This is a genomic window from Agrobacterium sp. LEGMi-208b (assembly GCF_059511785.1).
Map to the genome: position 1 here is coordinate 1,172,501 of NZ_CM183446.1, position 57,671 is coordinate 1,230,171.

The window sequence follows — 57,671 nt, forward strand, 5'->3', positions numbered from 1 at the left end:
GCGTAACTTCGGAAGAAGCGTGACCCTTTTGTACGCAAGTATGATGGGGTGGCACAGACCAGGGGGTAGCGACTGTTTATCAAAAACACAGGGCTCTGCGAAGTAGCAATACGACGTATAGGGTCTGACGCCTGCCCGGTGCTGGAAGGTTAAAGGGAGGGGTGCAAGCTCTGAACTGAAGCCCCAGTAAACGGCGGCCGTAACTATAACGGTCCTAAGGTAGCGAAATTCCTTGTCGGGTAAGTTCCGACCTGCACGAATGGCGTAACGACTTCCCCGCTGTCTCCAACATAGACTCAGTGAAATTGAATTCCCCGTGAAGATGCGGGGTTCCTGCGGTCAGACGGAAAGACCCCGTGCACCTTTACTATAGCTTTACACTGGCATTCGCCAAGGCATGTGTAGGATAGGTGGTAGGCTTTGAAGCAGGGACGCCAGTTCCTGTGGAGCCATCCTTGAAATACCACCCTTATCTTCGTGGATGTCTAACCGCGGTCCGTCATCCGGATCCGGGACAGTGTATGGTGGGTAGTTTGACTGGGGCGGTCGCCTCCGAAAGAGTAACGGAGGCGCGCGATGGTTAGCTCAGACCGGTCGGAAATCGGTCGTCGAGTGCAATGGCATAAGCTAGCCTGACTGCGAGACTGACAAGTCGAGCAGAGACGAAAGTCGGTCATAGTGATCCGGTGGTCCCGTGTGGAAGGGCCATCGCTCAACGGATAAAAGGTACGCCGGGGATAACAGGCTGATGACCCCCAAGAGTCCATATCGACGGGGTTGTTTGGCACCTCGATGTCGACTCATCGCATCCTGGGGCTGGAGCAGGTCCCAAGGGTATGGCTGTTCGCCATTTAAAGCGGTACGTGAGTTGGGTTCAGAACGTCGTGAGACAGTTCGGTCCCTATCTGCCGTGGGTGTAGGAATATTGACAGGATCTGTCCCTAGTACGAGAGGACCGGGATGGACGTATCTCTGGTGGATCTGTTGTCCTGCCAAGGGCATAGCAGAGTAGCTATATACGGAATGGATAACCGCTGAAGGCATCTAAGCGGGAAACCAACCTGAAAACGAGTGTTCCCTATCAGAGCCGTGGAAGACGACCACGTTGATAGGACGGGTGTGGAAGCACAGCAATGTGTGAAGCTTACCGTTACTAATAGCTCGATCGACTTCTTCGTTCCCATTGAATATGTTCATCAAGCAAAGCTTGATGACATCATCTTCTGTCCTCACGGGCCAAAGGCCCTGCGGACGGCGCGCCGGACAACCGGCGACGGACTAGCGTCCTGTATGGCTGCCAAACTCGATCTCGAGCAAGGCAACATGAGGATGGGTCACAGAAAGACGTGTAAATTAAATAGAGCCTTGGCTCTCCAGCTTCTCGAAACAGCAGTTTCCATGTGAAAACATGGAGCATGTTGCGTTTTGCCGACCTGGTGGTTATCGCGGGGCGGCTGCACCCGTTCCCTTTCCGAACACGGCCGTGAAACGCCCCAGCGCCAATGGTACTTCGTCTCAAGACGCGGGAGAGTAGGTCGCTGCCAGGTCTGCAAAACGCAACACAAATCTTCTCATTCACAAATAAGGGCCAGCGCCCAAATCAACAGGCCGCGTAAGCGGCCTTTGTGTTATAATGAAATCACTTCGGTTCTTTGCCAAAAGCAAAAACCAGATCTAGGCGACAAGTTCTTCCGACTTCTCGCTGGTGCCGCGGGGTGGAGCAGCCCGGTAGCTCGTCAGGCTCATAACCTGAAGGCCGCAGGTTCAAATCCTGCCCCCGCAACCAATTCCTACGCTACAATATCCTATAATAGCCCAAAACTACGATCCTGTGCGCATAGCAATGCGATGAAAACAGGCTAAATCTCCACAAGAAAACACAAATCTCGAAATCGACAGGTGCAAAGCGGGGCGCACGTTCGCGCGGATCTTGCAGCGTGTCCGAGGGATATATGATTTGGCGGCAGTTCGCGGAATGTCGCGCCCTAGATCCCATCCCGAGTTACGCCCTTAACGAACGCTACGAGAAATTCATCAAGAAGCAGCTTAAATCCGGCCGCTACAACAATGCCAGCGAGGTTGTCCGTGCGGGCCTGCGCCAGTTGGAAGACCAGGAGGATGCCGGCCAACGCTGGCTGAAAGAGGAAATTCCCGGTTACTGTTGAAGCGCGATCCCTCCAGAGGAGTTTCCCTTGATGATGTCTTCGCCCGCCTTGAGGTCGAATATCAGGCCCGGCTGGCGAAAGCCAAGTAGAAGGCATACAAGGTCATCCTGCCTAAGCGGGCCGAGCCCTTCGATAAGCCGCTGTGGCGGGTCATCCAGAGGAGTGAGCTGCCATCCCCGTGCGTTCGGATAATGAATGCAGGGTAAAACAAGGACCGGATGGCTGCCTGAACGATTAGTCGGGCCTCGAAATGCCGCCCTTTAAAATCATTCTCCGGCAGACGCTTCCTGTCACCGTAGCGTCATCATAAATGTTATATATTTCATACTTGAGAGCACGTGCTTGGCTCGATAGCGATTGGTCATGAGATAAGGAACATTTCGATGAAGCTGCCTATTTTGAAGACGTTATTTTTATCCGCGGGCATGCTGGTTGCGACGACCGTCGCCAGCTTTGCTGAAAAGGGTTCACTGGTGGCCTATAATCCGCCGGGCGCCGTTGGTGATGCCCTGATTGCCAAATTCAAGACGCTGCATCCCGGCATCGACGTCCAGAGCGTTGCCGGCGGCGTCGGAGAGCTTTTCACGCGCATGGCGGCGGAAGCCGCCAATCCGCGTGGCGATGTGATCATCTGCGCCTCCACCGAGGCGGTTCTGGCGCAGCCGGAACTTCTCCAGGCTTACGACAGCAAGGAGAAGGCGAATTTTCCGGCCGAGGCGATCGTCGATAACGGCCTTGCCTATGGCTGTTCGCTTGCCCTGCAGGCCTTCGTCGTCAATACCAAGCTGCTCGACGAAGCTGCGATGCCGAAATCCTGGAAGGATCTCGCCGATCCGCGCTTTGCCGAAAAGCTCACCCTTGCCAATCCCAGCACGTCCGGCTCCGCTTATGCCCAGCTTGCGCAGATGCTTCAGCTTTACGGCTGGGACTATGTCAACAAGGTCATGGACAATGCCAGCATCGTCACCGCTTCGGAAGCGGTGTTCACCGATGTGGCGCGCGGCGAAAAGCAGATCGGCGTTTCCAACGAATCCAACATCCAGCGCATTATCGAGCAGGGCAATCCCGTCAGAATCGTCTATCCGAGCGAAGGCACAGCCTTCCGCTACGATGCTTCCGCACTCGTCCGCGGCGGCCCGAACCCGGAAAATGCGAAACTGTTCCTCGATTTCCTGAACTCGAAGCCGGGCCACGAAATTCTGGCGCAGTTCAAGCGTCGCTCGGTGCGCCCGGATGTGGATGCGCCGGCTGGCCTTACCCCGACCGCCAAGATCGTGACCTTCCCCTACGACGTCAAGAAGGCCTCAAGCGAGCGCAACGCCTATCTCGCCAAATGGGAAACGATTTTTAATCAGTGAGGCGCATTCCCATCACCGATTGACCGCACCGATAGCATAATTTCCCGAGGATCAGCGCTGGATGGCGTCCGCAAAAAACACAAAGACTGAGCCAACCGGATTGCTGGTTGAAAATCTTCGCAAGACCTTCAGTGGCGCCGCCGGCGCCACTGTTGCCGTCGATGATGTCTCGTTCCACATCGAAAAACCCGAATTCTTCACCATGCTCGGCCCTTCCGGCTGCGGCAAGACCACGACGCTGCGCATGATCGCCGGTCTTGAAGTGCAGACCTCCGGGCGTATCGGCATGGATGGGCTGGACCTTTCCGAGGTTGACCCCTCGCGGCGCAACATGGGCATGGTTTTCCAGTCCTATGCGCTTTTTCCCCACCTTTCCGTATTCGACAACGCCGCCTACGGGCTCACGCTGCGACGCCTGCCCGGCGAAACGATCCGCCGCCGCATCGACGCGATCTTCTCGACGCTCGGCCTGACGGCGCTTGCCAGGCGCTATCCGTCCGAGCTTTCGGGCGGCCAGCAGCAGCGGGTGGCGATCGCCCGCGCGCTGGTCTACCAGCCGCAATTGCTGCTTCTCGATGAACCTCTGTCCAATCTCGACGCCAAGCTGCGCGTGACCATGCGGGAGGAAATTCTCAGCGTTCAGCGGCAATTGGGAATTACGGCGATCTACGTCACTCACGACCAGGAGGAGGCGATGGCGATCTCGGATCGCATCGCCGTCTTCAAGGATGGGAGGCTGATTCAAATCGGCTCGGCGGAAGAGATTTACCGCAATCCCGCCTCGGTATTTGTCGCCGATTTTATCGGCAAGGCGAATTTCTTCCACAATCCGCATGGCGCTGTAAGGCGCGTGCATGTCGACCGTTTCGATTGCGACGGGCTGAGTGAAAACACCGGTAACCGCCTGACCATGGTGCGGCCGGAAGCGATAAGAATAGGAGCGGAAGGCTCTGAAGGCGTGGTCCGGCGCATTCAATTTCTGGGCGCGACGGTGCGCTACATCATCGACTGCCCCGAGGCTGCCCGTGAGGTCATCGCTGAGGCGCATGGAAGGATCGAAGGCGTTGGTGAAGGCGATGCGGTGCGGATTTCCTTCAGCAGCGAGGATGCCGTGGAGTTTGTTCGACCATGAGCGAGGCGATCTCCCTGACACAGCCGCCCCCGGCCAGCCGCCGCACCGGCATCGATCTTCGCGCCGGAACGGTGCTTCCCTGGCTGCTCGCCTTGATAACCGTGCTCTTTCTGGTGTCGTTTCTCGCTTATCCCGTTCTTTTGAGCGTTATGAAAGGCTTCGTTCCCAAGGGCGCGCCGCTCAGCCTCTCCAATCTCACCTTTGACAATTTTGCCCGCTTCGCGACGTCGAAAATGTATCGCGTCGCCCTTTGGAACACCGTCTGGATCAGTGTGGTCTCGACGGTGCTGGCAAGTTTTCTCGCCATTCCGGCGGCCTATGCCGTGGCGCGCATCGATATCGGCCTGCGCAGCGTCATCATGGCCCTGTCGATCGTGCCGCTGATCTCGCCGCCCTTCATCGGCGCCTATTCCTGGGTCGTTCTCTTCGGTCGCAGCGGCATCGCAACCCATTATATGTTCGAATGGTTCGGCATCACGCTGCCGCCGATCTACGGTCCTTTCGGGATCGTGCTGGGGATGACACTCGCCAACTTCCCTTATGTTTTCCTGTTTACGCAAGGGGCGCTGGCCGCCAACGATCCGGCCATGGAAGAAGCCGCGCGCATGATGGGCGCATCGCGGCTGCGGGTCTTTTTCACCGTCACCCTGCCCATGGTCACGCCCTCCGTTCTCGCCGGCGCTTTGCTGGTGTTGATCGAGTGTCTGGGAGAATTCGGCATTCCCGCCGTGCTGGGTGGTGAGACCTATGTTCTTTCGACGCTGATGTATTTTCAGATCAACGGCTATTTCAATCTCAATGCGGCCGGGGCGATTTCCCTGGTGAACGTGCTGATTGCGCTGGCGGCGATCAGCCTCTTGCTGCGCCTGACGCGCGGGCGTCGTTTCGTCGGCATTTCGGGGCGGACCCGATCCGCGATCCGCAGCCGGCATCCGCTGGCGCGGGTGCTCGGTGCGCTCTGGGTCTGGAGCGTGCTCGCCTTCGCCATGCTGCCGCAGATGATCGTGGTGCTGCTGTCCTTTGTCGAGGCATGGCCGGGCACGCTCTGGCCGCTGACCTACGGTCTTTCGAACTATTCGGTGGCCATGCAGCATCTGAAACAGCCCGTGCTCAACAGCCTGTTTCTGGCCGGCATAGCAACGCTCGTCTGCATCCTTTTCGGCACGGCCACCGGCTATGCGGCCGAACGCAGGCAATTGCCGGCAAAGTGGGCGCTGGACCTTACCATCGCCCTGCCTTTCATCCTTCCCGGCATCATGACCGGCGTTGCGCTTTTGACGGTTTACAATTCCGGTCCGGTGGTTCTGAGCGGCACGGCGTTCATCCTGATCATCGCCTATATCGTGCGGCGCCTGACATATAGCTATCGCGCCGCGGTCGCGGCCGTCAGCCGTGTCGATCCGGCGCTTGAGGAAGCTTCGACGATTTGCGGCGCGACCCAGGGCGCAACCCTTCGCCGTATTACGCTTCCCCTTGTCGCACCGGGTCTTCTGGCGGCCGGCATCATTGTTTTTTCGACTTTGATCACGGAAATGAGCAGCACCGTCATCCTTTATTCGGCGCATTGGAAAACGATCTCCATCGCCATCTATGAACGGCTCGAAGCCCACGAAATCAACTCCGCCGCAGCGATCAGCACGATCGCGCTGGCGCTCGCATTGCTTCTGGTTTTCACAGCCTCCAAGATCGTCGGCCGCAGCATGGCCGATCTCTTTCGCTAAAACGGACCGATGCGATGACAGGCGAATATTTCAGGGTGGTGCAAATTTCCGATCCGCATCTGGGGGTGGGTCGTCTTCATCACCAGCGAAACTGGGAGCTGGTGCTCGAATGGCTGGAGACCGAAAGGCCGGATCTGGTCGTCATCACCGGCGATGCCATGTATAGCGATCCCGATAGCGATGCGGATATGGACTACGCCCGCCGGCAACTGGAGCGTATCCCGGTGGCGTGGAACATCATCGCCGGCAACCATGATCTCGGCGACAGCATGATCAACCCTCTCCCCGAAGCCAGAATCAATCACCGCCGCCGGGAGCGCTGGCGGGCCGCCTTCGGCTGTGAATTCTGGGTCGAGCGGCATGGAGTCTGGGCGCTTGTCGGAATAATTGCGCAACTGCTGAACGCACCGTCCCACGAGGACGAACAGGCTGCCTTTCTTCGCAGCAGCCTGGCCGCGCTGCCATCCGGCATGCCGGTGGCGCTTTTCACCCATAAGGCGCTGTTTGCCGACCATCCTTCCGAAACCACCGTATCCACCGATGCCCTCGATCCTGTCGCAAGGGCATCGTTACAAGAAATTCTGAACGGATGCGCCGTGCGGCTGGTCGCCTCGGGCCACAATCACCAGTACCGCAGCTTTGGTCTCGGTGATGTTCTGCATGTCTGGTCGCCATCGGTCGCCGGCGTCACCAAGAAGCCCGATGTCAGGCATTGGGGAATACGCCAGGTCGGTTTCATCGATTATCGGCTGTTTTCCAGCGGTGAGGTGCGGTTGCGGGTCGTGGGTCAGGATTTCCTCGTGCGTAACGAAAGCTACATTCAGAAATTGGAAGATGCATCGTCGGCGCAGGCCGCGGCAGGAGCGCATAAAAGATACCCGGAGAGGCAAACAGTTGAAAGATAACACACTACCAGAACTCGACACGTCCAATCTCTGGGACCGTGTCTATGCGCTTCTAAAACGGGAAATCATTCTGCGGCATTACCCACCGAACGAAAAACTCAGCCTTGAGAAGATTGCCGATCAGCTCAAGGTCAGCCGGACGCCCGTTCGTGACGCATTGAACCGGCTTGAGATGGACGGGCTGGTGGTCACAAGATCGAAGGTTGGAACTTTCGTCGTTCCCATCGATATGGATATCGTCAACGAGGTCATGGATTCCCGTCTGATGATCGAGCGCTGGGTGGTCGAAAAGCTGGAAGCAGGACCCGACGAGAACGTGCGGGAACAGATAAGCATCATGGAAAACATTCATCTGTCCACGATAAATACGGCGGCCATGGCCCCGGAAAAATATCACGAATATGATTTCAACCTGCAATTCCACCTTGCCTTCGTCCGGCTCGGAGGCAACGACAGAAATGTAAAGATATATCGCGATCTCATGAATTACAGCCTGCCCGCCACCATTCCCGGCAAGGTCGCAAGCGGCGAAGTGGAACAGGCGATCATGCAACACGGCCTGATCCTGAAGGCTCTCAAGGAGCAGGACTACCCACTCCTCAAAACCGTCATCCGGCGCCACCTCGAAGATTCCAAACAGACGATTCTCGCCAAGATAGAAGTGAATGGCGGACAGATATAGGGCTGTCTCGAGCGGACATATTTCTCTGAGTTTTGACAGGTCCATCGACGAGGAGGTCGAGACGGCGCTGCTCAGGATCACGATGGCACTCTCACATCTGCGATCTACGGCTTGGTTGCTCAGTGCCGGCAAAGCGCCATACATATCGTTTCCAACGGGCCGCGGACGTATAAGTCAACGCCTCAGAAGCAGATGGTTTGATATGGCCATGTTATCAGCCTCTTCACGTATCGTCCTGCAACTCCCTATTGTCCATCGTCACCGATTCCATGTCATAAACGCGCTATAACCTTTATGAGATTCGGTTAAGTATGTGCGGGACGGAGAATTTTATTGAGTTTGAGCCTGGCAAAGATCGAAGAGCTCGCACCGGATCAGGGCTCGCTTGCAGCGGCCAAGAAGCTTCTCAAGCCAGCGAACTGGCCGACGCTTGCACAGGATGGATCGGGCCTCCTCTGGGGAGAGTGCCAGGGTTCCGGCGCAACACCCTACAGGATTTCCGTTACCGAAGCCGATGCCGGCTATAAATGCAGCTGCCCCAGCCGTAAATTTCCCTGCAAGCACGCATTGGCCCTGATGTGGATGCGGGTCGAAGGCAAGGTCGAATTTGCCGGCGGTACGCCGCCTGACTGGGTGACGGATTGGCTTTCCCGCCGGCGCGGCCCTTCCGCCGGCGCATCGGCGGCCAATGCGGAGAGGCCGAAAGCGTCCATAGCAGCCGTTGAGGAAGCCGAAACCCTCGCCGATCCAAAGGCGGAGGCTCGCGCCGCGCTTGCCCGCGAGCGGAACCGGCTGGAGCGGGAAAGCTCCATCGCCAATGGCCTCGATGAACTTGACACCTGGCTTTCCGACCAGATGGACGTCGGGCTTGCATCTTTCCCCGGCAAGGCGACGGCCGCCTGCAGGGTGATGGCGCAACGGCTGTTTGACGCCAAGGCTTCCGGTCTGGCGCTTCGGGTTGATACGATGCCGGCGCGTCTTTTCGCCTTTGCGGACGCAGCGCGTCCCACCGCCGCGGTTCAGGAACTCGGCATTCTGCATCTGCTGGCCGAGGCCTATCGGCGGCAGGACGACCTCCCGGAACCGTTGCGCCAGGATATCCGGCAGATGATCGGCTGGACCGTTACGCGCGAAGCGCTGATTGCCGATGAGGCGGCGTTGCGCGTTTCCGGCGTCTGGCGTGTCTGGGCAACCCGAAACGAGGTGCAGCCGGACAAGCTGCGACGGATCGAAACATGGCTCTACGGCAACGAACGGCATGCTGTGCTGATCGAATATGTCCCGGTCTCAACCGGCGCGTCTTCGAGCGGCTATAGCGTCGGTGATGCATTTGAAGCCGAACTCGTCTTTTATCCGTCCAGCGCGCCGTTGCGCGCCATGGTCGTGCGGCAGATCGGAGCGACCGAGCCCTCCGATGCGCCGTTGACGCTTCCTTCCGACGATCTCGCAACGGCTTATGGTCGCTACGAGAATGCGTTGATCGATAAGCCCTGGCTTGCCGACTATCCAATGATGTTTCGCGGCGCACGGCTAAGGCGTACCGAAGACAATGTTTATCTTCACGGAAATGAAATCAGTCTGCCGGTGGCGAAATCGCAGGCTGCTGCAACCTGGCCGTTGCTGCAATGCGAGACAATCGACGGTGCGGGTCTCTGGAACGGCAATGAGCTGACGCTCTGCTGGTCGGAAACCTCACTGGGGCGGTGGACCGCATGACCATATCAAGTCTGAAGACTGCCATTCTGCCAAAACTTCTTTCCGGTACCCGTGACGGCCTGCCGCTTGACGCCATTGGCACGAATGATCCGCTGCAGGCACTGGCTTTGGCCGGTCAGGCGTTACGTTTCGACCGCCCGGCGCAGCCAGCCCATTTCAAGATCGAGGACGTCGTTGCCGATCGGACAACGATCCTGCCGGATGCCGCGAGAAAACACCTGCTGCGGTTGCTTTCGGACAAGAACCAAGCATCCGGCCAATTGTCCGTCGCGATTGCCCGGACATTCGCGGAAAAAAAGCTCCGGCCGCATCCCTTCGATCTGCCGAAGCTGGAGCCCTTCGTAAAGGCGTTCGCGGAAAGCCTTGGTGCCGAAGCGCTCGCCTTTTCCGAACGCGAGACCCCGGTTGCTCAAAGGCAGAACTATTTCGCGCCGGACCGGCTGAATGACGAAAACTGGATGCTGGCGACGCCGGCGGTGAAGGCCGGCTATATAAGCACTCGCCGGGCAACCGATCCCGCCGCCGCGAGGGCTTTGGTCGAGGCGGCTTGGGGAACGGAAAATGCCGACAGCCGCGTGCGCCTGCTGGGCGCCCTGCGCGGACAGCTTTCCGAGTCGGATGCGCCATTTCTGAAGGGTCTGGAAAAGGACCGTGCACCGCGTGTTCGCGAGCTGGCCCAGAGGCTGCTCGTCAAATTGCCGGGAGTCGGGGGCGACAATCCTGCCCTCTATGCCGCGCTGGAGCGGATCAAGGTTTCGAAGGCCGGGCTGATCTTCAAGAAGACGGCCCTGACGCTCGAATTGCCCGCGACCGTTCGGGACTATACCAAGACAGGCTGGCTCAACGAAACCTTCGGCCCGGTCGGATTGGAGGTCCTTGCCGGCGCCCTGTCGCTCTCGGTTGATGCTATGGTTGCTGCGGCGGAGAAACAGAGCGATCTCCTTGTCGCCTTTCTCTTCATGGCGACGCAGGACCGGCGTCTGGATGTGGTGAAAACGATCACCGACCGCCATCTCCGCGACGTTTGGGAGGCTTTCTCACAGCCTGATGCCGAAATACTTGCAGATTACAGTGTGCAAGAGCGGCAGCTCTGGGTGGAATATATCTTCCGTCCAGACAGATGGGATGCCGATACATCGCCATGGACCATTCACCGGATGGCGCTGTGGCTTGGCGGGGCAGCGACGGAAAGCCTTTTCAAGGATGTTTTGCAATCCACGCCCTGGAGCACCCTGCGCAAGGACAATGCCCGCTACGATGCGGATATCCTCGACGGCATGGCTACTATGTGCCCCTGCGCCCTGCGCCCGACCTTGCGCGCCGAGCTTGCCGCGCTCGAATCCGCCAAAAGCGGCAATGCCATCCTTTTTCTCGACCTCATGGACAGCCTGGAGACCACAGATGCCTGAAGCCCAACTTCGCCGCCCCGCGGAAGAAATTTACGCCGGCGAGCTTTCCGCGCTTGCCAGGGGTGATGATCGTGCACGTCCGACAAACTGGAAGCTTTCCCCGCAGGCCGTCGTCACCTACCTGCTGGGGGGCAAGGCGTCCGATGGTACTCATATCTCCGCCAAATATGTCGGTAATCGCCGCCTGATCGAAACGGCGGTTGCGACGCTTGCGACGGATCGCGCATTGCTTTTGCTCGGTCTGCCGGGCACGGCGAAATCCTGGGTGTCCGAACATCTGGCCGCCGCTATTTCCGGCTCATCCCAGCGCCTGATCCAGTGCACGGCCGGTACGGACGAAAACCAGATCCGCTACGGCTGGAACTATGCTTTGCTGCTCGCCAAGGGGCCGTCGCCGGATGCCCTGGTGAAGACGCCGCTGGTGCGCGCCATGGAGGAGGGCACGCTGCTGCGCCTCGAGGAGCTGACGCGCATGGGGTCGGACGTTCAGGATACACTGATCACCGTTCTTTCGGAAAAGACATTGCCGGTGCCGGAACTCGATACTGCCATCGGCGCTGAACGCGGCTTCAACGTCATTGCCACTGCCAATAATCGTGACAAGGGCGTCAACGAGCTGTCTTCGGCGCTGAAGCGACGTTTCAACGTCGTGGTATTGCCCTCGCCGGCCAATCTGGAAGAAGAGACGCAGATCGTCATCAAGCGTGTCGGCGAAATCGGCACCAATCTGAGCCTGCCGCCGATCCAGCCGGCCGACAGGGAACTTGCCCGTGTCGTCACCCTGTTCCGCGAAATCCGCGACGGCAAAACGCTGAACGGCAAGACCAAGCTGAAAACGTCGACCGGCACGCTCTCCACGGCGGAAGCGATTTCCGTCGGCGTCTCGGCCTGGGCGGAAGCGGCGCATTTCGGCGACGGTCGCATCGACGCCAACGCGCTTGCCACCAATATTGTCGGCGCGGTGGTCAAGGATCCGGTACAGGACAGCGTTGCCTTGTCCGAATATCTCGAAACCGTGATCAGGACGCGTGACGGCTGGAGCGATCTCTACGAGGCGATCCGCGAGGTGATCTGATGGCCGCAAAACGCAAGGCGCATCTTTTCGGCATACGCCACCACGGACCGGGTTCAGCGGCGCTCCTCAAGGGCGCGCTCGACGCCCTCGATCCGGCCTGCGTGCTGATCGAAGGATCGCCGGAAGGCGATGCGCTGATTGAGCATGCGGTGCTGCCGGGCATGAAGCCGCCGCTTGCCATGCTGTTCTATGCGGCCGACGAGGCCGCGAATGCCGTCTTTGCGCCATTTGCGGAATTCTCGCCGGAATGGGTGGCCATGCAATGGGCGCTCGCCCGTGGCCGACCGGTCCGCTTTATCGACTGGCCGGCGGCGGTATCGCTGGCGCTGACGAAGGCGGCTCGGGAAGAAACGCTCGCCGCTCTCGAGGCGAAAGCCGAAGCGACAGCGAATGGTGAAACCGACGATGTGGAAGATATTGCAGTGGCTGATGGCGCTGCAGTCCGTCTCGACCCGCTCGATCTTCTGGCCGAAGCAGCCGGATATGGCGATGGCGAGACCTTCTGGAACGGCCTGATCGAACAGCATGGCGGCGGCCAGTCTCCGCTCGAAATTTTTGCCATGATTGAAACCGCCATGACCGAAACGCGCCGGCACCAGGCAGAAGCCGGCGGCATGACCGAGGCCGAATGGCTGCGCGAAAAGCGCCGGGAAGCTTTTATGCGCGGACATATTCGCGATGCATTAAAGCAGCATGAGGGCGAGGTCGCCGCCGTAGTCGGGGCCTGGCACATCGGCGGGCTGCGGGAGGAGACGACGGTCGCCGAAGACCGGGCCATCACCAAGGACCTGCCGAAACTCAAGGTGGAAGCGACCTGGGCGCCCTGGAGCGACGGACGGCTGAGCTATGCTTCGGGTTATGGCGCCGGCGTCATCTCGCCCGGCTGGTACAGACATCTCTGGGGGCTCTATTCCAGCGATCGCCATGAGGGGCCGGAGGCTTTTGCCGCCGTGTGGCAGGCGCGTACCGCGGCCCTGTTGCGACAGGAGGGGTATGAGGCTTCCACCGCCTCCGCGATCGAGGCCGCGCGGCTCTCACTCGGTCTTGCGAGCCTGCGGGGCCTTGGCGTGCCGGGTCTTGCCGAAATGCGCGATGCGTCCCGGTCGTCGCTCTGCCATGGTGACGATACGCAACTCGCGATAATCGAGCGCAAGCTTTATATCGGCAGCCGGATCGGCGAGATCGACGAAGCGGTGCCGCAGATGCCGCTCGCAAAGGATTTCGAGGCCTGGTGCAAGAGGACCCGGCTGAAGCCGGATGAGGCGGCGAATGAGGTCAAGCTGGACCTGCGCAGTGAAGCGGGTCTCCTCAAATCCACCTTCCTGCACCGGCTCAACCTGATCGGCATCCACTGGGGCCGGCTGATCGATGCGGAGGCCGGCCGCGGTACCTATCGTGAGATATGGGCACTCCTCTGGTCTCCCGATATGTCGGTCGGACTGGCGGAAGCGCTGGTCTGGGGGCTGACGATCGAACAGGCGGCCGCCGCCGCGACGATCGACCGTGGCCGTAAGGCAGGAGGTATCGCGCAGCTTTCCGAACTGGTGCGCGGCGCCCTGGTCGCCGACCTTCCCGATGCGGCAAGCGCCTGCATCGATCTTCTGCAGGCCGCAGCCGTGCAGAACAACGACATCACCGACCTTATGGACGCCGTTGCGCCGCTGGTGCGCATTGTCCGTTACGGGAGCGCCCGCAAGCTGCCGGAGCCTGAACTCCGGGCGCTGATCATAGCCCTTAGCGCCGAGGTCAATGCCGGCATCCGTATCGGCTCACGCCAGCTGGACGACGAGGCGACGGCCAAGCGTATGGCGGCAATGCGTATCTATGACGAAGCGCTTGGCCTGTTCGGCGACGCCGCCCTGCTGGAGGAATGGCGGCGTCAGCTCGCGCTTCTGGTCGATGACGAGCAGGCCGCTGCACCCGTCGTCGGTTTCAGCCTGCGCCGACTGCATGATCTGGGCCTCTGGAACGAAGCGCAGATCGCGTCCGCTTTTTCGCGACAGATCGTCGGGGAGACGCCGGCGCGGGCCGGCTCCTTCGTCGAGGCCTTTATTTCAGGATCGGCGGAAGTGCTGATCCAGGATCAGGTGCTGCTTTTCCTGATCGATGAATGGCTCTGTGGACTGGACGAAGAAACCTTCGTCGAAAGCCTGCCACTCCTGCGCCGCGCCCTGACCAGCTTTGATGCCATCGGCCGCAAGCGGATCATGGAGCGCATCGCGGGTGGGCGAAAAGAGGTCGCCGTCATTCAGATTGACACGGCAGACAACCCTGCTTTCGAACGCGCATTGCCGTTATTGAAGCAAATTTTGGGAATGAGCGCATGACCGAGACCCCCGAGACACCGGCTCCCAATACTTCGGCTTCCAAGATTTCGGCCCTCGAGATTTCTGAACGTATCCGCCGCTGGAAACTGGCTCTTGGCGATGACGATATGGAGGGTCTCGCAGAGCGGGACCAGCGTCTGAGCCGTGCGCTCTCCGCGCTCTATGAGTCTGGCGGGACGAAGGGAAGGGGCGGGCTGGGCGCGTCCTCGCCGAAGGTGTCGCGCTGGCTCGGCGATATAAGAGAGTTCTTTCCAAGTCCGGTTGTGCAGGTTATCCAGAAGGATGCTTTCGAGCGCCTGAATCTCAAGGCGCTGATGCTGGAGCCGGAGTTCCTGGAGACGCTGGAGGCGGACGTCCATCTCGTCGCCGACCTCATCTCGCTGCGCGGCGCGATGCCTGAAAGGACGATGGAAACAGCACGCGCGGTGGTCAACAAGGTCGTTGAGGACCTGATGAAGCGCCTGCAATCCAGAACGGTTGAAAAGCTGACCGGGGCGGTGAACCGGTCACAGCGCACGCACCGTCCACGGCATGCGGATATCGACTGGCCGCGCACCATTCGCGCCAATCTTCGCCATTATCAGCAGGATTACAACACGGTCGTGCCGGAGACGCTGATCGGTTTTGCCCGCAAGACCAGAACGCGCGCGGATCTTGATCATGTCATGCTCTGCGTCGATCAATCGGGTTCCATGGCGCCGTCGGTCGTCTATGCCTCGATTTTCGCGGCGGTCATGGCCTCGCTTCCGGTGCTTTCCACGAAACTCGTCTGCTTCGATACGGCGATCGTCGATCTCACCGAGGATCTGGCCGATCCGGTGAAGGTTCTGTTCGGCATCCAGCTTGGCGGCGGTACGGATATCAATGCGGCGCTGGCCTATTGCGAAACGAAGATTGACCGTCCTTCCAAAACGCATCTCGTTCTGACTACCGATCTCTACGAAGGCGGGGACGCCCCAGCCATGCTGGCGCGGGTTGCGGCGCTGAAACAGTCCGGGGTCAACGTCATCGTGCTTCTGGCGCTCTCGGATGATGGCCGGCCGAGTTATGACAGCCGGCATGCGGGTGCGATTGCGGCGATGGATTGCCCTGTATTCGCCTGCACACCGGACCAGTTTCCCGATCTGATGGCGACGGCCCTGACCAGGCAGGATGTGGCGCAATGGGCCAGCGCAAACGGCATCGAACTTGTCCGCGGCAACCAGGGATGAACTCAGACGCGGGCGGCCGCCGCAGTCCTCGCTCTGTGTTGTTACCAGTGCCTGAGTGCTCTGCTGCCTGTCACCGGCCATGCAGCTGACTTGGGTGAAGGCCATAAAGGACTATTCAGGATTTTAAGCCGCAGAAGAGAAATCAACGCCATCAGGCATTGATGCGTCAATCTGGATTGCCCTGTAATTTTTCAGGTTTCGCGCTGGGACGCTGCACCGGCGGCAATCATGATGATGAACTCATCGAGTTCACGTTCCAGCCGTTCCGGCGGCAGGCCAACGAAGCGCGCTTCCAGCGTGATGCTGATAATACCGTGGACTGCGCCAAACAGGGTGCGAGCACGCACTGCCCGGTCTTCTGCGCTCATCTCCGGCTGTAACTCTTGCAGAGGCTCTGCAATGACACTCAGCAGAAAGAGGTGTTCGTCGAGATGCCATTGGGGGGAAGGAATACCCTCCGGTAAATAGTGGTCGAACAAAGCTTTCCACAGGTTGCGGTTGGCAAGCGCGAATTTGAGATAGCCCTGCGCCAGATTGCGCAGACGGTCCGCCGGCGGCCTGTCCTTAACCTCGGTCAGTGCCAGCGATTGCTCAAGAGCCTTCAGCGTCGTCGAGTTCACATGAATGATCAGGTCATTGAGATCCACATATGCGCTGTAAAGGCCGCCAAGCGCGCAACCGGCATCCTGCGTCACGTCGCGGGCGCGCAGATTGCCAAGCCCGTCGCGCGCAATACGATCCCGTGCCGATTCAAGCAGCCTCGCCTTCAGATATTCCCGTTTTTCTTCCCGGCGACCCATATTAACCGTCCTTTCCAGAAATGATGAACATTGTTCAAAATAATTATTGAACATCGTTCATTTTCGTGGCAAATCTCTTTTCGTGAACAATGTTCATAAACCGGAGATGTTTGATGTTCAACCTTATTGCAACACTTCTACGCGGCAAGGTTCATGCTGCGGAACGGGCTGCGGCGGATCGGCACGCCATTCCTCTGCTGGCCCAGCAAATCAGAGAAGCAGCCCAATCCATTCAATCGGCCCAGCACGCGCTGGCCGTCGCGATTGCCCAGAACGAGAAGGAGCGTAGCCAGCATACGCTGATCCTGTCGCGGATCTCGGATCTGGAAGAACGCACCCTGGCCACATTGTTGAAGGGAAATGACGGCCTGGCGCGGGATGCTGCGGATGCGATCGCCTTCCTTGAGGCGGAACGCACCGCATCGGAGCAGGCTCTGGCACAATTCTCTGGCGCCATTACCAAGCTCAAGGCGACCGTTCGTCTGGCGGAAGGCCGATTGAAGGATCTGCAGCGTGGCGAGCGCCTGGCCCGCGCCACCGATGCCGCCCAGAAGGTTGACCATGCTGCCTCCGGCGTCGGCCTTGCGACGCTGGATGATGCCGAGCGCACACTCGAACGCCTGCGTGACCGCCAGAAACAGACCGACACGGTGTCAGCCGTTCTCAAGCAGATGGAGGGTCCGTCCCGCACCGCCGGATTGATCGAACGTCTGGCGGAGGCAGGATGCGGCGCGCCGCTTCGCTCTTCTGCGGATGACGTGCTGGCACGTCTCCGCACCCGCCTTGACGCCACCGTCTGAACACCATTTTCTAAATCTTATTAAGGATCAATATTATGAACGACAGTTTTCAGAAACATTCCGCCAGCTGGGTCAGCTTCTCCTACATCTCCTTTGGCGCCGCCGCCTTCATGCTGGCGCTCGGCCTCTGGATGATGCCGCTTGACCTGTGGGGCAAGGGCTATCTCGCCATGGGCATACTCATGCTGGTACAGACCACGGTGAATATTACCAAGACTTTGCGTGACAATTCGGAATCGGAAAAGCTGATCCGGAAGATCGAGGACGCCAAGACCGAAAAGCTGCTCGTTAAGTTCAATCGCGACAGCGATAGTTGACAATATTTAAAGATGCTGTGGAGTTGTTTTGATCTGTAACTATTACATAACAACTCCGTGGCATGACAGTCGCGATCGACAAAGGAAAGCGTCATGCACGATAGTCTAATGAAAACGAGGAAATTCGCGCCGCTATTCTGGACGCAATTCCTGTCCGCCTTCAACGACAACTTCCTCAAACAGACACTTGTCTTCCTCATTCTGGCGACAATGGCCGCCGAAGGCGCAGCGCTGGTGACGCTTGCAGGTGGCATCTTCATCGCTCCCTTCCTGCTTTTGTCCGCCCTTGGCGGCGAACTTGCCGACAAGCACGACAAGGCGCAGATGGCCGAGCGGCTGAAATTTGCCGAGATCGGCATTGCCGCCATCTCCGTTGTCGGCATCGCTTTTTCATCCATCTTCGTGCTGATGGTCGCCCTGTTCGGTTTCGGCGTCATCTCTGCGCTGTTCGGACCGATCAAGTACGGCATCCTGCCGGACCTTCTCGAAACCCGGGAACTGCCGAAGGCAAATGCCTGGATCGAAGGCGGTACTTTCATCGCCATCCTGACCGGCACGATCGTCGCCGCACTCGCCTTTTCCAAAGGCGACACCATCTGGATATTCGGGCCGATGATGATGGTTCTGTCGGTTCTCTGCTGGGGGTCGGCCCGCATGATCCCGCGCATCGGTGCAAAGGAACCTTCTCTGGTCATCGACAAAAACGTGCTGCGGTCCAGCATGACGCTGGTAAGGGAACTGCGCGAGGACACCCGTGTGTGGCGCTCCGCCCTGATGAATTGCTGGTTCTGGTTCGTCGGCGCTTTCATCATGTCGATGTTGCCCATCATGGTCAGTGAAATCCTCGGCGGCTCCGAACTGGTCGTTCCGGCCTATCTGGGAATCTTCGCGGTCTCGATTGCTGTCGGTTCCGCCATTGCCGGTTGGATGTCGGCCGGTCGCGTCGTTCTGTTGCCGGCACCCGTGGGCCTTGCCATCGTCGCGCTGTTCGGTATGGATCTCGCCTGGAATCTCTGGGGCCTGAAGTCCACTTCGCATGCGGAGACGATTTCCGCCTTCTTCGCCGGACCGAAAACCATTCGCGTCGCAATTGATCTCGCAGGCATGGCGATCGGCGGCGCTTTTCTCGCCGTGCCGACCTTTGCTGCCATGCAGACCTGGGCGGATGAAAAACGCCGTGCCCGCGTCATCGGCGGCGCCAATGTTCTGTCGGCCCTGTTCATCACCGTCGGTCTGGCGCTCGTCGCTGTCCTGCAGGCCGCCGGCATGTCGGTTCCGCTGATCATACTCGGCCTGTCCGTTATCAATATCGGCGTTGCCTGGCTGATGCTGAAGACGCTGCCAACCAATGCTTTCCGCGATTTCATCTCGATCCTCTTCCGCGCCTTCATGCGGCTGGAAGTCGAGGGTCTGGAAAATATCCGCAAGGCCGGCCGCGCTCCGATCATCGCGCTCAACCATGTCAGTTTTCTCGACGGCGCGCTGGCGCTTGCCATCACCGATGAGGAGCCGGTCTTTGCCGTCGATTACAAGATCGCCCAGGCGTGGTGGGTGCGCCCGTTCCTGAAGATGTGCAAATTCCTGCCGCTCGATCCGACCAAGCCGATGGCGACCCGCTCGCTCATAAAGGTGGCTCAGGACGGCAATGCGATCGGTATTTTCCCGGAAGGTCGCCTGACGGTCACCGGCACGCTTATGAAGGTCTATGATGGTGCCGCCATGGTGGCCGACAAGACCGGTTCAATGATCGTGCCCGTCCGTATAGATGGTCTGGAAAAGAGCTATTTCTCCAGACTTTCCGCCGGGCAGGTGCGTCTGCGCCTGTTTCCCAAGGTCAAGGTGACGATCCTTGAACCGGTGCGGCTCGAAGTTCCTGTCGATCTCAAGGGTCGCAAGCGGCGCGTCGCAGCCGGCGCGGCGCTCTACAGGATCATGTCGTCGCTTATGTTCAGGACCACCAATACCGACCTTACCGTGCTGGAACGCATCATCGAGACGGCGCGGGATAGGGGCGGCAGCAAGCTTGCGGTGGAAGACCCGATCAGTGGCCCCTTGTCCTATGGCAAGCTGCTCACCGGCGCCGCCGTTCTGGGCGCCAGGTTCAAGGTGATGTTCCCGAACGAAAAGACGCTTGGCGTGATGCTGCCAAATGCCAACGGCACTGCGGCCACCCTGCTCGGCGTCATGTCCGCAGGCAAGGTTCCGGCCATGCTCAATTTCACCGCCGGTGCCGCCAACATCGTGTCGGCCTGCAAGGCGGCGCAGATCAAGCATGTCCTGTGCTCGCGCGCCTTCGTGACACAGGGTAAGCTTGCACCGATCATTGCCGAGCTCGAAAAGGACGTAACTTTCGTCTGGCTGGACGATCTGCGTCAGACGGTTACGTTCTTCGAAAAATTGAAGGGGCTGTTGCGCCGCTACAGGCCTTTGGTGAAACAGAAGGCGGATGACACCGCGGTCATCCTCTTCACCTCCGGCTCGGAAGGCGCGCCGAAGGGGGTTGTGCTGACCCACCGCAACATCCTGTCGAATACCGCGCAGGCGGCATCGCGCATCGACTTCCATTCCGGTGACAAGGTTTTCAATATCCTGCCGGTGTTCCACTCCTTCGGGCTGACCGCCGGCACCGTTCTGCCGCTGGTCGCTGGCGTGCCGGTCTATTTTTACCCGTCGCCGCTTCATTACCGTATCGTGCCGGAGTTGATCTACACGTCGAATGCCACCATCATCTTCGGCACGGACACGTTTTTGAACGGGTATGCCCGCACGGCGCATCCTTATGATTTCCGCTCGATCCGCTACATCTTTTCGGGTGCTGAACCGGTCAAGCCGTCGACCCGCGAAAGCTACATGGAAAAGTTCGGCCTGCGCATTCTGGAAGGTTACGGCGTCACCGAAACCGCGCCGGTGATATCGCTGAACACGCCCATGTTCAATCGCTCCGGTACTGTCGGCAAGATCATGCCGGGTATGGAATGGAAGCTCGAACCGGTTCCCGGCATCGATCAGGGCGGCCGCCTGTTCATTCGCGGTCCAAATGTGATGGCTGGCTATCTCAGGGCCGAAAATCCCGGCGTGATCGAGCCGCTGGAAGAGGGTTGGCACGACACGGGTGATATCGTCACCATCGACGAGGATGGTTTCGTCACCATTCGTGGGCGCGCCAAGCGCTTTGCCAAGATCGGCGGCGAAATGGTTTCGCTCGCGGCAGTGGAAGCCCTGGCGGGCCAGCTTTGGCCGAGCAGCCTTTCGGTTGTTTCTGCCGTGCCGGACGCCAAGAAAGGCGAGCGCCTGATCCTGTTGACCGACGCACCCAATGCCACGCGCTCCGATTTCGCAATCTTTGCCAAGGCCAAGGGTGCGATGGATATGATGGTGCCCGCCGAGGTCAATGTCGGCGTCGTGCCGGTCCTGGGTTCCGGCAAGGTGGATTTTGTTGCCGCCAAGAAGATTGCACTGTCCTCACAGCTATCCCGGGACGCGGCCTGAGTCTCAATCCATGCGGACGGTCGTCAACGCGCGCCGTCCGCATAGTCTACCCGTCAATAGGACGTTCTTCATTACTATGCAAACGAGCCTACATTAACGAGATGAGCGGTTCTCATCTCATCAAGGTGATGCGGTATCACATTCCTGCCGTCTCGCAGAGCCCGGCGCGAAACTGAACGGTTCACATTAATCCGTGGCTGCGGTGCTTGCTGGTTCATCCAGCATTGTTCGGTATCGATTCAGGCTCTCTTCAAGATGTGCCGCAATTGCGTTCTTTGCAGCCTTCGCATCGCCCTGCGTTATAGCAGAAAGGATAGAGGCGTGTTCCTTGTTTATTTTCTTGAGATAGGCTTGGTAAGCTCGCGATGATTGGCGATGTTTCAACACGAGTTCGAAGTTGATACTCTCCATCACCGCTTCCAGAAAACTTGGAAAATGAGGATTTCTCGTTGCTCTGGCAATTGCAAGGTGGAACTCGAAATCCGCACGTGCTTCGATTTCGGCGTCGTCAGTTTCAAGGGCGTCGAGATGATCATAGGCTCGCGCGATTTCGGCCAAAGCTTCCGGCGTCCTGCGGGTTGCCGCGAGTGCTGCAGCCTGCATCTCAACACCGAGCCGCAGTTCGAGTATTTGCATAGCGGAGCGGATATCGTCGATCCGGTTGATCTCGAAGTTCAGCGTCTTTGCGTCTTTTTCCGTAACAAATACACCTGCACCCTGTCTGGCAGTGACCCGGCCGCTGACTTTAAGCGACATGAGGGCTTCGCGAATGACGGTGCGCGATACCCCGAACTCCTCGCAGAGCTGAGCGCTTGATGGTATCTTCTCTCCCGCAGAATAAAGCCCCGAATCGATGCGTTCGCTGAGCTTTGCAACAACGATTTCTGCGAGATTGCCGCGTTGCGTGATAATCGACAAAAGATGCCCCGTCTCGTTATGGAGTTAGATTTATCACATATCACATATCATTCTACTTGGCGACGCCCGGTTTTAGAAGGTCGCACAATGTCTCCAGGGGATGAGGGAGACGCTTTTGGTCGATTTCTTTTGCCTGTGAGCGGCAGGAATAACCGGTTGCCATTGTTACGATCTCGTCCGAACGGGCGATTTCCGCCGACCAGCTCATCCCGTACAGCTTCTCGGATGTGCTGCGGTTGCGTAGCTCATGTCCGAATGTTCCAGCCATACCGCAACAGCCTGTGTTTGCAATCTGCAGATCGACGCCGACTGCTTTGAAAACGGTCTGCCATTGCATCAGCGAGGAAGGCGCATTGGTGCGCTCCGTACAGTGCGGCAGCAGCTTGAGCTGCTTGCTTACCTTTACTTCCTGGATGGCATCCATCGGCCTCGACATATTCGCCAGCCACTCCTGTGGCAGGAGCACGGGCGGTATGATGCTCCGGCTGTCTGCTTGCCTGTATTCGCTCCGGAAGGCGAGCGTCATGGACGGATCGAGGCCAACCAGCGGAACACCGGTTGCGGCAAGGCGATCAAGTTCGCCTGCGGTTTTTGAAGCGGCTCTTTTAAACCGATCCAGGTAGCCGTGGACATGCAACGCCTTGCCGTTCGTCAGGGGCGGCGAAAGAAGAGGCGTAAAGCCAAGCAATCGGGCAACCTCTATTGCGGCAACGCCCACCGATGGATCGAAATAGGCTGTGAATGCATCGGCGACGAAGATGACGAGGCGTTCTCGCTGGTTCAGGGGCAACGCATCAATCCGGTCAGCCTGTGCGACGTCGACCCCCATGCGCGCTGCCAGGCGCGGGAGAGGTAAACGTGCCAGACCAGGAAGCGCCGTGAGGCCCGCCAGTCTCATTGTGGCGCGACCGAACGAGCTGCCAACAGCGAGATTATAAATCGGCCGAAATCTTGCCATGAGAGGCAAAATGGTTTCGATACTGGCGACAAGCGGGTCTTTTAACGGTCGCAGGTACCTGCCGTAATAGAGGTTCAGGAATTTCGAGCGGAAAGCAGGCACGCTGACCTTGACCGGACATTGGCCGGCGCATGCTTTGCAGGCAAGACAGGTATCCATGGCTTGCCTGACTTCGTGCGAGAAGTCGGAGCCGTTGACGGGGTTGAGCGTATTGAAGGCGCGTCTGACAAACCCCAGTGTCCTGGCAGATTTGCTCAGTCTTGCAGCTTCCCGTCTGGGGTCGATGCCCCGTTCGGCAAGGAGCCGCAGCCATTCACGCATCAAAGCTGCGCGGCCTTTGGGCGAGTAGATACGATTTCGTGTCGCTTTATAGGACGGACACATCGGGCTCGACACATCGAAGTCGAAACACGCACCGTTTCCATTGCAGTAGGCGGCATTGTCAAAGGCGGCGCGGATTTCATTTCCAATCGCCTTGTCGACGGAGCCGCGCAGAGGCACCTCGTCTATCTTCAAAAGAGGTTCGTCGTCTGGCGTTGCGATCTTACCGTGGTTGAGGCGGTTTGCCGGATCAAACGCCCGTTTGATGTCCTGCAGACGCGGGTAAAGATCGCCAAAAAACTCAGGAACGTATTCGGAACGAACCCCTTTGCCGTGTTCACCCCACAGAACTCCACCATGCTTGCGGGTGAGGGCAACGACGGCGTCGGTGATCTCACGGATGAGCGGCACATGGTCGTCGCGCGTCAGGTCGAGGGCAGGCCGAACATGAAGGACTCCTGCGTCAACGTGACCGAACATGCCGTAGGAAAGGCCAGCTCCGTCAAGAAGCGCGCGGAACTCTCTGATATAGGCCGCGAGGTTTTCGGGCGGAACCGCAGTGTCTTCGACGAAGGCAACGGGGCGAACTGGTCCGTCCACATTGCCTAGAAGGCCAACGGCGCGCTTGCGCATGCTCCAGATCGCTTCAACATCGGCAGGAGCAGTGGCGATCGTGTACCCTCCGCTGCCGATATCTGCCGCATGCGACAATGCAGACGTTACGCCCTGCACTTTAAGTTCCAGCTCTGCCGGATCGTCGGCCAGCACTTCGACGATGTTGATGCCGTTTGTCGAGTGACTTGCATCGTCAGGGAAAAACCGGGCAATGCCATTCCAGACAATGTCACCTTTCGCCAGGCCGAGTACTTTCTCGTCGATGGTTTCGACCGAAGCTACGCTTAGTGCCGTGAGGCGCCGGGCGTCCTCCAGTGCAGCATTGAAATCGGCATATCGGATATTCACGAGTGCTGAATGTTTCGGAATTGGCAGCAGATTGAGTTCGATCTCGGCGATAATGGCCAGCGTGCCCTCAGACCCGCAAAGGATGGCATTAAGATCGAAGCGTCCATCGTCGCGACGGATGTGCGCCAGGTCATATCCTGTCATATATCGATTAAGACGGGGAAATACGTTTTTGATCCTGTCACCGTCGTCTCGAGCGATGCGATCTACGGTGCGATGGATGTCACCGATGCGATCGGTACGGGCTTTGACTTTGGCAAGCGAAACATCGTCGAGTGGACGGGACCACCAGTCCGTTGCGTCGCTGAGGATCACCCTAAGCCCGAGAACGTGATTGCTTGTCTTTCCGTAGAGGCACGATCCCTGACCGCAGGCGTCGGTCGATACCATGCCGCCGATTGTCGCTCGATTGGAGGTGGAAAGTTCCGGTGCGAAGAACAGGCCATGTTCCCTAAGCGCGAAATTGAGCTGGTCTTTTACGACGCCGGCCTCTACACGCGCGGTCCCGCGCACGGGATCAATCTCCAAAATCCTGTTCATGTGCCGCGAACAGTCCACGACAAGCCCGGTTGTCAACGATTGACCGTTTGTCCCCGTGCCGCCTCCGCGCGGTGCAAGGCGCAGGCTCTCGAACCGTGGCTCGGAAAGGACGCGCATAAGGATCTTTATGTCTTCCGCGTCCCTGGGAAAAACCACTGCCGATGGTTCGCGCTGATAAATCGAATTGTCCGTCGAAAAGACAGTGCGCGCCGCCGCACTGGCATCTGCGTCGCCGGAGAACCCTGCCTCTACGAGACGTTCAAAAAAACCGGGAGTGCCGGCGCAATGGGTATCGCTCGTCTGCAGCCTAGGGATCATTGGTTTTCGCAGAAAAATTTACTTGAGGTTCGATTAACTTGGCATATAAGTGATAACATACAAATAAAATGGCGCAACTGAAATGCAGAGGTGGAACGTGAAAGATCAGACAGCAGTCATCGTGGGCGGAGCTTCGGGTCTCGGCCTGACAACGGCAAAGCTCATGGCGTCTCACGGTGTTGCCAGAATTGGCCTCATCGATCGAAATGCGGAGTTGCTCGCGTCTTCGGCGGACACTTTGCGGGGTCTCGGTGTGGAAGTCGCAACGTCGGTTGCGGATATCTCCAGATCCGAGACCGCTCACCGGGGCTTCAATGAGATTGCGGAGAGGCTGGGCAGGATACATTGCCTTATCAACAGCGCGGCGGTCTATCCGCGCAAGCCGATCCTTGAAATCACCGACGAGGAATGGGATCTGGAAAATGCCATTAACGTCAAGGGCACGTATCATATGATGGTGGCGGCCATTCTTCATATGCGCCAGTACGTCAATGCGCCGGAAGTGACTGGCCGTATTGTCAACGTAACATCGGTCGATGCGTTTAAGGCACACCCTCAAAACGCTCACTATGCAGCAACAAAGGCGGCAGTCGTCAGCCTCACCAAATCCTTCGCTGCGGAAGTCGCAAAAGATCAGATTCTCGTCAATTCCGTTGCTCCAGCAGGCTTTGCCACCGATCGCGCCAAGGAACTCGGCTTTCTTCCCGAGCTTGCGAAGGCGAGTGCTTTGGGTCGCGCCGCCGAACCCGTCGAAATGGCCGAATGGATCGTCATGATGGCGTCAAGCCGTAATACCTACGCGACGGGCGAGAACGTCGTCATCAGCGGGGGCTACATCTATGTTTGACATCTACCGCAACGCCGTCGTCACAGGAGCGACCAGCGGCATCGGCAAGGCCACGGTGCTTGAACTCGCCCGGCGCGGTCTGACGGTCTATGCAGTCGGCCGCAACCGGGAGCAACTCGATGAACTGTCCTCCGTAAAAGGTGTCATCGCGGTTCAGGCGGATGTGCGGGAGACTGAAAGGATCGCAGATGCCGTCAAGGGCGTGGAGATCGATGTTCTTGTCAACAATGCGGGCATCCTCTCCACCCGTGCGACATTCCACGAGATCGATCCCGCCGAGATCGACGCGATGATCGACGTCAATCTCAAGGCACCGATGCATCTCACGCGGGCGCTCCTGCCGGGCATGGTTGAGCGCAAGCGCGGTCATCTGGTTTACATCGGCTCAAGCGGCGGTCAGGCGCCATATCCGAACATGGGCGCCTACGGCCCATCGAAGGCGGGTCTCAGCCTCTTCTGCGACAACCTGCGATGCGATCTTCTGGGTACGTCGGTCAGGGTGACGGAAGTGGTGCCAGGGCGGGTCCAAACGGACCTCTACCGGACAGCAATGGCAGGAAACTCTGCCCGCACACTGCTTTATGACGGCTATCGTCCCATTCAGCCGGAGCATGTTTCATCGATCATCGTCAACGCTATCGAGCTTCCGGTGTTTGTCGATGTCGCACGCATCGAGGTTTTCCCGACAGACCAGGCGACCGGCGGCGGTACGATGGTCAAGTTTCAGGAGTAGGGCTTCTCGCAGCAACAAGCATTACTTGTCGAAGTCTTCCATTTTCTTGATTTCGCCGGTGCGGCGATGTGGTCATCATCTTTGCAAATATGAGGGTGATCGATGTCGAGGGCACTTGTAACAGGAGCAACGAGGGGGGCGGGCCGTGCGGTGGCGGTGGCACTTGCCTGTGCCGGCTATGAAACTTGCGCCCTTGGGCGCGACAGGCTGGTTCTGGAAGAGCTTCGCAGTGATTTCGGCGTGCTTCCCATGGCGATCGATCTGACCGATCGTGAGGCGGTTCGGGTGATCGTTGAGGGCATGAAGCCCGATATCGTCGTGCACGCCGCATTGCGGTGGCCAACTGAAACGGCTTTTGAGAAGCTTCAGGAAGCCGACATAGACATGGCTCTTGAAGTGAACCTCTCCGCAATGTTTCACCTGACGCGGTTGGTCCTGCCGGCCATGAAGGAGCAGGGGCTGGGCGCTCTGTTTGTGGTTTCGCCTCATTCCGGCGAAGGCCCGTCGACCCTGGAAAGAAGCGTAGCCGGCGCGAGTGAGGCATTTGTCGAGGCCCTTCAAGGCGAGCTGACGGACGCTGGCATTACGGCCCAGTCAATCATTTGCGAAAAGCCTCCATTTGATTTGCTGGTCGCATCTATTCTCGAACATCTGGAAACCGTTGGCCTGGCGCCTCTACGCTACAAAGCCGACGCTCATAATCATCAGGGAACGCGCAATGTTACGTAATGGTGGGCAGCTTTTGGTCGAATGCCTGTTGGCACTCGGTGTGCGCAAAGGCTTCGGAGTGCCGGGAGAGAGTTATCTTGCCGTGCTGGACGCGCTGCATGATACGGTCGGCAAGCTCGACTATGTCGTGTGTCGTAATGAAGGGGGCGCCTCCTTCATGGCAGCCGCCTATGGCAAGCTGACCGGTCAGCCCGGCATCTGCTTCGTCACCCGGGGTCCGGGCGCCACCAATGCCTCGATCGGCGTTCATACCGCCATGCAGGATTCCTCGCCGATGATCCTGTTCGTCGGCCAGGTCGGCACCGACATGAAGGGCAGGGAAGCCTTTCAGGAAGTGGACTACAAGGCTGCGTTTGGAACGGTGGCGAAATGGGCCGTCGAGATCGATCAGGTCGAACGTATTCCCGAAATTGTCGCTCGCGCATGGACGATGGCGGTTACCGGTCGTCCCGGCCCGGTTGTTATCGCCTTGCCGGAAGACATGCTGACGTCAATGACGGAAAGGGCGCCACTTTCCGGTCCGGCCGAAATCATCGAGGCCGCACCTTCGGAATTCGCCATGCAGCGCCTTGCGACGCTGCTGTCCCAGGCCAAGCGTCCAGTCATTCTTTACGGTGGCTGTAACTGGAAGGAAGGTTCGGCCAAGCGCCTTCAGGCGTTTGCGGAAGCATCCGATATCCCGGTCGTTTCTGTGTTTCGCTATCAGGACCAGTATGACAACGCTTCCATCACTTTCTGCGGCGAAGCCGGAGTCGGTATGGTTGCGTCGGTGAAGGAACTGCTGCGCGATGCGGATGTGATCCTCGCGATCAATAACCGCTTCGGCGAAAACTCCACCGATGGTTATACGTTGTTCGACGTCCCGCAGCCGCGCCAGCGCATCATCCACGTTCACGGTTCTGATCTGGAGATCGGCAAGATCTACCAGCCTGAACTCGGTATCCACGCCGGCCCGAATGCCTTTGCTGAAGCGCTCTCTGCACTCGAACCGGTAAAGGGACCATGGGCCGAATGGCGGGCCGGAGCCCGCGCCGCCTATGAAGCGTCTTTCAAGCTCAAGGATCTTCCGTCGCCGGTCGATATGGGCAAGGTCACTGCTTATCTCAACGAGATATTGCCGGAGGATGTCATCCTGACGAATGGCGCGGGCAACTTCACCGTCTGGCCGAACAAGTTCTTCAGGTTCGGTCCGAGGGCCCGGCTTCTCGCCCCGCAATCCGGTGCGATGGGCTATGGCGTACCGGCAGCCATTGCCGCCAAGGTTGCCTTTCCGGACCGCACAGTCGTCTGCTTTGCCGGTGACGGCGATTTCCAGATGAACTGTCAGGAACTTGCAACCGCCCTGCAACACGGCGCACAGCCGATCATCCTTCTGCTGAACAACGGCATATACGGTACGATCCGCGCCCATCAGGAGCGCCATTATCCGGCCCGCGTCTCGGGAACCGAAATGGTCAATCCGGATTTTGTCGCTCTTGCCAAGGCATATGGTTTCCATGCCGAGCGGGTGACGGCGACGGCTGATTTCGCAGAAGCCTTTGAGCGTGCGCTTTCCTCCAGAACCGGTGCGCTTCTCGATCTCGATATCTCACCGGAAGCTCTGACACCGAGACAGACTCTTTCCGAAATGCGCCAGGCCGCGCTTGCCAAGAAGGAAAACGCATGACCATCGGAAACGACATCCGTCTCGGCGCAGATATCGGCGGTACGTTCACCGATATCGCCCTCGACGTGCGTGGAACGCTGTATTCGACCAAGGTTCTGACCAATTATGCAGCGCCCGAACAGGCCATTCTGGACGGCATCGACATCGTCATCCGCGATGCCGGTATCGCCATTTCGCAGATCGAGTTGATCATTCACGGCACAACGCTTGCCACCAACGCGTTGATCGAGCGTCGTGGCGCGCGCACCGCACTGGTGACGACCGAAGGCTTTCGTGACGTGATCGAGATGCGTACGGAGAACCGCTTCGAGCAATATGATCTCGATCTTGTTCTGCCCAAGCCGCTCATTCCGCGGGAAGACCGCTTCCCGGTCAAGGGCCGCATCTCGGCGCAGGGTACGGAACTTCAGCCGCTGGACGAGCAGGCGCTCGAGGAAATCGCCAGACGGATCGCCGCCGAGGATTTCGGCGCCGTCGCCATCGGTTTCATTCATTCCTACATGAACCCCGACCACGAACGCCGTGCCCGCGAAATCCTCGCCCGGACGCTCGATCTGCCGATCTCGATCTCCAGCGAGGTTTCGCCGCAGATGCGCGAGTTCGAACGGTTCAATACTGTTTGTGCAAACGCCTATGTGCGCCCGCAAATGGCCGACTATCTCAATCGTCTCCAGGTCCGCCTCAAGGACATGGGCGCCTCCTGCCCGGTCTTCATGATCCATTCCGGCGGTGGCCTCGTGTCGGTAGAGACAGCGGCCGAGTTTCCCGTGCGTCTGGTCGAATCCGGCCCGGCCGGCGGTGCGATTTTCGCAGCGGATGTGGCGCGCCGCTTCGATCTTCAGCGGGTGGTCTCCTATGATATGGGTGGAACGACGGCAAAGATCTGCCTCATCGAGGATTTCCAGCCGCAGACCGCACGGACGTTTGAGGTCGCGCGCACCTACCGGTTTTGCAAGGGATCAGGCATGCCGATCTCGATACCGGTCATTGAGATGATCGAGATTGGCGCCGGCGGCGGCTCGATCGCCTGGGTGGATGCCATGGGACGCATTCAGGCAGGGCCTGAATCGGCCGCTTCCGAGCCGGGTCCTGCCTGTTACCAGCGCGGGGGCGAGCGGCCGGCAATCACGGATGCCGACCTCGTTCTCGGCAAGCTCGATCCCGACAATTTCGCCGGCGGCAAGATCAAGCTGTCAACCGGGAAGGCGTCCGCTGCGATAGCCCGCGACGTTGGCGACAAGCTCAGGCTCGATCCGCTTTCGGCCGCTTTCGGCATTGTTGAGGTGGTGGATGAGAATATGGCCAACGCCGCCCGCGTCCATGCGGTTGAAAACGGCAAGAACATCTCGGAAAACACCATGATCGCCTTTGGCGGTGCCGCACCCCTGCACGCCGCGCGGCTCTGCGAAAAGCTGGGCGTCGACCGCTGCCTCATCCCGCAGGGTGCCGGTGTCGGCTCGGCGATCGGATTCCTGAAGGCTCCTTTCGGATATGAGGCGGTCGGCTCGCAGATCATGAGCCTGTCGGCCTTCGATACCGTCCGGCTCAACACGCTGCTGGACGACCTCAAGGAGACCGCCGAGGGTTTCGTGCGCGCTGGCACGGCTGGCAAGATCAGCCGCGAAGTGGTGGCGTTCATGCGCTATCGCGGCCAGGGTTGGGAAATTCCGGTCAGCCTGCCGGATCGTCATTTCCAGGCTGCCGACCGCGCCATGATCGAGGAGAATTTCAGGGCGCGTTATGCCCAGTTCTTCGGCCGGGCAGTGGAGGGGCCGGAAATCGAATTCGTCACATTCTCCGTCAAGGCGCAGGATGTGCGCCCGGGTGGTGAGCGCCATGCGCTGATCTCCACCGGCAGCACGATTGACACCCCCGTCACGCGCGATGTGTTCGATCCAGCCGCGGGAACACCCCTTAAAACGGCCATCGTGGAACGCTCGACGATCAGGGTTGGCGAGCGTGTCACCGGTCCGGCGGTTATCGTCGAGCGTGAAACCTCGACCATCGTCACCTCGCCGTTTGACGCCATCGTCCAGAGCGACGGCACCATCCTTCTGATCCGAAAGGAACTGTAATCCATGAGCCAGCTTGACGAAATCCGCATGCAGGTCATGTGGAACCGGCTGATTTCCGTCGTCGAAGAACAGGCGATGACGCTGCTGCGCACCGCTTTTTCGACCTCGGTGCGTGAGGCGGGCGACCTTTCCGCCGGTGTCTACAACGCGAAGGGTGAAATGCTGGCGCAGGCCGTGACCGGCACGCCGGGCCATGTCAACACGATGGCTGAAGCCGTACTGCACTTCATCGCGGAAATTCCGCGCGAGGAGATGTATCCGGGCGACACCTACGTCACCAACGATCCCTGGAAGGGCACCGGTCATCTTCACGACATCACCATGGTTTCCCCATCCTTCAAGGGAGAGGAACTGATCGGCTTCTTCGCCTGCACGGCGCATGTCGTCGATGTCGGCGGTCGTGGTTTCGGCGCCGATGGCAAGTCGGTTTATGAGGAGGGCATCCAGATCCCGATCATGAAGTTCGCCGAGCGCGGCGAGGTGAACAGGGATCTTCTGAAGATACTGCGCCTCAATGTTCGCGAGCCGAACCAGGTCATTGGCGATTTCTTCTCGCTTGCGGCCTGCAATGACGTTGGTCATCGTCGCCTGATCGAAATGCTGGACGAGATCGGCCTTCCCAATCTCGAGACGCTTGGCGCTTTCATCCTCTCGCGCACCCACACGGCGATCATGGAGCGGATTGCCGCCCTGCCGAAAGGCGCGTGGAAAAACGAGCTTCTGACTGACGGTTACGACAAGCCGATCAATCTGGCTGCCGAGGTAACGATTGGCAACACGTCGGTCGATGTCGATTTTTCCGGCACGGATGCGATGAGCCGGTGGGGCATCAACGTGCCGCTGATCTATACGAAGGCCTATGCCTGCTACGCGCTGAAATGCGTGGTCGCCCCCGACATTCCCAACAATGCGGCTTCGCTTGCCGTCTTTAATGTTTCCTCACCGGTAAATATTCTCAACGCCGAGCGCCCGGCTCCGGTTTCTGTTCGCCACGTGATCGGACACATGGTGCCGGACCTTGTGCTTGGCGCGCTTGCAAAGGCGCTGCCGGGAAAAATCCTCGCCGAAGGCGCCGCGGCGCTGTGGAACATCCATATCTCCGCCCGGCCGGTCGCTGGCGCACAGGGGCGGCGCGCCGAGGTGCTGATGTTCAATTCGGGTGGCATGGGCGCGCGACCGGGGCTTGATGGACTGTCTGCGACGGCTTTCCCCTCCGGCGTCCATACGATGCCAATCGAGGCGACGGAACATACCGGACCGATCGTTGTCTGGCGCAAGGAATTGCGTCCGGATTCCGCCGGCGATGGCGAATATCGCGGCGGTCTCGGCCAGATCATCGAGATCGCCCCGGCCGATGGCCACGAATTCGATTTCTCCGCCATGTTCGACCGCATCGGGACACCGGCGGCGGGCCGCGATGGCGGCGAACCCGGAAAGCCCGGCAAGGCCATGCTGGATGACGGAACATTGCTGCGGCCGAAGGGATGGCAGCATGTGCCCTCCGGACGCAGGCTGGTCCTGCATTTACCGGGCGGCGGCGGGTTCGGCGATCCGGAAAAGCGCAGCGAAGCGGCGAAGGCTGAAGATGTCCGCAAGGGTTATGTGACGGAGACGAAATGATGACGAGGATTGCAGACCGTCTTGCGGCGGTAAAACCTTCGGCCTCCATGGCCGTGTCACAGGCAGCCAAGGATCTGGCCGCCACCGGGATCGATGTGATCGATCTTGGCCTCGGTGAACCCGATTTCGCCGCCCCGGCGCATGTGACCGAAGCGGCATTCAAGGCGGCCCGCGAAAACCGGATGCTCTATACGGCCGCACCCGGCACGCCGGAACTGCGCCGCGCCATCGCTGCCAAGTTCAAACGCGAGAACGGACTTGATTTTGCCCTCGACGAAATCGCCGTTTCCAACGGCGCCAAGCAGATCATCTTCAACGCTCTGATGGCGACCGTCAACGAGCGCGACGAGGTCATCCTTCCCGCTCCCTATTTCGTCTCATATCCGGAAATGGTAAAGCTTTTCGGCGGTGTGCCGGTGACACCGGCTTGCGGTGCCGAAGACGGTTTCCGCCTGACGCCCGAGGTGCTGGAAGCGGCAATCACACCGAAGACGAAATGGCTGTTTCTCAACCTGCCGGGCAACCCCTCCGGCGCAGTTTACAGCGAGGAACAGCTTAAGGCGCTCGGCGTCGTTCTCGCCCGCCATCCGCAAATCCTGATCCTATCCGACGAGATCTATGAACACATTATTTTCGATGGTCGTGACTTCGTCAGCTTCGGCAGGGCCTGCCCGGACCTGCGCGATCGCAGCCTGATCGTGAACGGCGTCTCCAAGGCCTATGCGATGACCGGCTGGCGTGTCGGTTATGCCGCCGGTCCGAAGGATCTCATCAAGGCAATGTCGACCGTGCAGAGCCAGTCCTGCACATCGGTTGCGACGGTGGCGCAGATCGCGGCGCAAGCTGCACTCGAAGGACCCCAGGAAGAGGTCAGCCGCTTCCGTGAGGCGTTCGAGCGGCGTCGGGACCTCGTCGTGCGCGAGATTTCCGCGATCGAAGGTCTGACACTCGATCCGCCAGAAGGCGCGTTCTACGCCTATATCGGTTGCGCAGCCTTTATCGGTGCGAAGACGCCGGAAGGCGTCACGATCGCCAATGACAGCGACTTTGCGACCTATCTTCTTCGCGAGGCTCATGTCGCGGCCGTGCCGGGCGCGGCCTACGGCCTGTCGCCTTTCTTTCGCATTTCCACCGCGACATCCGAAGCCACCCTTCAGGATGCCATTGCCCGCATTGCGGCTGCCGTTTCCAGACTGCAAAATTAAGACAGGATGCCAAGGATCCCATGACAAAACCCTTCAAGACCATCCTGATCACCGGTGCGGCCGGACGGCTCGGCACCGAGTTGCGCAAGGGACTTGCGCATCTTGCAGACACGCTGCGCCTTGCGGACCGCATTGCGATCGAAAATGTCGGCGCCAACGAGGAAGCGCTGACATTCGAACTTTCGGATGCAGCGGCCGTGATGAAGGCTGCCGAAGGCGTGGACGCCATCATTCATTTTGGCGGCGCACCGCTTGAGACGCGCTGGGCGACCATTCTCGATTCCAACATTCAGGGCAGCTACAATATCTACGAGGCCGCCCGGCAGAATGGTGTGAAGCGCGTCGTCTATGCCTCGTCGGTTCACGCCATAGGCTACCACGAGCTGGAAGCGCATATCGATGTCGAGGCGCCGGTGCGTCCCGACAGCCTCTACGGTGTGTCGAAATGCTTCGTGGAGGCACTTAGCCGGTTTTATTGGGACAAGTTCGGCATCGAATCCGCCTGCCTGCGCATATTCTCGTCATTTCCGGAGCCGGCGGACCGTCGCATGCTCTGGTCGTGGCTTTCGTTCGGAGATTGTGTGCGCCTTGTCGAAGCCAGCCTGACGGCTCCGCGTATCGGACACACAATCAGCTTCGGCATCTCCGATAACAAGGTTAAGCCCGTGGATAACTCTCTGAGCGGCCACATTGGCTTTCAGCCGGAGGATAATTCCGAGCGATTTCGTGCCGACGTCGAGGGGCGGACGGCGCCGAATGACCCCAAGGCGCCCGCCACGCGTTATCTCGGCGGCTGGTTCGTCGATCTCGGACATCCCGACGATGAGGTTTCCAAATGAAAGACGCCTATGACGTGGTGATCGTCGGCGGGGCGGTCATCGGCTCCGCTGTAGCCTATTATCTCGCCGCCAATCCCGACTTCAAAGGATCCATTCTGGTCGTGGAGCGGGATCCGACCTATCTGACCGCATCGACATCGCTGTCGTCGTCATCGATCCGCACGCAGTTCTCCAATCCGATCAACGTCAGGATCAGCCAGTACGGATCCGAGGTGATCCGCAATTTCGGCGAGATGATGCAGGTCGGAGATGACAAGCCGGATCTCGGCTTCCATTCCGGCGGCTATCTCTTCCTGGCCAGTACACCGGAGCAGGTCGAGGTTCTGCGGGAAAATCACGTGGCGCAAAAGGCATGTGGAGCAGATGTCGTTCTCTGGAACAGAGATGAACTCGGTGAAGCCTTCCCGCACCTCAATGTCGCCGATATCGAACTTGCGTCCTATGGGCGGTCGGGCGAAGGCTGGTTCAACAATACCGGTTTGATGTACGGCTTCAAGAACAAGGCCCGCTCGTTGGGTGCCGAATATGTCACCGGCGAGGTGGTTGGGATCGGCCGTGAAGGCGATACCGTAACACAGATCACGCTGAAATCCGGCGTCGTGATCAAGGCTGGCACCATCGTCAACGCATCGGGCCCGCGTGCCGCTTTGACCGCCAAAATGGCCGGTCTTCATATTCCGGTTGAACCCCGCAAGCGCACGCTTTTCGTCTTCGATTGTGCGAAAACGCCGGAAGGCACTGCGGCAGTCAACCAGGGCCGGTTGCCGCTGATGATCGAGCCCAGCGGCGTCTTTTGCCGTCCGGAGGGTCGTTTTTTCCTGTCCGGCTGCCCACCCATTGAAGACCCGACTGCGGATTGGGATGATTTCGAACCGCGTTACGAAGAGTTCGAAGAGATCATCTGGCCGGCTCTTGCCGAACGATCGGCCGCCTTCGAGGCGATCAAGGTCGTGAACCAGTGGGCCGGTCACTACGACTTCAACACGCTGGACCACAATCTGGTCGTTGGCCGCCATCCACAGGTTCGCAACTTCATCTTCGCCAACGGCTTTTCCGGGCATGGCCTGCAGCAGGGGCCGGCGACAGGGCGCGGCGTTTCCGAATTGATCGTTTATGGCGAATACCGGACGCTGGACCTCACGGAAGTCGGCTTCGAACGCATTGTTGAAAATCGACCTTTCCTTGAAAAGGCGGTGATCTAATATACGACGCTTATCCGGCGCGCACAGCCCGGATAAGCGTCGGAAATCTCGTTTGGCAGCGGAGGTGAAATTGGCCGGGCAGCATATGCGACTTCCCCCTTTGAACGCGCTACGCGCCTTCTGGGCCGTCATGCGGCAGGGAAGCTTTCGTAGTGCTGCCGATGAACTGCTGGTCACACCGCAGGCCGTGAGCCAGCAGATCAAGTTGCTGGAGGACATTCTCCATGTGCCGCTCTTTGAGCGCAAGGCGCGGGTGATAGAACCCACGGAACAGGCCATCGTGCTGTCCCACTTCATCGAGGCAGGTTTCGATGAATTCACCGAAGGCATTCGCCGCGTTACCAATTCCACCTATCGAAACCGTATCAATATCAATGTCAGCCCCTATTTCGCGACCCGTTATCTCATGGAGAGACTGGAACGATTCCGCGAATTGATGCCCGGCGCGGATATTCGCATGACGACCATGGTCAGCATCCGCGATTTCGCCGCTGACGAGGTGGACGTCTGTATCCAGTGGGGCTTCGGGGCCTGGAAGGATTATGATTGCCAGCTATTGGTGCGTGATCCGAAGATCATCTGCTGCGCTCCCGAACTCGCTGAGCGGATTCGGGAGCCGAAAGACCTCACGGCGTTCACACTTCTACATCCCGTCATGGCCAGAAACCTGTGGGGCAAGGTGTTGAGACATCTGGGGCTGGAGCCGGCGGAAATTGCCGGCGAAATCGAGTTTCAGGATGCTGCCACCATGCGCCGCGGAACGGTATCGGGCCTCGGCGTCGGGCTCGTGTCGAGACTTGATGCCTTGTCCGACATCAAGGCGGGCCGGTTGGCCGCGCCCCTGGGTATCGACCGGCTGGACGGCATGGAGGAGCGAGATGTGCCCGGGTTTTACCTGGTGGTGCCTCGGGCCCACAAGCGCGTCAAAATCATCTCGACGTTCTGCGAATGGATTTGTGCGGAGGACTGGTCCTCCAGACGCGAATTCGACTGATTTTTCTGTCCTCCGAAAGCCGCAACGCACAAATGCACCGACGTTTCCCTTGAAGCGGCTATGCACGATTTCGTCATTTTGCCGCGGGAGCAGGGAGAGAAAGTAAATCTTGTCTATCGCTGTTGTTTCTTGGTTTGGTCACGACGGCAAGTAATGCAGTCTTTCTCCTGGCCGGATGGACGGAGAACGACAGAAATCCCTCTCAAACGCGCCCTCGATTAAGCTCCTTTTCCCTGGTTGTCGCGACAGGCCCCGGGAATGGCTATCGCAACAAAAAGAGAGAGCAACTCTCCGGGCAGCTAACGGTCATTGGGCCAAACCAGAGGGATTTAAAAAATGAATTCTATTTCGAAGCTTCTTGCGGGCGCTGCTTTCGCGTCGGTTCTTGTCGTCTCCAGCGCATATGCTGCAGACACGATCAAGATTGGCGTTGCGGGCCCGATGACAGGTGCCAACGCCACTTTTGGTGAGCAGGTGTGGACCGGTGTTTCTGCCTATATCAAAAACGTCAACGAGGCCGGCGGCATCGATGGCAAGAAGGTGGAACTGGTCAAGGGCGATGACGCCTGCGAGCCCAAGCAGGCTGTGGCGGTCGCCAATCGTTTTGTCGACCAGGACAAGGTGCAGGCGCTCGTCGGCCACTTCTGCTCGTCCAGCACCATTCCCGCATCGGAAATTTACAACGACGCCGGTATCCTCATGGTGACCCCGTCCTCGACCAACCCGATCGTCACCGATCGCGACCTCGAAACGGTCTTCCGTACCTGCGGTCGTGACGACCAGCAGGCTGTGGTTGCCGGCTCGTTCATCCTCGACACGCTGAAGATCGACAAGATCGCTCTTGTCCATGACAAGGATACCTACGGTCAGGGCCTCGTGGATGCGTTGAAGAAGACACTTACCGACCGCAAGGTCGAGCCGGTTCTTTATGAAGGCCTGACGCGCGGCGAACGGGACTTCAACGCGCTCGTCACCAAGATCAAGAGCTCGGGCGCAAAAGCCGTCTATTTTGGCGGCCTCATTCCTGAAGCCGGCCCGCTCATCCGCCAGATCCACGAACAGGGTCTGGACGTCGCCTTCGTCAGTGGCGACGCGCTTGCCCAGGCCGAAATCGTGACCGCAGCCGGCGGCGCGCAGAACCTCAAGGGTGTCTATTATTCGTCGGCGGCAGATCCAAAGGAAGATCCGGCATCCGCGGATGCACTTGCCGACCTCAAAAAGCAGAGCATCGCGCCCGACAACTATACCCTGTTCGGTTATGCCAGCGCCCAGACCATCGTCGCCGCCATCCAGGGCACCAAGGACGGCAAGATCGAGGATCAGGTAAAATGGCTGCACGCCAACACGGTCAAGTCTGCGGTCGGTAATCTCGGCTGGAACGAGAAGGGCGACGTGAAGGACTTCAAGTTCGTCTTCTACTCTTTCGACGACAAGGGCACTCCGGTTCGCAACTAAACGATCCTGTTGCAGGGGCCGGCCGGCATGGCCGAGCCGGCCCCGCCTGTGCAGGCAAGAACAATCAAAAAGGGGTTCGCCATGGATTTTTACATCTTGGCACAGCAGCTGATCAACGGGATCACGCTGGGCACCATCTATGGTCTCATCGCCGTGGGCTATACCATGGTCTATGGCGTCATTCGCATGATCAACTTTGCCCATGGCGACGTTTACATGGTCTCTGCCTATGTCGCGGCCATCGTGCTTGCCGTCATCAGCTTTTTCGGCATTCAGTCAGTGCCCTTCGCGCTGATATCCATTCTCATCATCACCTGTCTCATCACGGCTGTTTACGGTTGGGCGATCGAGCGCGTTGCATACCGGCCGTTGCGCGGCTCGACCAAACTTGCGCCGCTGATCTCGGCCATCGGCATTTCACTGATGCTGCAAAGCTATGTTCAGATCGCCCAGGGCGCACGTGATCAGGGCGTTCCGATCCTGATACAGGGCGCCTTCCGCTTCGGTGGCGAGGAGCACTTTGCGCAGATTACCTATATGCAGACCATTATCCTGGTCGCATCGCTGGTCGCCATGGGTATCCTGACCTATGTGATCAATCATACGCGCATCGGACGACAGTGCCGCGCGACCCAGCAGAACCGCCAGATTTCCGCGGTGCTTGGCGTCGATACCGACCGCATCATCTCCACCGTCTTTGTCATCGGCGCATCGACTGCGGCAGTCGGGGGCACGCTGGTGACGTTCAACTATGGCTCCTTCAATTTCTTCATCGGCTTCGTGATGGGTATCAAGGCCTTTACCGCCGCCGTACTTGGCGGGATCGGTTCGCTCCCCGGCGCCGTGCTGGGTGGTGTCCTCCTTGGGCTGACCGAAGCGCTTTTCGCCGGTTATGTCAGCACCGACTACAAGGATGTCTTCGCCTTCGGCCTGCTGATCGTCCTTCTCTTCTTCCGCCCTTATGGCCTGCTCGGGCGGCCTGAAATACAGAAGGTATGAGGACGCTATGATGAACGCGCATGAAAATCCTCTGCTGAAACTCGGCAAGGAAGCTTTGCTGACCTTCTGCGTATCGCTCGTGCTGGTCGGGCCGATTTCCGGCCTGGTTCTCGACGGCTTCACCTTTCGCAACGAACTTGTTCACGCGGTTCTGATTGCGGCCGTCATCACCATCGGCAGGGTCGTGCTGTCAGTCGCCTCAATAACGCCGGTCGGGCGCCATATCTCGGCGGCACTGGGCCGCAGCGGCGGTGGCGCGACGGTGCGGTCCGGGCAGGAGCGCTCGCCTGCCTTTCTCCTTGCGGTCCTGTTTCTCGCAGGTCTGGCATTGCCTTTCGTCGCCGACAAATATTTTCTCGGTATTGCCATCCTCGCCCTGATTTATTGCCTGCTGGGTCTCGGTCTCAACATCGTCGTTGGCCTTGCCGGTCTGCTGGATCTCGGTTTTGTCGCCTTTTATGCGGTCGGCGCCTATCTTCTGGCGCTCGGCGCGCAATATCTGGGGCTCGGTTTCTGGAGCGCGCTGATCATTGCACCGTTCCTGGCCGGCTTCTGCGGCATGATCCTCGCCTTTCCGGTTCTGAAGATGCATGGCGACTACCTTGCCATCGTCACCCTTGGTTTCGGCGAAATCATCCGTCTTGTGCTCAATAACTGGCTGGCCTTCACCGGCGGTCCGAACGGCGCACCGGTACCGCCTCCGACCCTGTTCGGGCTCGAATTCACCCGCACGGCGCGTCAGGGCGGAACCCCCTTTCACGAGGCGTTCGGCATCCCCTATAATGCCGACTACAAGTTCTGGTTCATCTATCTGGTGCTGTTCCTCGTCGTCTGCGCGGTGATCTATGCGGTGCAGCGTTTGCGTGTCATGCCGCTTGGCCGCATGTGGGAAGCCCTGCGCGAAGACGAGATCGCCTGCCGCTCGCTCGGCGTCAATCACGTCTTCATCAAACTTTCCGCCTTCATGCTGGGCGCTTCGACCGGCGGTCTCGCCGGTGTGTTCTTCGCCGTCCATCAGGGCTTCGTGAACCCGACATCCTTCACCTTCTTCGAATCCGCGCTGATCCTCGCCATCGTCGTGCTCGGCGGTCTCGGGTCGACGGTCGGAGTGGTGCTGGCGGCTCTGGTCCTGACCATTCTTCCCGAACTCCTGCGCGATTTCGCCGAGTATCGTGTTTTCGTTTTCGGCGTGCTGATGGTGGTGATGATGATCTGGAAACCGCGTGGCCTTGTCCGTGTCACGCGGCCGGCCTTCTTTCCGTCCAAGTCCGCCGAACGGGCATCGTCGCCTGTTCTTGGCGCCAGCGCGGAGGCAAGCCGATGACCGCACCGCTCCTTGAAGTCTGCAATGTGACGATGTGCTTCGGCGGCATCGTCGCCAACCGCAACGTCAATTTTTCCGTCGAAAAAGGCGCGATCACCGCGCTGATTGGCCCCAATGGGGCCGGCAAGACCACGATGTTCAACTGCATCACCGGTTTTTATCGTGCAAGCGAAGGCAATATCCTTTTGCATGGCGAGAATGGTGCGCAGGATATCGGCGAGCTGATCGCTCGGCCGATTACCGGCGGCTCGCATCTGGCAACCCGCGCCGGCATCGCCCGCACCTTCCAGAACATCCGGTTGTTCCGCGAGATGTCGGTGGTGGAAAACCTTCTTGTGGCCCAGCACCGGCAGACCGCCAACAATCTCCTGAGCGGTATCTTCTCGACACCTGCCTATCGCCGTGCCGAACGCGAGGCGGTCGATCGCGCCTATTATTGGCTGGAGCGCATGCATCTCGCCGAGGATGCGAACCGGCTTGCCGGTGAACTGCCCTATGGCCGGCAGCGGCGGCTGGAAATCGCCCGTGCCATGTGCACGTCCCCAAAGCTGATCTGCCTCGATGAGCCTGCTGCGGGCCTCAATCCGGCGGAAACCGGAGAATTGTCCGAGGTCCTGCAGATCCTGCGCGCCGACCATGATCTGACTGTGCTGGTCATCGAGCACGATATGGGGCTGGTGATGCGGATCTCGAACCATATCGTCGTGCTCGACCACGGCGAAGTCATATCCAACGGCACGCCCGACCATGTGGCGAATGATCCGGCTGTGATTGCCGCCTATCTCGGCGTCAGCGAAGAAGAGGTCCAGTGATGCAGCAAAACCCGCTTCTCGAATTCGTTGGCGTGCATAGCCACTACGGACCGGTCGAGGCCCTGAAATCCGTCGATGTGCATATCCGTTCCGGCGAGATCGTCAGCCTGATCGGTGCAAATGGCGCCGGCAAGACGACCCTTCTGTCGACCATCTTCGGATCGCCGCGAGCGACTGCCGGTCGCATTCTTCATCGCGGCGAGGATATTTCGCGGTTGTCGACACATCGCATCGCCAGACGCGGCATCGCATTGGTGCCGGAAGGCCGGCAGATTTATCAGGACATGTCGGTCGAGGAGAACATGATGATGGGGACGACGCCAATCGGCATGGAGCATTTCGACGAAGACAGGGCGACGATGTTCGACCTCTTCCCACGGCTGAGGGAACGTCGCAACCAGATGGCCGGCACCATGTCGGGTGGCGAACAGCAGATGCTGGCGATTGCGCGTGCCATGATGGCGCGGCCTGAACTGATCCTGTTCGACGAGCCCTCGCTTGGCCTTGCGCCGCTCGTCGTCAAGCGCGTGTTCGAAGTCCTGTCCGAGATCGCCGCCATGGGCAAAACGATCTTTCTGGTCGAACAGAACGCCAATCATGCGCTGAAACTGTCGCAGCGAGCCTATGTGATGGTCAACGGACGTATCCATCTGTCTGGAGAAAGTGCAGCGCTCCTCGACAATGAAGACGTCCGCAAGGCCTATCTCGGCCTGCATTGAACGGAGACCATCATGCTGCATAAAAACCTGATTGCCGGGGAGTGGATCAGCGGTGACGCCTCCGCCAATATCAATCCCTCGAACACCGCCGAGGTTGTGGGTGAATATGCCCGTGCCAGCGCAGAAGATACGCACAATGCAATCGCCGCCGCCAAAGCGGCATTGCCGGCCTGGTCGCGTGCGCCCCTTCTGGAACGCCATGGCATATTGAAACGGACGGGCGACGAAATTCTTGCCCGCAAAGCCGAAATTGGCGCGTTGCTCGCCCGCGAGGAGGGTAAAACGCTGGCGGAAGCGATCGGCGAAGTGACCCGCGCCGCGCAGATTTTCGATTTTTTTGCCGGTGAAGTGCTGCGCCTTTCCGGTGAGCTTTTGCCTTCCGTACGGCCAGGTGTTGGTGTCGAGGATTACCCGCGAACCGGTCGGTGTCGTCGGCATTATCACGCCATGGAATTTTCCGATTGCCATTCCTGCCTGGAAGATCGCGCCTGCGCTCGCCCATGGCAATACGGTGGTGCTGAAGCCCGCCGACCTCGTGCCTGGATGCGCCTGGGCGCTTGTCGATATCCTGCACCGGGCCGGGGCGCCTGCGGGCGTCGTCAATCTCGTCATGGGTCGTGGCAGCGTGGTCGGCCAGACATTGCTCGACAGTCCCGATGTCGATGCGTTGACCTTTACCGGATCGACCGGTACGGGCAAACGTGTTGCGCTGGCATCGGTCGAGCACAATCGCAAGTTTCAGCTGGAAATGGGTGGCAAGAACCCGTTTGTCGTTCTCGATGATGCGGATATTGATGTCGCCGTCGAGGCTGCCGCCAATTCCTCCTTCTTCTCGACCGGCCAGCGCTGCACCGCATCGTCGCGGTTGATCGTTACCGAAGGCATCCATGATCGCTTCGTTGCGGCGCTGATCCGGCGCCTCGAAGTACTGGTTGTTGATGACGCCATGAAAGGCGGCACGCATATCGGCCCGGTGGTCGACGCGGGCCAGTTGCAACAGGATCTCGACTATATCGAGATCGGCCGCAGGGAAGGTGCCACACTCGCTTTCGGCGGCGAGCGGATCGAGCGCGACACACATGGCTTCTACCTGCAGCCGGCGCTGTTCACCGAAGCCAATAACGAGATGCGCATTTCCCGCGAGGAGATTTTCGGTCCTGTCGCGGCTGTCATCCGGGTGAAAGATTATGATGAGGCGCTTGGGGTTGCGAATGACACCAATTTCGGCCTGTCGTCCGGAATAGCCACTACCAGCCTCAAATATGCGACGCATTTCAAGCGCAATTCGGAGGCGGGCATGGTGATGGTCAACCTGCCGACGGCCGGTGTCGATTTCCATGTGCCATTCGGCGGCCGCAAACGCTCGTCTTACGGACCGCGCGAGCAGGGTCGCTATGCTGCCGAGTTCTACACGTCGGTTAAAACTGCCTACACATTTGCATGAGGTGCCTGCCATGAAAATCCTTGTCCCCGTTAAACGAGTCGTCGATTACAACGTGAAGATCCGCGTGAAGTCGGATGGTTCAGGCGTTGAGCTTGCGAATGTGAAGATGTCGATGAACCCGTTCGACGAAATCTCGGTGGAAGAGGCGCTGCGTCTCAAGGAAGCCGGCAAGGCCGAAGAAGTCGTGGTCGTCTCCATCGGCCCGGCCAAGGCGGAAGAAACGCTGCGCACCGCACTCGCCATGGGCGCCGACCGCGCCATCCTGATCGAGACCGACGAGACGGTCGAGCCGCTCGCCGTCGCCAAGCTTTTGAAGGGCGTGGCGGAAGCCGAACAGCCCGGCCTCGTCATCGTCGGCAAGCAGGCGATCGATGACGACAGCAACCAGACCGGCCAGATGCTGGCCGCCCTGCTCGGCTGGGGCCAGGGCACCTTTGCCTCGAAGGTCGTACCGTCCGACGGCAAGGTCGCGGTGACCCGTGAAGTCGATGGCGGCCTGCAGACCGTGGAGCTGAAGCTTCCCGCCGTCGTCACCACCGATCTGCGCCTGAACGAGCCGCGTTATGCTTCACTGCCGAACATCATGAAGGCGAAGAAGAAGCCGCTCGACAAAAAGGCCCCGGCCGATTTCGGCGTCGACGTCTCGCCGCGCCTGAAGGTGCTGAAGACCGAGGAGCCGGCGGGCCGCAAGGCCGGCATCAAGGTCGGCTCGGTTGCCGAGCTGGTCGAAAAGCTCAAAGCCGACGGCGTCCTCTAAGATTTCGGAAAAGGGAGATATTCTCATGGCCATTCTTCTTCTGGCAGAACACGACAACGCAACCCTTTCCGACCTGACGGCAAAGACGCTGACGGCGGCAACGCAGATTGCCAAGGGGACGGGAAGCGAAGTCCACGTGCTGGTCGCCGGTTCTGGCGCCAAGGGCGCAGCCGACGCAGCCGCAAAACTCTCCGGCGTCTCGAAGGTGCTGCTCGCCGACGACGCCTCCTATGCCAATGCGCTGGCAGAACCGCTGGCGGCGCTGATCGTTTCGCTCAGCCCGTCCTATGATGTCATCATTGCGCCTGCCACCGCCTCGGCCAAGAACGTGACGCCGCGCGTTGCGGCGCTTCTTGACGTGGCGCAGGTCTCGGAAATCATCGAGGTCGTATCGCCCGACACCTTCAAGCGGCCGATCTATGCCGGCAACGCCATCCAGACCGTGCAGGCGAGCGATGCGAAGAAGGTCATCACCGTGCGTCCGACCGCCTTTGCGGCAGCAAGCGAAGGTGGTTCCGCCGCAGTGGAAAGCATCGGCGCGGCGGAAAACCCTGGCCTTTCCAGCTTCGTGTCCGATGCGCTGGCCTCGTCCGACCGTCCGGAACTGACCTCTGCGAAGATCATCATCTCGGGTGGCCGTGCGCTTGGTTCCTCGGAAAAATTCAAGGAAGTCATCCTTCCCGTCGCCGACAAGCTCGGTGCCGCCGTTGGCGCCAGCCGTGCGGCGGTCGATGCCGGTTATGCGCCGAACGACTGGCAGGTGGGCCAGACCGGCAAGGTGGTTGCGCCGCAGCTTTATATCGCGGCGGGCATTTCCGGTGCCATCCAGCATCTGGCCGGCATGAAGGACTCGAAGGTCATCGTCGCCATCAACAAGGATGAAGAAGCGCCGATCTTCCAGGTGGCGGATTACGGTCTCGTCGCAGATCTCTTCGAGGCGCTGCCGGAACTCGAAAAAAGCTTGCCGTAACAGGCAATCAATATCCAGATGCTGCGGCTGGAGCAGGAATTCGGGGTGGATATTTTCAACCGGTCGCCACGTCCGCCGAGGCTGACTGCGTAAGGCTTTGCAATTGCCAAAGTCGCGCAGGACATTCTGGCTCTCGAAGAGCGGATCCGCAGCATCGCCAAGGGTGAGGATATAGCGGGCTTGATCACCATCGGGTTCGTGTAGATGACTCTCACCCGCATGCTGCCGCTTGTGGTCAGCCAGCTGCGGGGCACTTTTCCCGATCTTCAGATCAACATCCAGTCCGGCCTTTCCGGTGAACTTGCGGCTGCCCGACACGATTGAAGAGTTAGTGTCTCAGGGGTTCGGCGTGTCGGTTGTGCCGCAGCGCTTGCTGGCGAGTCCGCTCTTCGATCACCTCAAAATGCCTGCCATTCGGTGATCCTTCCCAAGCGGGCAAGTCCCGATGACAGGCCCTTCCGATACAGCTGTTTGCAAGTCAGGGGCTTGAAGCCAAGCGCATTGGCAACAAGCCGCTCGCAGCGCCGACCGGATAATTTGCCAGTCAGGGCAATCTCAATATGCAGGTGTTTTTGATGTTTGGGGGCGGGGAGGCGGCGCGGCTCTCCATCTCACGTCGGTGCCTTGAGACGAACGGCACAGAGAGAAGTCGTGCCGATATCTCGCGATGTGAATCGAATTAAGCGTCGATTGCCAGAATTCGATTGACATTGTCGACATTAGAGCGACATAAAAGTTCGGTCGACATTTGGACGACAATAATAATGGCCCAAAGGTCAAAATTTTTGAGTGGAACCGCGCCCTCAGGCGCATGCAAAAAAGGGAAGACAGATGATCAAGAGATTGTATGCCTATGCGTTGCTTGCAGTCGCAGCTATCGCGACCGCTTCTCCCGTCAGCGCGCAGACTCAACAGGGTTATTGGCAGAAGGTGCAGTCAGCAGGTGTACTTCGTTGCGGCGCTGCTGTTTCTCCTCCGCTTGTAATGCGCGATCCGGCATCCGGCGCGTATTCCGGCGCCTATTCCGAAATGTGCCGCGAATGGGCCGCAGTTCTCGGCGTGAAGGCTGAGTTCGTGGACACGACCTGGGACAATATCGTTGCTGGTCTTCAGGCTGGAAAATGGGATATTTCCCTCTCCCTGAACCGCACGCCGACGCGCGCGATGGCCATCAACTTCTCGATTTCGGCCATGCCTTATGAAATCTCGCTGGCCTATAACAAGAACAACCCTAAGCTTTCGGGTGGTTTCACATCTGTTGCCGATATCGACAAGGCGGGCGTTACGCTGGCCGTTATGTCCGGCACGGCACAGGACAAAGCGATTTCCGCCGCTATCAAGACCGCCACGATCCTTCGTCTTCCCGGCAATGACGAAACCCGCCTGGCCATTATCTCCAAGCGCGCTGACGTTCTCGTCGATCAGTCGGACACCAATTTGCTTTTCGTTCAGCAGAACCAGGATTGGGCGGCCCAGGTCATGCCCAAGCCGGCGCTGGCCAAGCAGGGCGTTGCATTCGGCCTGCCATATTCGATGTCCTATTCCGACATCGAGGCATTCAACATCTTCGTCCAGGAGCGGCTCGACACCGGCCATATGGATGAGCTCCTCCGCACGGCGGCGGATGAAGTTCTGAAGGCCGCCAAGTAAGGTTGTCCGGTCGGCGCTTCGGCGCCGACCGGCTCACCCGGCTTTTCGGAATTGCAAGGGTTTTGCTATGTCTACATCGTCAGAGACGCCTCTTTTGAAGGTCGATGGCCTTTATAAAAGTTATGGTCCCCATGTTAAGGTTCTTCAGGGCCTCGACATCGAAATGAAGCCCGGAGATCGGCTCGTCATCATCGGACCGAGCGGTGGCGGCAAGAGCACGCTGTTGCGCGTGATGATGGGATTGGAAAAAATCGATAACGGCTCTGTCACCTTCGGTGGCAAGCCTTACATCTCAGCCAGTGGCGACAGTAATAAAACGTTTATCGATACGAAGGTTCGCCGTTCGATCGGCATGGTTTTTCAGCATTATACGCTTTTCCCGCATCTCAATGTCCTTGAAAACCTGATCCTGGCTCCCTGCAAGGTGCGCGGCGAAAGCAAGGCAAAGGCTTTGGAACGGGCTGTTGCCCTTCTGACGCGATTTGGACTTGCAGCAAAAGCGAAAGCTTACCCGGCACAGCTTTCAGGCGGTCAAAAGCAGCGTGTGGCCATTGCGCGCGCCCTGATGCTCGATCCCAAACTGATGCTGTTCGACGAGGTGACATCTGCCCTCGATCCCGAATTGGTTTCAGAAGTCGAGCAAGTCATCCTGCAACTTGCCGGCCAGCAGATGCCGATGATGATTGTGACGCATGACATGTGGTTCGCCAAGAATATCGCATCGCGTGTCATCTTTTGCGCCGGCGGCGTCGTGGTTGAGGATGGCCCGCCTGAACAGGTCCTCGGATCGCCCAGGGAGGAGCGGACTAAGGAATTCATCGATCGTGTATTCCATATCCGCTAGGAGAGGCCGATGAACTATACATTCGATTTCAACTCCGTCTTCCGGAATATGGGATCTTTGTGGGATGGTCTTCTTGTCACGCTTCAGCTTACGGTAGCGGCCAATCTCATCGGTCTGACACTCGGTTTCGTGGTTGCGCTGCTCATCATGAGCAGATTTGCAGTCGTTAGAATTCCGGCAATGATCTTTGTCGAATTCTTTCGTTGTACGCCGGCCATCGTTCAGATCATCTGGTTCTTTTACTGTATCCCGATGATTTTCGACGTGTTTCTGGGTTCTGTGACCATGGGCATCCTTGCTCTTGGGTGCAACTTGACGGCCTTTAATGCCGAAGCCTATCGCGCATCGATTCAGGCGGTTCCAAAAGAACAGCTCGATGCGGGCGTGGCACTTGGTCTAAACCCATGGCAGCGGGTGCTTTACATCGTTCTGCCGACCGCAGCCCGCGCTTCCGTACCTGTCTTGCTGACAAACGGGATCGGTATATTCCAGCAAAGCGCCCTGGTTGCCATCGTTGCAGTTCAGGATCTCATGTATCAGGGCAAGACGATCGCCACGGCATCTTATCGTCCGATCGAAACCTTCACCATCGTCGCACTGATTTACTTCGCTGTTTCATTCCCGATTTCGCAGATCGTCGGTTGGCTTGAGCGCCGCCGCGACGTGATGACAAGCTGAGGTGGGCCGATGCAACTCAATTTCGAAGTCGTATTGCGTTTTCAGGACGCACTTGTCACCGGCCTCTGGACGACCATCAAGCTGACGCTCATCTGCATTCTGATCGGATGCACGATTGGTTTTTTTGTCGGCATGGCGCGCACCTCGAAGAATGTCGTCCTGAGGAGCATTACCAGCCTCTATGTGGAGTTTTTTCGCGGTACGCCGGTTCTGGTGCAACTGTTCTGGATTTTTTTCTGCCTGCCGCTATTCCTCGGCTTTGAGCTTTCAAACCTGGTTTCCGGTATTATCGCTCTCAGCCTCTACATGGGCGCGATCACCAGCGAAACGTTCCGGGCATCCCTGAAGACCGTCGGCCGCGAGCAGCGCGATGCGTGTATCGCGCTTGGCCTTTCCCGTTGGACCCAGATCATCAACGTGATCCTGCCACAAGCCGTGCTACGCGCCGCGCCGACACTTCTGTCGAATTGTGTCAGCCTTTTCAAGGAAAGCGCGCTCGTCTCAGCCGTGGGTATGTCGGATTTGATGTTTGTCGGCCAGAACATTTCCAATACGACAGCCCGTCCCATCGAAGTGCTCACCGTCGTTGCCATCATCTATTTCGCGATCGCTTTCCCGTTGACGCGGGCGGTGACTTATATAGAGCGGCGCGTCCTGCAGAAGCTTGCCGTTTAATTCGGCGGCGGGAAATCCGCCGTCGATTTTCAGAATTTGCGAAGGCTGGCCTTTGGTCGGAACGAGCAGGATCATCAATGAGGTCTGTCATGAAATTCGAAAGTGAACTTGAGCTGCTTCTCGTCCATTCGCAGGGCGAGATTGGCAAGGTGATCGTTGGCGGCGCACCAGAGGTTCCCGGCGCCTCCGCTCTGGAAAAAATGAATTACATCAACCATGTCGACGACAGTTTGCGGCGTTTCGTAACATTCGAACCCCGCGCAAACGTCGCCATGTCCGTCAACCTCCTGCTGGCCCCGATCAGACCGGAGGCCGACGCCGGTTTCATCGTCTTGCAGGCCGACCGGGCCCATGCCATGTCGGGCAGCAATTGCATGTGCGTTGTGACTGCGCTCGTCGAAAGCGGTCGCGTGAAAATGGTCGAACCCGAAACCGTCGTGAAGCTTGATACGCCTGCAGGGCTGATAACGGCCAGAGCGAAATGCGAGCAGGGACGTGTCGTATCGGTCAGCCTCGACAACGTCGCCTGTTTCGCCGAAGCGCTGGACAAGGAAATCCACACGCCGAAATGGGGCGGGATCCGCGTGGATATCGCATTTGGCGGTGTCTATTACGCTCTTGTCGATGTCGACCAGCTCGGCCTCGATATCGCGCCGTCGAACTCGCGTGAATTGGCGGAAGCCGGTATCGAGCTGAAGCGGATCATCTCGGAGCAGGTGTCGGTTCAGCATCCAGAACTGGATGGCGTCAATGAACTGGCCTATGTCATGTTCAGAAGCCGCGAGCCCGATGGTGCGATCAGAACCTGTACCACTTTGAAGCCGGGCCGCGTTGATCGCTCTCCCTGCGGCACCGGTAGTTCGGCCAATCTTGCAAGTCTTCATGCGCGTGGATTGGTGAAGCTGGGCGATGCGCGCACATCTCGCTCGATCATCGGGGGCGAGTTCACCGCCGAGGCCATCGCGGAAACCACGGTCGGTGGCCGCCCGGCAGTGATCCCCCGTATAACGGGCCGTGCATGGGTTTACGGTCGCGAATATCTGAGGATGGATAATCAGGATCCGTTCAGATCCGGTTTTGCCCTGTCCGATACCTGGGGCCCCCAGGTCGACCTGCTCGGTTAAATAATCCGCACACATCCCATCCAGAACATTTCCGGGAGAGGTGCGAAGCGGTTCTAGGTCCTGTTGACAAAGTGGATTCCCAAATAAGTGGAAGCATGATTCAAAAGTGTCTTTTAGGGAGCGCGCAGATGTCTATCGAAGTTGACATAGGCCGTTGCGTCATGAGGGACTGTTCCACTGGCATTCAATGCTGACGGCCGGAAATCGATATATTGAAATGGTTGGTGCTTACCGCAAGCATGAAGACGCCATGCAGATCGTGTCAGGTCGACTGGACAAGCCCACAATTCACTTTGAGGCTCCCCCGTGTCGCCGGGTACTCGCTGTCATTGCGGAGATAGATTACTGGCAGTCTAATGAATTCCACCAAAGTCATTGTCCAGGTGAGCGGTTGTTTGATTCCGCTCAAGACTCCCGTAGTGTTAAATACGAACCAAGGTCTCCCGCGGCTCTCATCATTTGGCGGATGCGCTCAATCAACTCATCAAGAACAGCAATTCTCTGCGCACCAATTGGCCGTATCGCGTAGTAGGACACCTCGATCTTTGGTTCGAATGGTATCGCCACCACTTCGGCACCGGCAGAGCGCAGGCTGGTATGATCCACGATGCCAACACCCATGCCCGCCGATGCAAAGTGGCAGCAGTTCAGCATGGACGTTTCCATCGTGCTTATCGGCTGGTGGTCTTCGACTGAGAAGGCGCGGTCAAGCGCTAGCCTGAGCGGAGAATTGCGGCCGGGAATGAGCACTCGTTCATTGAGAAGGTCATTTGGCGTGACGACCCGGCGGGATGCCAGACGATGATCTGCCGTCATTGCGGCGACGGCATAGGAACTGTGTAGAGGCGTGGCATTCTTGTCCGCCATTCTGGGAGAACCGAAAACCAGCCCGAGATCGTAGCGGTTCTGGTCGACCATATCCCATATATGCCGGCTGTTTTCGACGTCGATCACCAGCGGAATATCCAGCCGGTCGCCAATGGTTTCGACAATCGCCCGGTGCAGATAGGGGCGAACCAGCGATGTCACGCTGCCAATGCGCAGAACGGTGTTCTTATGCGCGCGTATGTCATCGGCGGCCTGAGCAATCTGGTCGAGGCCGAGATAAAGCCGCTCGACCTCCCGATAAAACTGTGTTGCTTCGGCGGTTGGCACCAATCTGGCGCCCACACGCTCAAACAGTCGCATTTGAACGATCTCTTCGAGATCGCGGATAAGGCGACTAACGGCCGGCTGGGTGACGTTCAGGGCTTCGGCCGCGGCAGTAATACCACCGGTCATCATCACGGCTCGAAACGCTTCGACCTGCCTTGGTTTCAGTCTCATCTGGTTTCCTTCCATAACATTACGGCATGGCTTAAGTACAAAATGCAATTTTTCTTTTGCCAGGTAAAACGTTAATTCGTCTTTTACCCGCAGGGAGCGCGGGTCGGACAACCCGGAGGAGTCCCCGCCATGAAATTTTCCATTTTCGCAGCCGCAATGGCAGCGTCTGTTTTCGCCATGCCGTTCGCGAGCGAGGCCCGGGATCTGACCGTTGGTCTGTCCGCCTCCACGACGTCCATGGATCCACAATTTTATGTCGTCGGCCCGAACAGTGCGATGGCGCGCAACATTTTCGATGGCCTCGTCAATCAGGACGACAAGCAGCAGATTCAGCCGGCGCTCGCTGTTTCCTGGAAAATCGTCGATGACAAGACTTGGGAATTCAAGCTGCGCGAAGGCGTGAAATTTCACGACGGCAGCGATTTCACCGCTGAGGACGTGGTCGCCAGCATCAAGCGCATCCCTTTGGCATCGACCAACAGCCCAAGCTCGTTCGCCGCTTACGTGAAGGCCATCACCGAGGTCGAAGCCGTCGATCCGCTGACGGTCCGTATCAAGACTGCCGGCCCGACGCCGCTTCTGCTCAACAATCTCAGTCGTATCGCGATGCTTCCGGCCGAAATGGAAAAGGTTACGACGGGCGAAATGAACACCGGCAAGGGTGTTATCGGCACCGGCCCGTTCAAATTCGTTTCCTGGTCGCCGGACGATAATGTCGTTGTTGCACGCAATGATGCCTATTGGGGCGAAAAAGCTGCGTGGGACAAGGTGACCTTCCGGGTTTTCAAGAACCCGAGCGCGCGCGTTGCCGCCATGCTTTCGGGCGATGTAGACATGATCGAAAGCATTCCGACGGCCGATACCCGCCGGCTTGAGGCATCCGACAAGCTGAAAGTCGTCAATATTGCCGGCAACCGCATCATGTATCTGCACATGGACCAAGCCCGTGAAGAATCGCCTTTCGCCAAGGGTCCGGATGGCAAGAACCCGCTCCTGAAACCGGAAGTGCGACGCGCTCTGTCCCTGTCGATCAACCGCGAAGCGCTGGTCGACCGCATCATGGACGGGCAGGGCGTGCCGGCCGGCCAGGTCGTGCCGGAAGGTTATTTTGGTTATGATCCCGCCATCAAGGTCGATGCCTATGACCCGACCAAGGCCAAGGAACTGTTGGCGAAGGCCGGCTATCCCGACGGTTTCCAGCTGACCTTCCATGCATCGAATGACCGTTATCCGAACGATAGCAAGGTTGCGCAGGCCATCGGCCAGTTCTTCAGCCGCGTCGGCGTGAAGACCGAAGTCGCCACCCTGCCGGGCAGCGTCTATTTTACCCGTGCCTCGAACCTCGAGTTTTCGTTCATCATGGGCGGTGCCGCCGTCGAAACCGGTGAGGCTTCGGGCGTTCTTGGACCGATCCTCGAGACGTACGGCGAAAAGGCCGGTCAGGGCAATCGCGGTCGTTATTCCAACCCGGAATTCGACAAGGCCCTGAACGAAGCCCGCTCGACGCTCGACGACGCCAAGCGCGAGGAGCTTCTGAAGAAGGCCACAGAAATCGCGATGACGGATCTCGGTGTCATTCCGGTTTTCTATCTCGCCAACACCTGGGCGGTGAAGAGCGATATCAACTATGCAGGTCGTTCCGACGGTTACACGCTTCCCTACTACGTGAAGCCGAACTGATCGAAGAAAAGGAGCGGTCCACCATGTCTTTCAGCGGTGTATTTCCCTATCTCGTTTCCCCGGTCGATAGCCGCGGCGAGGTGATGCAAGGTGTGCTGACGGATCTGGTGGACCACCTGGTCGACGCGGGCGTGCATGGTCTGACGCCCCTCGGCAGCACGGGTGAATTTGCCTATCTCTCCCAGGAGCAAAGACGCCGCGTTGTCGATACCGTGATCTCGGCCAATCGCGGCCGGGTTCCCGTTATCGCCGGCGTGGCGTCGACTTCTACTGCCGACGCCGTTGCCCAGACGGAATATATGGTCGCGGCCGGTGCGGATGGCATTCTGGCGATCCTCGAAGCGTACTTTCCGGTCAGCGACGAGGGTGTGGAAGCCTATTTCACTGCGATCGCCGGGGCGGCCAAGGGCCGTCCGGTGGTGCTCTATACCAATCCGCAGTTCCAGCGTTCCGATCTTTCATTGCCGGTTATCGAGCGACTGAGCCGGATCGATAATATCCGCTACATCAAGGATGCCTCGACCAATACGGGGCGTCTGTTGTCCATCATCGAGCGGACCCGCGGCCGGATGGAAGTATTTGCAGCCTCCGCGCACATCCCGGTCTGCGTGATGATGATTGGCGGTGTGGGCTGGATGGCCGGTCCGGCCTGCATCGTGCCCAGGCAGAGCATTGCGCTTTATGAGGTGGCCAAGGCCGGTGACTGGACGCGTGCGATGGACCTTCAGCGGCCGATGTGGAAGGTCAACGAGATTTTCGCAAAGTATTCGATCGCCGCCTGCATCAAGACGGCGCTCGATCTGCAGGGTTTTGCCGTCGGTGCGCCGATACATCCGCAAATGCCGCTCGGCGAAGCCGCGCGAGCGGAAATCGCCAGTGTGCTGCGCGATGTCGGCGCGCTCTGAGTTTTATGATCCCACACATTGAAGGCATTGAGAATGAAGCCGATTTCGATCATCGTCGATTGTGATCCCGGTATCGATGACACGATTGCCCTGTTGACCGCATTCGTTTCGCCGGAACTCAGGATTCTGGGCATTACTCCGGTCTGTGGCAACCAGCCGCTGGAGCGCACGGTGCGTAATGCGCTGCAGGTCTGCGAACTCGGCAATCGTGCCGACATCCCGGTCTATGCCGGCTGCTTCCGGCCGATGCTGCGTGAGGCGATCCATGGCCAGTTTCATGGCAAGACCGGCCTCGGCAACACCGTATTGCCGGAACCGGTGAAGAAGGCGGAAGAGACGTCCGCCGTCGATTTCCTGATCGACGCGCTGGGCAAGGCCGCCAACCAGGGCGAGCGTATCACGCTCTGCTGCCTGGGACCGCTGACCAATGTCGCGGTTGCCTTGCGCATGAAGCCACAGATCGCCGAAGGCATCGAACGCATCGTCATGATGGGCGGCGCTTATCGTGAACCGGGCAACCGCACCATGACCTCGGAATTCAACGTTCTGGCCGACCCGCATGCCGCACATGTGGTGTTTTCGAGCGGCATTCCGCTTGTTGCCCTGTCGCTGGATGCCACGCATCAGGTCATGTTGAAACCGGAGCATGTCGCCGAGTTTTCGCGTGTCAGCGGTCGCATCTCCGAAACATTGGCCGAGTTGATGGCGTTTTGGGATCGCAACGATGTACGCCGTTATGGTTCGCGTGGCGGCCCGCTGCATGATCCCTTGGTCATGGCCTATATTCTTGCCCCGCAGCTGTTCGAAACCCAGAGGGCACGCGTTTTCGTCGAATATGAAAGCGAGCTTTGCATGGGCCAGACGATTGCCGACTGGTACGGCAAGAGCGGCCTGGAGCCGAATGCCGATATCGTCACCAAGGTCGATGCGGAAGGCGTGATCGCCTTCTTCCTCGAGCGCCTGTCGCGTTATGCCGAAAAGGTCGTCGCATGAAACCTCACAAGGTCATCATCGATGCGGATCCGGGCGTGGACGATGCCGCCGCCATTCTGATGGCGCTTGCCTCACCGGAAATCGAGGTTCTGGGGCTGTCCATTGTCGCCGGCAATGTGCCGCTTCGCGATACGGTCACCAATGCCTGCAAGCTGGTCGGCCTGAGCGGACGGCGTGATGTGCCGGTTTATGCCGGTGCCAGCGGTCCGCTGGTACGCGAACAGGTCTATGGAAAATATGCCCGCATCGGCGCTTTCGACGACACGCTGGTCAAGGCTGGCGATATCGTTGCGGCGGAAGAAAATGCGGTGCGGTTTATCGTCCGCACGGCGCGGGCGGCAGCTGCGGCAGGCGAGCCGGTCACCATCTGCGCTATCGGGCCGATGACGAATGTGGCGCTGGCGTTGATCCAGCATCCGGACGTTGCCCGCGGCATCTGCCGGATCGTTTCGATGGGCGGCGCATTTACGGCTCTCGGTCACCGTACACCCTGGGCAGAGTTCAACATCTATGCCGACCCGCACGCGGCGGAAATCGTCTTCCAGTCCGGCGTGCCCGTTGTGCTGATGCCGCTCGACATGACGTTTCAGGCGCTGTTCACGGCCGATCATTTCGAAAGTTTTCGGGCAGGCGGCGAAGCGGGTGCGGCGCTCTATAATCTTTTCTCCACCTTCGACCGTAGCGATGAAAAACGCTTTGGCCGGCCGGGCGGACCGATCCATGATGCGACGACGATCGCCTGGCTGATCCGACCCGAATTGTTCACCAGCCGCGAGGCTTTTGTCGGCGTCGAGGTCACCGGCCTCACGATGGGTTACACCTACGCCGATTTCTACAACAAGATGGACCGGACGGCGAATACCACCGTCGTCACCGATGTCGACGAGGCCGGTTTCATCGAATTGCTGATCGAGCGCATCGCCCGCCATGGCGGTGCAGCGCCCGGCAGAAAAACTCTGGGAGGCTCAAACTCATGAGCGGATATCTTCTAAGCCGGTCGCTACAAACCGTGCTCACGCTTTTTGTCATGTCGGTTCTGGTCTTCGTCGGCCTCTATCTCGTCGGCAATCCGGTTGACGTGCTGCTGAGCCCGACTGCGACACCGGCGGAACGCCTGCAGGTCATCCAGTCCTTCGGCCTCGACAAGTCGGTTTGGGAACAATACTGGCTATTCCTCACGCGTGCGCTTTCCGGCGATCTCGGCAATTCCTTTGTGTTCAACCAGCCGGCGCTGACCCTGATTTTGAACCGCATGCCGGCAACGCTGGAACTTGCCTTCGTCGCGCTTTTTATGGCGCTTGTTATCGGCATTCCGCTCGGCGTTTATGCTGGCCTCAAGCCGAAGGGCTTTGTTTCCAAGTCGATCATGACCTTCTCGATCCTCGGTTTCAGCCTGCCGACGTTCTGGATCGGGCTCGTCATGATCATGCTGTTCAGCGTCTATTTGGGCTGGTTGCCCGCATCGGGTCGCGGTGAGACTGTCAACGTCCTTGGCGTGCCGCTCAGCCTGTTCACGTTCGATGGTTTGACGCATCTGCTGCTGCCGGCCTTCAATCTGGCGCTGTTCAAGATTTCGCTGGTCATCCGTCTTACCCGCGCCGGCGTGATGGAAACCATGCAGCTCGATTTCGTTCGTTTCGCCCGCGCCAAGGGTTTGCCGGAGCGCCGTATCGTCACCGTGCATGTGCTGAAGAACACGCTGATCCCGTTGATCACCGTCATCGGTCTGGAACTTGGCTCGCTGATCGCTTTCGCTGTCGTCACGGAAACGATCTTTGCCTGGCCAGGCATGGGCAAGCTGATCATCGACGCCATCGGCGTTCTCGACCGTCCCGTCATCCTCGCCTACCTGATGATCACCGTAGTGATGTTCAGCATCATCAATCTTCTGGTCGACATTCTGTACTCCATCGTCGACCCCCGCGTTCGCCTTGAGGGGAATTCGTAATGACCGACAACAACAGCTCGACCGTTTCGGTTCATGCCGCAGCAAACAGCGGCGCGAAATCCACCTCGCGTTCACCCGCACGGGAAGTCGTCCATGCGCTGCTGCACGACAAGCTCGCGCTCGTCGGCATCATACTGGTGACGATCTTTATCGTGGCTGCCATCTTCGCACCGGTCATCGCGCCGCAAAATCCGTATGATCTGGCTCAGCTCGACATTCTCGACGGTCGCCTGCCACCGGGTTCGGAAAGCATGTCGGGCATGACCTATCTGATCGGCACCGACACGCAGGGCCGCGACCTGTTCAGCGCCATTCTCTATGGCCTGCGCACCA

45 protein-coding genes, 1 tRNA gene, 2 rRNA genes and 3 pseudogenes (2 of these 51 running past the window's edge) are annotated in these 57,671 nt (G+C 58.9%); 47 read left to right on the forward strand and 4 right to left on the reverse strand.

The features are described 5' to 3' along the window. From AC5YUO_RS19970 to AC5YUO_RS20035, 14 genes and pseudogenes are all read left to right on the forward strand, one after another. A 23S ribosomal RNA gene (locus AC5YUO_RS19970) occupies positions 1 to 1,178 on the forward strand; it begins 1,758 nt to the left of the window's first position. Positions 1,179 to 1,432: 254 nt separating this feature from the next. Then, positions 1,433 to 1,547, forward strand: a 5S ribosomal RNA gene (gene rrf, locus AC5YUO_RS19975). A 162-nt stretch (positions 1,548 to 1,709) separates the two neighbouring features. After that, positions 1,710 to 1,786 (forward strand) — tRNA-Met (locus tag AC5YUO_RS19980). Positions 1,787 to 1,994: 208 nt separating this feature from the next. Continuing rightward, a pseudogene (locus tag AC5YUO_RS19985) lies at positions 1,995 to 2,254 on the forward strand (type II toxin-antitoxin system ParD family antitoxin). Positions 2,255 to 2,548: 294 nt separating this feature from the next. Next, positions 2,549 to 3,523 carry an extracellular solute-binding protein gene (locus AC5YUO_RS19990; RefSeq protein WP_496156497.1) on the forward strand — a complete coding sequence of 325 codons (975 nt, stop codon included), beginning with the start codon at positions 2,549 to 2,551 and terminating at the stop codon, positions 3,521 to 3,523. Between the two features lie 61 nt (positions 3,524 to 3,584). Continuing rightward, positions 3,585 to 4,655, forward strand: coding sequence for an ABC transporter ATP-binding protein (locus AC5YUO_RS19995; RefSeq protein ID WP_496156498.1), 1,071 nt, complete (start codon positions 3,585 to 3,587; stop codon positions 4,653 to 4,655). Beyond that, positions 4,652 to 6,376: an ABC transporter permease gene (locus tag AC5YUO_RS20000; protein WP_496156499.1), complete on the forward strand. Its 1,725-nt coding sequence runs from the start codon at positions 4,652 to 4,654 to the stop codon at positions 6,374 to 6,376. Before AC5YUO_RS19995 ends, AC5YUO_RS20000 begins: the two co-directional genes overlap by 4 nt. 14 nt (positions 6,377 to 6,390) lie before the next feature. After that, positions 6,391 to 7,281 (forward strand): metallophosphoesterase family protein, encoded by an 891-nt coding sequence (locus AC5YUO_RS20005; RefSeq protein WP_496156500.1) that lies wholly within the window; start codon positions 6,391 to 6,393, stop codon positions 7,279 to 7,281. Beyond that, positions 7,271 to 7,963 carry a GntR family transcriptional regulator gene (locus AC5YUO_RS20010; RefSeq protein ID WP_496156501.1) on the forward strand — a complete coding sequence of 231 codons (693 nt, stop codon included), beginning with the start codon at positions 7,271 to 7,273 and terminating at the stop codon, positions 7,961 to 7,963. The genes AC5YUO_RS20005 and AC5YUO_RS20010 overlap by 11 nt, the downstream gene beginning before the upstream one ends. Positions 7,964 to 8,296: 333 nt before the next feature. Then, positions 8,297 to 9,679 carry an SWIM zinc finger family protein gene (locus tag AC5YUO_RS20015; RefSeq protein ID WP_496156502.1) on the forward strand — a complete coding sequence of 461 codons (1,383 nt, stop codon included), beginning with the start codon at positions 8,297 to 8,299 and terminating at the stop codon, positions 9,677 to 9,679. Continuing rightward, positions 9,676 to 11,088: a DUF5691 domain-containing protein gene (locus tag AC5YUO_RS20020; protein ID WP_496156503.1), complete on the forward strand. Its 1,413-nt coding sequence runs from the start codon at positions 9,676 to 9,678 to the stop codon at positions 11,086 to 11,088. The genes AC5YUO_RS20015 and AC5YUO_RS20020 overlap by 4 nt, the downstream gene beginning before the upstream one ends. Beyond that, the gene (locus AC5YUO_RS20025; protein WP_496156504.1) at positions 11,081 to 12,163 is read left to right on the forward strand and encodes an ATP-binding protein; all 1,083 of its coding nucleotides are present in this window, start codon (positions 11,081 to 11,083) and stop codon (positions 12,161 to 12,163) included. The genes AC5YUO_RS20020 and AC5YUO_RS20025 overlap by 8 nt, the downstream gene beginning before the upstream one ends. Beyond that, positions 12,163 to 14,490: a DUF5682 family protein gene (locus AC5YUO_RS20030; RefSeq protein ID WP_496156505.1), complete on the forward strand. Its 2,328-nt coding sequence runs from the start codon at positions 12,163 to 12,165 to the stop codon at positions 14,488 to 14,490. Before AC5YUO_RS20025 ends, AC5YUO_RS20030 begins: the two co-directional genes overlap by 1 nt. A 107-nt stretch (positions 14,491 to 14,597) precedes the next feature. Then, positions 14,598 to 15,701: a VWA domain-containing protein gene (locus tag AC5YUO_RS20035; protein ID WP_496156528.1), complete on the forward strand. Its 1,104-nt coding sequence runs from the start codon at positions 14,598 to 14,600 to the stop codon at positions 15,699 to 15,701. Between the two features lie 191 nt (positions 15,702 to 15,892). On the opposite strand, the gene AC5YUO_RS20040 is transcribed toward AC5YUO_RS20035, so the two are convergent. Continuing rightward, on the reverse strand, positions 15,893 to 16,501 hold the full coding sequence (locus tag AC5YUO_RS20040) for a TetR/AcrR family transcriptional regulator (protein WP_496156529.1): 609 nt from the start codon (positions 16,499 to 16,501) through the stop codon (positions 15,893 to 15,895). 113 nt (positions 16,502 to 16,614) lie between these two features. Between AC5YUO_RS20040 and AC5YUO_RS20045 the strand changes: the two genes are divergently transcribed. From AC5YUO_RS20045 to AC5YUO_RS20055, 3 genes are all read left to right on the forward strand, one after another. Next, the gene (locus tag AC5YUO_RS20045; RefSeq protein WP_496156506.1) at positions 16,615 to 17,301 is read left to right on the forward strand and encodes a PspA/IM30 family protein; all 687 of its coding nucleotides are present in this window, start codon (positions 16,615 to 16,617) and stop codon (positions 17,299 to 17,301) included. Between the two features lie 35 nt (positions 17,302 to 17,336). Next, positions 17,337 to 17,618 (forward strand): YiaA/YiaB family inner membrane protein, encoded by a 282-nt coding sequence (locus AC5YUO_RS20050; protein ID WP_065116655.1) that lies wholly within the window; start codon positions 17,337 to 17,339, stop codon positions 17,616 to 17,618. Between the two features lie 93 nt (positions 17,619 to 17,711). Beyond that, entirely contained in the window at positions 17,712 to 21,107 is a 3,396-nt protein-coding gene (locus AC5YUO_RS20055; protein ID WP_496156507.1) for an acyl-[ACP]--phospholipid O-acyltransferase, read from the forward strand. A 186-nt stretch (positions 21,108 to 21,293) separates the two neighbouring features. On the opposite strand, the gene AC5YUO_RS20060 is transcribed toward AC5YUO_RS20055, so the two are convergent. Both AC5YUO_RS20060 and ydiJ read right to left on the reverse strand, forming a co-directional pair. Next, positions 21,294 to 22,025: a FadR/GntR family transcriptional regulator gene (locus AC5YUO_RS20060; RefSeq protein ID WP_496156508.1), complete on the reverse strand. Its 732-nt coding sequence runs from the start codon at positions 22,023 to 22,025 to the stop codon at positions 21,294 to 21,296. Between the two features lie 52 nt (positions 22,026 to 22,077). Beyond that, positions 22,078 to 25,125, reverse strand: coding sequence for a D-2-hydroxyglutarate dehydrogenase YdiJ (gene ydiJ, locus AC5YUO_RS20065; RefSeq protein ID WP_496156509.1), 3,048 nt, complete (start codon positions 25,123 to 25,125; stop codon positions 22,078 to 22,080). A 97-nt stretch (positions 25,126 to 25,222) separates the two neighbouring features. Between ydiJ and AC5YUO_RS20070 the strand changes: the two genes are divergently transcribed. From AC5YUO_RS20070 to AC5YUO_RS20185, 24 genes and pseudogenes are all read left to right on the forward strand, one after another. After that, on the forward strand, positions 25,223 to 25,972 hold the full coding sequence (locus tag AC5YUO_RS20070; RefSeq protein WP_496154904.1) for an SDR family NAD(P)-dependent oxidoreductase: 750 nt from the start codon (positions 25,223 to 25,225) through the stop codon (positions 25,970 to 25,972). Beyond that, positions 25,965 to 26,705 (forward strand): SDR family oxidoreductase, encoded by a 741-nt coding sequence (locus AC5YUO_RS20075; RefSeq protein ID WP_496154905.1) that lies wholly within the window; start codon positions 25,965 to 25,967, stop codon positions 26,703 to 26,705. The genes AC5YUO_RS20070 and AC5YUO_RS20075 overlap by 8 nt, the downstream gene beginning before the upstream one ends. Before the next feature lie 102 nt (positions 26,706 to 26,807). Next, a complete protein-coding gene (locus tag AC5YUO_RS20080; RefSeq protein ID WP_400816308.1) occupies positions 26,808 to 27,434 on the forward strand; it encodes an SDR family NAD(P)-dependent oxidoreductase in 627 nt (208 codons plus the stop codon). After that, positions 27,424 to 29,100, forward strand: a complete 1,677-nt coding sequence (locus tag AC5YUO_RS20085) for a thiamine pyrophosphate-binding protein (protein WP_496154906.1) — start codon at positions 27,424 to 27,426, stop codon at positions 29,098 to 29,100. The genes AC5YUO_RS20080 and AC5YUO_RS20085 overlap by 11 nt, the downstream gene beginning before the upstream one ends. Further along, positions 29,097 to 31,175 carry a hydantoinase/oxoprolinase family protein gene (locus AC5YUO_RS20090; protein ID WP_496154907.1) on the forward strand — a complete coding sequence of 693 codons (2,079 nt, stop codon included), beginning with the start codon at positions 29,097 to 29,099 and terminating at the stop codon, positions 31,173 to 31,175. Before AC5YUO_RS20085 ends, AC5YUO_RS20090 begins: the two co-directional genes overlap by 4 nt. 3 nt (positions 31,176 to 31,178) lie before the next feature. Beyond that, complete coding sequence (locus tag AC5YUO_RS20095) at positions 31,179 to 32,795, forward strand: hydantoinase B/oxoprolinase family protein (RefSeq protein WP_496154908.1); 1,617 nt, start codon at positions 31,179 to 31,181, stop codon at positions 32,793 to 32,795. Further along, the gene (locus AC5YUO_RS20100) at positions 32,795 to 34,000 is read left to right on the forward strand and encodes a pyridoxal phosphate-dependent aminotransferase (RefSeq protein ID WP_496154909.1); all 1,206 of its coding nucleotides are present in this window, start codon (positions 32,795 to 32,797) and stop codon (positions 33,998 to 34,000) included. Before AC5YUO_RS20095 ends, AC5YUO_RS20100 begins: the two co-directional genes overlap by 1 nt. A gap of 20 nt (positions 34,001 to 34,020) precedes the next feature. After that, positions 34,021 to 34,839: an NAD-dependent epimerase/dehydratase family protein gene (locus AC5YUO_RS20105; protein WP_496154910.1), complete on the forward strand. Its 819-nt coding sequence runs from the start codon at positions 34,021 to 34,023 to the stop codon at positions 34,837 to 34,839. Beyond that, complete coding sequence (locus AC5YUO_RS20110) at positions 34,836 to 36,041, forward strand: NAD(P)/FAD-dependent oxidoreductase (RefSeq protein WP_496154911.1); 1,206 nt, start codon at positions 34,836 to 34,838, stop codon at positions 36,039 to 36,041. Before AC5YUO_RS20105 ends, AC5YUO_RS20110 begins: the two co-directional genes overlap by 4 nt. Before the next feature lie 85 nt (positions 36,042 to 36,126). Then, positions 36,127 to 37,035, forward strand: coding sequence for a LysR substrate-binding domain-containing protein (locus AC5YUO_RS20115; RefSeq protein WP_031234414.1), 909 nt, complete (start codon positions 36,127 to 36,129; stop codon positions 37,033 to 37,035). 336 nt (positions 37,036 to 37,371) lie between these two features. Beyond that, positions 37,372 to 38,490: an ABC transporter substrate-binding protein gene (locus AC5YUO_RS20120; protein ID WP_496154912.1), complete on the forward strand. Its 1,119-nt coding sequence runs from the start codon at positions 37,372 to 37,374 to the stop codon at positions 38,488 to 38,490. Between the two features lie 81 nt (positions 38,491 to 38,571). Next, positions 38,572 to 39,489, forward strand: a complete 918-nt coding sequence (locus AC5YUO_RS20125) for an ABC transporter permease subunit (RefSeq protein ID WP_400816292.1) — start codon at positions 38,572 to 38,574, stop codon at positions 39,487 to 39,489. Positions 39,490 to 39,496: 7 nt separating this feature from the next. Beyond that, positions 39,497 to 40,813, forward strand: coding sequence for a high-affinity branched-chain amino acid ABC transporter permease LivM (gene livM, locus AC5YUO_RS20130; protein ID WP_496154913.1), 1,317 nt, complete (start codon positions 39,497 to 39,499; stop codon positions 40,811 to 40,813). After that, a complete protein-coding gene (locus AC5YUO_RS20135; protein ID WP_496154914.1) occupies positions 40,810 to 41,625 on the forward strand; it encodes an ABC transporter ATP-binding protein in 816 nt (271 codons plus the stop codon). Before livM ends, AC5YUO_RS20135 begins: the two co-directional genes overlap by 4 nt. After that, positions 41,625 to 42,344 (forward strand): ABC transporter ATP-binding protein, encoded by a 720-nt coding sequence (locus tag AC5YUO_RS20140; protein WP_400816583.1) that lies wholly within the window; start codon positions 41,625 to 41,627, stop codon positions 42,342 to 42,344. Before AC5YUO_RS20135 ends, AC5YUO_RS20140 begins: the two co-directional genes overlap by 1 nt. Before the next feature lie 9 nt (positions 42,345 to 42,353). Then, positions 42,354 to 43,788, forward strand: a pseudogene (locus tag AC5YUO_RS20145) (aldehyde dehydrogenase family protein). 10 nt (positions 43,789 to 43,798) lie between these two features. Next, complete coding sequence (locus AC5YUO_RS20150) at positions 43,799 to 44,545, forward strand: electron transfer flavoprotein subunit beta/FixA family protein (protein ID WP_003520827.1); 747 nt, start codon at positions 43,799 to 43,801, stop codon at positions 44,543 to 44,545. 25 nt (positions 44,546 to 44,570) lie between these two features. Further along, a complete protein-coding gene (locus AC5YUO_RS20155; protein ID WP_496154915.1) occupies positions 44,571 to 45,515 on the forward strand; it encodes an electron transfer flavoprotein subunit alpha/FixB family protein in 945 nt (314 codons plus the stop codon). 831 nt (positions 45,516 to 46,346) lie between these two features. Further along, entirely contained in the window at positions 46,347 to 47,165 is an 819-nt protein-coding gene (locus tag AC5YUO_RS20160) for a substrate-binding periplasmic protein (protein WP_496154916.1), read from the forward strand. A gap of 67 nt (positions 47,166 to 47,232) precedes the next feature. Next, positions 47,233 to 48,009, forward strand: coding sequence for an amino acid ABC transporter ATP-binding protein (locus AC5YUO_RS20165; protein WP_496154917.1), 777 nt, complete (start codon positions 47,233 to 47,235; stop codon positions 48,007 to 48,009). A gap of 9 nt (positions 48,010 to 48,018) precedes the next feature. Continuing rightward, positions 48,019 to 48,687 carry an amino acid ABC transporter permease gene (locus AC5YUO_RS20170; protein ID WP_496154918.1) on the forward strand — a complete coding sequence of 223 codons (669 nt, stop codon included), beginning with the start codon at positions 48,019 to 48,021 and terminating at the stop codon, positions 48,685 to 48,687. 9 nt (positions 48,688 to 48,696) lie between these two features. Continuing rightward, positions 48,697 to 49,362, forward strand: a complete 666-nt coding sequence (locus tag AC5YUO_RS20175; RefSeq protein WP_400816275.1) for an amino acid ABC transporter permease — start codon at positions 48,697 to 48,699, stop codon at positions 49,360 to 49,362. An 89-nt stretch (positions 49,363 to 49,451) separates the two neighbouring features. After that, positions 49,452 to 50,486, forward strand: a complete 1,035-nt coding sequence (locus AC5YUO_RS20180) for a proline racemase family protein (protein ID WP_496154919.1) — start codon at positions 49,452 to 49,454, stop codon at positions 50,484 to 50,486. A 124-nt stretch (positions 50,487 to 50,610) separates the two neighbouring features. Next, positions 50,611 to 50,835, forward strand: a pseudogene (locus tag AC5YUO_RS20185) (DUF4172 domain-containing protein); the annotation flags it as partial. 56 nt (positions 50,836 to 50,891) lie between these two features. On the opposite strand, the gene AC5YUO_RS20190 reads toward AC5YUO_RS20185, so the two are convergent. Next, entirely contained in the window at positions 50,892 to 51,812 is a 921-nt protein-coding gene (locus AC5YUO_RS20190) for a LysR family transcriptional regulator (RefSeq protein WP_496154920.1), read from the reverse strand. A gap of 129 nt (positions 51,813 to 51,941) precedes the next feature. On the opposite strand from AC5YUO_RS20190, the gene AC5YUO_RS20195 reads away from it, so the two are divergent. The 6 genes in view from AC5YUO_RS20195 to AC5YUO_RS20220 are tightly spaced (at most 33 nt apart) and all read left to right on the forward strand, a layout consistent with a single transcriptional unit that may run on beyond the window. Beyond that, a complete protein-coding gene (locus AC5YUO_RS20195) occupies positions 51,942 to 53,492 on the forward strand; it encodes an ABC transporter substrate-binding protein (RefSeq protein WP_496154921.1) in 1,551 nt (516 codons plus the stop codon). 23 nt (positions 53,493 to 53,515) lie between these two features. Next, positions 53,516 to 54,397, forward strand: a complete 882-nt coding sequence (locus tag AC5YUO_RS20200) for a dihydrodipicolinate synthase family protein (RefSeq protein WP_496154922.1) — start codon at positions 53,516 to 53,518, stop codon at positions 54,395 to 54,397. A 33-nt stretch (positions 54,398 to 54,430) separates the two neighbouring features. Beyond that, the gene (locus AC5YUO_RS20205; RefSeq protein WP_496154923.1) at positions 54,431 to 55,390 is read left to right on the forward strand and encodes a nucleoside hydrolase; all 960 of its coding nucleotides are present in this window, start codon (positions 54,431 to 54,433) and stop codon (positions 55,388 to 55,390) included. Beyond that, the gene (locus AC5YUO_RS20210; RefSeq protein ID WP_496154924.1) at positions 55,387 to 56,367 is read left to right on the forward strand and encodes a nucleoside hydrolase; all 981 of its coding nucleotides are present in this window, start codon (positions 55,387 to 55,389) and stop codon (positions 56,365 to 56,367) included. The genes AC5YUO_RS20205 and AC5YUO_RS20210 overlap by 4 nt, the downstream gene beginning before the upstream one ends. Continuing rightward, positions 56,364 to 57,338, forward strand: a complete 975-nt coding sequence (locus AC5YUO_RS20215; protein ID WP_496154925.1) for an ABC transporter permease — start codon at positions 56,364 to 56,366, stop codon at positions 57,336 to 57,338. Before AC5YUO_RS20210 ends, AC5YUO_RS20215 begins: the two co-directional genes overlap by 4 nt. Next, positions 57,338 to 57,671, forward strand: partial view of an ABC transporter permease gene (locus AC5YUO_RS20220; protein WP_035264986.1) — the beginning only. 605 nt of this gene lie beyond the right edge of the window; only the first 334 of its 939 coding nucleotides appear in the window; the start codon lies at positions 57,338 to 57,340; the stop codon falls past the right edge of the window. Before AC5YUO_RS20215 ends, AC5YUO_RS20220 begins: the two co-directional genes overlap by 1 nt.

Excerpts from the sequence above, each read along its gene's own strand:
- AC5YUO_RS20080 (WP_400816308.1), top strand. The coding sequence starts at position 26,808 with ATGTCGAGGGCACTTGTAACAGGAGCAACGAGGGGGGCGGGCCGTGCG.
- AC5YUO_RS20125 (WP_400816292.1), top strand. The coding sequence starts at position 38,572 with ATGGATTTTTACATCTTGGCACAGCAGCTGATCAACGGGATCACGCTG.
- AC5YUO_RS20120 (WP_496154912.1), top strand. The coding sequence starts at position 37,372 with ATGAATTCTATTTCGAAGCTTCTTGCGGGCGCTGCTTTCGCGTCGGTT.
- AC5YUO_RS20215 (WP_496154925.1), top strand. The coding sequence starts at position 56,364 with ATGAGCGGATATCTTCTAAGCCGGTCGCTACAAACCGTGCTCACGCTT.
- AC5YUO_RS20170 (WP_496154918.1), top strand. The coding sequence starts at position 48,019 with ATGAACTATACATTCGATTTCAACTCCGTCTTCCGGAATATGGGATCT.
- AC5YUO_RS20115 (WP_031234414.1), top strand. The coding sequence starts at position 36,127 with ATGCGACTTCCCCCTTTGAACGCGCTACGCGCCTTCTGGGCCGTCATG.
- AC5YUO_RS20195 (WP_496154921.1), top strand. The coding sequence starts at position 51,942 with ATGAAATTTTCCATTTTCGCAGCCGCAATGGCAGCGTCTGTTTTCGCC.
- AC5YUO_RS20165 (WP_496154917.1), top strand. The coding sequence starts at position 47,233 with ATGTCTACATCGTCAGAGACGCCTCTTTTGAAGGTCGATGGCCTTTAT.
- AC5YUO_RS20020 (WP_496156503.1), top strand. The coding sequence starts at position 9,676 with ATGACCATATCAAGTCTGAAGACTGCCATTCTGCCAAAACTTCTTTCC.
- AC5YUO_RS20175 (WP_400816275.1), top strand. The coding sequence starts at position 48,697 with ATGCAACTCAATTTCGAAGTCGTATTGCGTTTTCAGGACGCACTTGTC.
- AC5YUO_RS20105 (WP_496154910.1), top strand. The coding sequence starts at position 34,021 with ATGACAAAACCCTTCAAGACCATCCTGATCACCGGTGCGGCCGGACGG.
- AC5YUO_RS20180 (WP_496154919.1), top strand. The coding sequence starts at position 49,452 with ATGAAATTCGAAAGTGAACTTGAGCTGCTTCTCGTCCATTCGCAGGGC.
- AC5YUO_RS20110 (WP_496154911.1), top strand. The coding sequence starts at position 34,836 with ATGAAAGACGCCTATGACGTGGTGATCGTCGGCGGGGCGGTCATCGGC.
- AC5YUO_RS20025 (WP_496156504.1), top strand. The coding sequence starts at position 11,081 with ATGCCTGAAGCCCAACTTCGCCGCCCCGCGGAAGAAATTTACGCCGGC.
- AC5YUO_RS20090 (WP_496154907.1), top strand. The coding sequence starts at position 29,097 with ATGACCATCGGAAACGACATCCGTCTCGGCGCAGATATCGGCGGTACG.
- AC5YUO_RS20045 (WP_496156506.1), top strand. The coding sequence starts at position 16,615 with ATGTTCAACCTTATTGCAACACTTCTACGCGGCAAGGTTCATGCTGCG.
- AC5YUO_RS20095 (WP_496154908.1), top strand. The coding sequence starts at position 31,179 with ATGAGCCAGCTTGACGAAATCCGCATGCAGGTCATGTGGAACCGGCTG.
- AC5YUO_RS20205 (WP_496154923.1), top strand. The coding sequence starts at position 54,431 with ATGAAGCCGATTTCGATCATCGTCGATTGTGATCCCGGTATCGATGAC.
- AC5YUO_RS19990 (WP_496156497.1), top strand. The coding sequence starts at position 2,549 with ATGAAGCTGCCTATTTTGAAGACGTTATTTTTATCCGCGGGCATGCTG.
- AC5YUO_RS20055 (WP_496156507.1), top strand. The coding sequence starts at position 17,712 with ATGCACGATAGTCTAATGAAAACGAGGAAATTCGCGCCGCTATTCTGG.
- AC5YUO_RS20190 (WP_496154920.1), bottom strand. The coding sequence starts at position 51,812 with ATGAGACTGAAACCAAGGCAGGTCGAAGCGTTTCGAGCCGTGATGATG.
- AC5YUO_RS20100 (WP_496154909.1), top strand. The coding sequence starts at position 32,795 with ATGACGAGGATTGCAGACCGTCTTGCGGCGGTAAAACCTTCGGCCTCC.
- AC5YUO_RS20030 (WP_496156505.1), top strand. The coding sequence starts at position 12,163 with ATGGCCGCAAAACGCAAGGCGCATCTTTTCGGCATACGCCACCACGGA.
- AC5YUO_RS20155 (WP_496154915.1), top strand. The coding sequence starts at position 44,571 with ATGGCCATTCTTCTTCTGGCAGAACACGACAACGCAACCCTTTCCGAC.
- AC5YUO_RS20160 (WP_496154916.1), top strand. The coding sequence starts at position 46,347 with ATGATCAAGAGATTGTATGCCTATGCGTTGCTTGCAGTCGCAGCTATC.
- livM (WP_496154913.1), top strand. The coding sequence starts at position 39,497 with ATGATGAACGCGCATGAAAATCCTCTGCTGAAACTCGGCAAGGAAGCT.
- AC5YUO_RS20050 (WP_065116655.1), top strand. The coding sequence starts at position 17,337 with ATGAACGACAGTTTTCAGAAACATTCCGCCAGCTGGGTCAGCTTCTCC.
- AC5YUO_RS20085 (WP_496154906.1), top strand. The coding sequence starts at position 27,424 with ATGTTACGTAATGGTGGGCAGCTTTTGGTCGAATGCCTGTTGGCACTC.
- AC5YUO_RS20035 (WP_496156528.1), top strand. The coding sequence starts at position 14,598 with ATGGAGGGTCTCGCAGAGCGGGACCAGCGTCTGAGCCGTGCGCTCTCC.
- AC5YUO_RS20000 (WP_496156499.1), top strand. The coding sequence starts at position 4,652 with ATGAGCGAGGCGATCTCCCTGACACAGCCGCCCCCGGCCAGCCGCCGC.
- AC5YUO_RS20075 (WP_496154905.1), top strand. The coding sequence starts at position 25,965 with ATGTTTGACATCTACCGCAACGCCGTCGTCACAGGAGCGACCAGCGGC.
- AC5YUO_RS20150 (WP_003520827.1), top strand. The coding sequence starts at position 43,799 with ATGAAAATCCTTGTCCCCGTTAAACGAGTCGTCGATTACAACGTGAAG.
- AC5YUO_RS20135 (WP_496154914.1), top strand. The coding sequence starts at position 40,810 with ATGACCGCACCGCTCCTTGAAGTCTGCAATGTGACGATGTGCTTCGGC.
- ydiJ (WP_496156509.1), bottom strand. The coding sequence starts at position 25,125 with ATGATCCCTAGGCTGCAGACGAGCGATACCCATTGCGCCGGCACTCCC.
- AC5YUO_RS20200 (WP_496154922.1), top strand. The coding sequence starts at position 53,516 with ATGTCTTTCAGCGGTGTATTTCCCTATCTCGTTTCCCCGGTCGATAGC.
- AC5YUO_RS20040 (WP_496156529.1), bottom strand. The coding sequence starts at position 16,501 with ATGGGTCGCCGGGAAGAAAAACGGGAATATCTGAAGGCGAGGCTGCTT.
- AC5YUO_RS20005 (WP_496156500.1), top strand. The coding sequence starts at position 6,391 with ATGACAGGCGAATATTTCAGGGTGGTGCAAATTTCCGATCCGCATCTG.
- AC5YUO_RS20210 (WP_496154924.1), top strand. The coding sequence starts at position 55,387 with ATGAAACCTCACAAGGTCATCATCGATGCGGATCCGGGCGTGGACGAT.
- AC5YUO_RS19995 (WP_496156498.1), top strand. The coding sequence starts at position 3,585 with ATGGCGTCCGCAAAAAACACAAAGACTGAGCCAACCGGATTGCTGGTT.
- AC5YUO_RS20140 (WP_400816583.1), top strand. The coding sequence starts at position 41,625 with ATGCAGCAAAACCCGCTTCTCGAATTCGTTGGCGTGCATAGCCACTAC.